The 57,671-nt window shown below is 32.9% G+C and carries 43 protein-coding genes (2 of these 43 only partly in view); 29 read left to right on the forward strand and 14 right to left on the reverse strand.

Features of this window, described 5'->3' with window-relative positions; translation table 11 throughout:
* The 5 genes from IQ05_RS08490 to mptB all read left to right on the forward strand — a co-directional run.
* Positions 1-516 carry the 3' portion of a DUF547 domain-containing protein gene (locus IQ05_RS08490; protein ID WP_144891983.1) on the forward strand. Its footprint begins 204 nt before the window's first position, so the window shows 516 of its 720 coding nt (coding positions 205-720); the start codon falls outside the window, past its left edge; it ends in the stop codon at positions 514-516.
* 41 nt (positions 517-557) lie between these two features.
* On the forward strand, positions 558-956 hold the full coding sequence (locus tag IQ05_RS08495) for a toxin-antitoxin system YwqK family antitoxin (protein WP_144891985.1): 399 nt from the start codon (positions 558-560) through the stop codon (positions 954-956).
* A 4-nt stretch (positions 957-960) separates the two neighbouring features.
* Positions 961-1,650 carry a glycosyltransferase family 2 protein gene (locus IQ05_RS08500; protein WP_144891987.1) on the forward strand — a complete coding sequence of 230 codons (690 nt, stop codon included), beginning with the start codon at positions 961-963 and terminating at the stop codon, positions 1,648-1,650.
* Between the two features lies 1 nt (position 1,651).
* Positions 1,652-3,133 carry a cellulose synthase family protein gene (locus IQ05_RS08505; RefSeq protein ID WP_144891988.1) on the forward strand — a complete coding sequence of 494 codons (1,482 nt, stop codon included), beginning with the start codon at positions 1,652-1,654 and terminating at the stop codon, positions 3,131-3,133.
* 116 nt (positions 3,134-3,249) lie between these two features.
* Complete coding sequence (mptB, locus tag IQ05_RS08510) at positions 3,250-4,539, forward strand: polyprenol phosphomannose-dependent alpha 1,6 mannosyltransferase MptB (RefSeq protein ID WP_244289549.1); 1,290 nt, start codon at positions 3,250-3,252, stop codon at positions 4,537-4,539.
* Here the strand turns inward: mptB and IQ05_RS08515 are convergent.
* The 4 genes from IQ05_RS08515 to IQ05_RS08530 form a co-directional block, all read right to left on the reverse strand.
* Positions 4,536-5,387: an EamA family transporter gene (locus IQ05_RS08515; protein ID WP_144891990.1), complete on the reverse strand. Its 852-nt coding sequence runs from the start codon at positions 5,385-5,387 to the stop codon at positions 4,536-4,538. The genes mptB and IQ05_RS08515 overlap by 4 nt on opposite strands.
* Positions 5,388-5,436: 49 nt before the next feature.
* Positions 5,437-6,030 carry a 2OG-Fe(II) oxygenase gene (locus tag IQ05_RS08520; protein WP_144891992.1) on the reverse strand — a complete coding sequence of 198 codons (594 nt, stop codon included), beginning with the start codon at positions 6,028-6,030 and terminating at the stop codon, positions 5,437-5,439.
* Positions 6,031-6,144: 114 nt separating this feature from the next.
* Complete coding sequence (locus IQ05_RS08525; RefSeq protein WP_144891994.1) at positions 6,145-7,602, reverse strand: magnesium chelatase; 1,458 nt, start codon at positions 7,600-7,602, stop codon at positions 6,145-6,147.
* 144 nt (positions 7,603-7,746) lie between these two features.
* Positions 7,747-8,865 carry a vWA domain-containing protein gene (locus IQ05_RS08530; RefSeq protein WP_144891996.1) on the reverse strand — a complete coding sequence of 373 codons (1,119 nt, stop codon included), beginning with the start codon at positions 8,863-8,865 and terminating at the stop codon, positions 7,747-7,749.
* A 330-nt stretch (positions 8,866-9,195) separates the two neighbouring features.
* On the opposite strand from IQ05_RS08530, the gene IQ05_RS08535 reads away from it, so the two are divergent.
* From IQ05_RS08535 to tamL, 3 genes are all read left to right on the forward strand, one after another.
* The gene (locus IQ05_RS08535; RefSeq protein WP_086453496.1) at positions 9,196-9,615 is read left to right on the forward strand and encodes an acyl-CoA thioesterase; all 420 of its coding nucleotides are present in this window, start codon (positions 9,196-9,198) and stop codon (positions 9,613-9,615) included.
* Positions 9,616-9,850: 235 nt separating this feature from the next.
* Complete coding sequence (locus IQ05_RS08540) at positions 9,851-14,836, forward strand: translocation/assembly module TamB domain-containing protein (RefSeq protein ID WP_449404240.1); 4,986 nt, start codon at positions 9,851-9,853, stop codon at positions 14,834-14,836.
* A gap of 66 nt (positions 14,837-14,902) precedes the next feature.
* Positions 14,903-17,197, forward strand: coding sequence for a translocation and assembly module lipoprotein TamL (gene tamL / locus IQ05_RS08545; protein ID WP_144892000.1), 2,295 nt, complete (start codon positions 14,903-14,905; stop codon positions 17,195-17,197).
* Positions 17,198-17,252: 55 nt separating this feature from the next.
* Here the strand turns inward: tamL and IQ05_RS08550 are convergent, their stop codons facing one another.
* Positions 17,253-19,760, reverse strand: a complete 2,508-nt coding sequence (locus tag IQ05_RS08550; protein ID WP_144892002.1) for a M14 family metallopeptidase — start codon at positions 19,758-19,760, stop codon at positions 17,253-17,255.
* A gap of 247 nt (positions 19,761-20,007) precedes the next feature.
* Here IQ05_RS08550 and IQ05_RS08555 point away from each other — a divergent pair, with 247 nt between their 5' ends.
* The 3 genes from IQ05_RS08555 (at position 20,008) to IQ05_RS15410 (ending at position 22,823) form a co-directional block, all read left to right on the forward strand.
* Positions 20,008-21,435, forward strand: a complete 1,428-nt coding sequence (locus IQ05_RS08555; RefSeq protein ID WP_144892004.1) for an L-serine ammonia-lyase — start codon at positions 20,008-20,010, stop codon at positions 21,433-21,435.
* Between the two features lie 51 nt (positions 21,436-21,486).
* On the forward strand, positions 21,487-22,473 hold the full coding sequence (locus tag IQ05_RS08560) for a fumarylacetoacetate hydrolase family protein (protein ID WP_144892006.1): 987 nt from the start codon (positions 21,487-21,489) through the stop codon (positions 22,471-22,473).
* Between the two features lie 179 nt (positions 22,474-22,652).
* Positions 22,653-22,823 carry a hypothetical protein gene (locus IQ05_RS15410; RefSeq protein WP_167496934.1) on the forward strand — a complete coding sequence of 57 codons (171 nt, stop codon included), beginning with the start codon at positions 22,653-22,655 and terminating at the stop codon, positions 22,821-22,823.
* An 80-nt stretch (positions 22,824-22,903) separates the two neighbouring features.
* Here IQ05_RS15410 and IQ05_RS08565 read toward each other — a convergent pair whose 3' ends face one another.
* Positions 22,904-23,347, reverse strand: a complete 444-nt coding sequence (locus tag IQ05_RS08565; RefSeq protein ID WP_144892008.1) for a nuclear transport factor 2 family protein — start codon at positions 23,345-23,347, stop codon at positions 22,904-22,906.
* 99 nt (positions 23,348-23,446) lie between these two features.
* Here IQ05_RS08565 and panB point away from each other — a divergent pair, with 99 nt between their 5' ends.
* The 8 genes from panB to IQ05_RS08605 all read left to right on the forward strand — a co-directional run bounded on the left by panB (position 23,447) and on the right by IQ05_RS08605 (position 34,545).
* Complete coding sequence (gene panB, locus IQ05_RS08570; RefSeq protein WP_144892010.1) at positions 23,447-24,265, forward strand: 3-methyl-2-oxobutanoate hydroxymethyltransferase; 819 nt, start codon at positions 23,447-23,449, stop codon at positions 24,263-24,265.
* 54 nt (positions 24,266-24,319) lie between these two features.
* The gene (locus tag IQ05_RS08575; protein ID WP_144892012.1) at positions 24,320-24,670 is read left to right on the forward strand and encodes a four helix bundle protein; all 351 of its coding nucleotides are present in this window, start codon (positions 24,320-24,322) and stop codon (positions 24,668-24,670) included.
* Between the two features lie 111 nt (positions 24,671-24,781).
* A complete protein-coding gene (locus IQ05_RS08580) occupies positions 24,782-25,471 on the forward strand; it encodes an RluA family pseudouridine synthase (RefSeq protein WP_167496935.1) in 690 nt (229 codons plus the stop codon).
* Between the two features lie 141 nt (positions 25,472-25,612).
* Positions 25,613-26,941: an aldehyde dehydrogenase gene (locus IQ05_RS08585; protein ID WP_144892016.1), complete on the forward strand. Its 1,329-nt coding sequence runs from the start codon at positions 25,613-25,615 to the stop codon at positions 26,939-26,941.
* 46 nt (positions 26,942-26,987) lie between these two features.
* Positions 26,988-27,785 (forward strand): DUF2189 domain-containing protein, encoded by a 798-nt coding sequence (locus IQ05_RS08590; protein ID WP_144892018.1) that lies wholly within the window; start codon positions 26,988-26,990, stop codon positions 27,783-27,785.
* An 895-nt stretch (positions 27,786-28,680) separates the two neighbouring features.
* Positions 28,681-31,977 (forward strand): PAS domain S-box protein, encoded by a 3,297-nt coding sequence (locus IQ05_RS08595; protein ID WP_158634581.1) that lies wholly within the window; start codon positions 28,681-28,683, stop codon positions 31,975-31,977.
* 64 nt (positions 31,978-32,041) lie between these two features.
* Positions 32,042-32,902, forward strand: coding sequence for a KPN_02809 family neutral zinc metallopeptidase (ypfJ, locus tag IQ05_RS08600; RefSeq protein WP_144892022.1), 861 nt, complete (start codon positions 32,042-32,044; stop codon positions 32,900-32,902).
* Between the two features lie 356 nt (positions 32,903-33,258).
* The gene (locus IQ05_RS08605; RefSeq protein WP_144892024.1) at positions 33,259-34,545 is read left to right on the forward strand and encodes a DEAD/DEAH box helicase; all 1,287 of its coding nucleotides are present in this window, start codon (positions 33,259-33,261) and stop codon (positions 34,543-34,545) included.
* Between the two features lie 180 nt (positions 34,546-34,725).
* Here IQ05_RS08605 and IQ05_RS08610 read toward each other — a convergent pair whose 3' ends face one another.
* The 5 genes from IQ05_RS08610 to IQ05_RS08630 form a co-directional block, all read right to left on the reverse strand.
* Complete coding sequence (locus tag IQ05_RS08610) at positions 34,726-35,679, reverse strand: phosphoribosylaminoimidazolesuccinocarboxamide synthase (RefSeq protein WP_144892026.1); 954 nt, start codon at positions 35,677-35,679, stop codon at positions 34,726-34,728.
* Between the two features lie 105 nt (positions 35,680-35,784).
* Positions 35,785-38,130: a S9 family peptidase gene (locus tag IQ05_RS08615; protein ID WP_144892028.1), complete on the reverse strand. Its 2,346-nt coding sequence runs from the start codon at positions 38,128-38,130 to the stop codon at positions 35,785-35,787.
* A gap of 26 nt (positions 38,131-38,156) precedes the next feature.
* Positions 38,157-39,011, reverse strand: a complete 855-nt coding sequence (locus tag IQ05_RS08620; RefSeq protein ID WP_244289551.1) for a Cof-type HAD-IIB family hydrolase — start codon at positions 39,009-39,011, stop codon at positions 38,157-38,159.
* A gap of 153 nt (positions 39,012-39,164) precedes the next feature.
* Complete coding sequence (locus IQ05_RS08625; RefSeq protein WP_086455520.1) at positions 39,165-40,115, reverse strand: PhoH family protein; 951 nt, start codon at positions 40,113-40,115, stop codon at positions 39,165-39,167.
* A gap of 21 nt (positions 40,116-40,136) precedes the next feature.
* A complete protein-coding gene (locus IQ05_RS08630; protein ID WP_144892030.1) occupies positions 40,137-40,586 on the reverse strand; it encodes a hypothetical protein in 450 nt (149 codons plus the stop codon).
* Positions 40,587-40,775: 189 nt separating this feature from the next.
* Here IQ05_RS08630 and IQ05_RS08635 point away from each other — a divergent pair, with 189 nt between their 5' ends.
* The 5 genes from IQ05_RS08635 (at position 40,776) to dnaN (ending at position 45,635) form a co-directional block, all read left to right on the forward strand.
* Positions 40,776-41,603, forward strand: a complete 828-nt coding sequence (locus tag IQ05_RS08635; protein WP_144892032.1) for an SAM hydrolase/SAM-dependent halogenase family protein — start codon at positions 40,776-40,778, stop codon at positions 41,601-41,603.
* An 18-nt stretch (positions 41,604-41,621) separates the two neighbouring features.
* Positions 41,622-41,918: a putative quinol monooxygenase gene (locus tag IQ05_RS08640; RefSeq protein ID WP_144892034.1), complete on the forward strand. Its 297-nt coding sequence runs from the start codon at positions 41,622-41,624 to the stop codon at positions 41,916-41,918.
* Between the two features lie 84 nt (positions 41,919-42,002).
* Complete coding sequence (gene gldF, locus IQ05_RS08645; protein ID WP_144892036.1) at positions 42,003-42,728, forward strand: gliding motility-associated ABC transporter permease subunit GldF; 726 nt, start codon at positions 42,003-42,005, stop codon at positions 42,726-42,728.
* Positions 42,728-44,413: a gliding motility-associated ABC transporter substrate-binding protein GldG gene (gldG, locus tag IQ05_RS08650; protein ID WP_144892038.1), complete on the forward strand. Its 1,686-nt coding sequence runs from the start codon at positions 42,728-42,730 to the stop codon at positions 44,411-44,413. Before gldF ends, gldG begins: the two co-directional genes overlap by 1 nt.
* A 103-nt stretch (positions 44,414-44,516) precedes the next feature.
* On the forward strand, positions 44,517-45,635 hold the full coding sequence (gene dnaN, locus IQ05_RS08655; RefSeq protein WP_144892040.1) for a DNA polymerase III subunit beta: 1,119 nt from the start codon (positions 44,517-44,519) through the stop codon (positions 45,633-45,635).
* A gap of 248 nt (positions 45,636-45,883) precedes the next feature.
* Here the strand turns inward: dnaN and IQ05_RS08660 are convergent, their stop codons facing one another.
* The 3 genes from IQ05_RS08660 to IQ05_RS08670 form a co-directional block, all read right to left on the reverse strand.
* Complete coding sequence (locus IQ05_RS08660) at positions 45,884-46,327, reverse strand: DinB family protein (RefSeq protein WP_144892042.1); 444 nt, start codon at positions 46,325-46,327, stop codon at positions 45,884-45,886.
* 123 nt (positions 46,328-46,450) lie between these two features.
* The gene (locus IQ05_RS08665; protein WP_144892044.1) at positions 46,451-48,223 is read right to left on the reverse strand and encodes a MutS-related protein; all 1,773 of its coding nucleotides are present in this window, start codon (positions 48,221-48,223) and stop codon (positions 46,451-46,453) included.
* 113 nt (positions 48,224-48,336) lie between these two features.
* The gene (locus tag IQ05_RS08670) at positions 48,337-49,170 is read right to left on the reverse strand and encodes a universal stress protein (protein ID WP_144892046.1); all 834 of its coding nucleotides are present in this window, start codon (positions 49,168-49,170) and stop codon (positions 48,337-48,339) included.
* A 168-nt stretch (positions 49,171-49,338) separates the two neighbouring features.
* On the opposite strand from IQ05_RS08670, the gene mnmE reads away from it, so the two are divergent.
* The 5 genes from mnmE to IQ05_RS08695 form a co-directional block, all read left to right on the forward strand.
* Positions 49,339-50,742, forward strand: a complete 1,404-nt coding sequence (gene mnmE, locus IQ05_RS08675; protein ID WP_144892048.1) for a tRNA uridine-5-carboxymethylaminomethyl(34) synthesis GTPase MnmE — start codon at positions 49,339-49,341, stop codon at positions 50,740-50,742.
* Positions 50,743-51,257: 515 nt separating this feature from the next.
* Entirely contained in the window at positions 51,258-54,335 is a 3,078-nt protein-coding gene (locus IQ05_RS08680; protein WP_144892050.1) for a type I restriction endonuclease subunit R, read from the forward strand.
* Positions 54,307-55,179 carry a BRO-N domain-containing protein gene (locus IQ05_RS08685; RefSeq protein ID WP_244289552.1) on the forward strand — a complete coding sequence of 291 codons (873 nt, stop codon included), beginning with the start codon at positions 54,307-54,309 and terminating at the stop codon, positions 55,177-55,179. The genes IQ05_RS08680 and IQ05_RS08685 overlap by 29 nt, the downstream gene beginning before the upstream one ends.
* Positions 55,180-56,805, forward strand: a complete 1,626-nt coding sequence (locus tag IQ05_RS08690; RefSeq protein WP_144892052.1) for an HsdM family class I SAM-dependent methyltransferase — start codon at positions 55,180-55,182, stop codon at positions 56,803-56,805. It begins immediately after the preceding gene.
* A protein-coding gene (locus tag IQ05_RS08695; protein WP_144892054.1) for a restriction endonuclease subunit S crosses the window boundary here: on the forward strand, positions 56,798-57,671 show its 5' portion. 374 nt of this gene lie beyond the right edge of the window; 874 of the gene's 1,248 nt are visible here — the first part of the coding sequence; it begins with the start codon at positions 56,798-56,800; its stop codon lies off the right edge, out of view. The genes IQ05_RS08690 and IQ05_RS08695 overlap by 8 nt, the downstream gene beginning before the upstream one ends.

The raw sequence follows: 57,671 nt of genomic DNA on the forward strand, positions 1-57,671 counted from the left end.
TTTAGCGATAAAAAAGTAGCAAAAGCATTCTGGATTAATGTATACAATTTACGTGTCATTAAAAGTGTCGTTGATAAATTCCCAATTGAGTCAGTTGAAAAAGTTCCAGGATTTTTTAGTACTGAAACTTTTTTAGTAGGTAATCAAGAACTAACTCTAGATGATATTGAAAATGTAATCTTGAGAGATTTGTTTTTTGACCCTGCTATTCATTTTGCATTAACAAGTGCAGCAAATGGTGGAGCGCCACTATTAAACACTGCTTATTTACCTACAACAGTAGACGAGCAAATTAAATCAAGAGCCACATTAGTAATTAATTCAAAATATTACTTTTATGTTGACAAAGAAAATAAAACTATTGAGTTACCAAAAATATTCGAATGGTACAAAAAAGATTTTGCAGTAAACTATTTTAATGAAATTGATTTTATCAATCTATTTTTAGAGAAAAAAATTGATAATAAATTAACTGTAAAAACTTACGATTTTGATTGGAATTTAAATAAAATATAATCCTATATGGCCCTACCGCTGTGTAGGGCAAATAGAATTATATGAAAAAAATATATTATATTATTTCAGTACTTTTTTTACTATGTTTTACACCTGTACAAGCACAAAAAACATATTTAAAAAATTATTACGATAATGGAAAAATAAGTTCTGAAGGTTGGATCAACCTAAATAAAAAAACAGATTACTGGTTCTTTTACCATAAAAACGGTAACAAAAAAGAAGAAGGACATTACTTTAATGATAAAAAAACAAAGTGGTGGATTGTATATGATGTCAACGGTAAAATTCAAAGAAAAATTGAATTTAATAACAATCTTGAAAATGGTTTAAGTATTTTTTACAACGATGGTAAAATTTACAAAGCTGCAAGATACAATGCCGGATTAAAAATAAAAGAATGGACATCAATAGCGAGTTATAAAAAAGACAATCCATAAAACAATGAAAATAATTAAAGTAATCATACCCGCATATAATGAGGAACATGCTATTGAACATGTTATTCATGAAATTCCAAGTTATGTGTCAGAAATTATTGTAGTCAATAACAACTCCACTGATCAGACAGTAGCGGTAGCCCAAAAAGCTGGCGCTACTGTATTATCAGAAAACAGAAAAGGATATGGTCATGCCTGTTTAAAAGGTCTTGATTACATAAATACTACTCCCAACACACCCGATATAGTTGTTTTTCTTGACGGTGACTACTCAGATTATCCTGAAGATCTTTCTAAATTAATTGCTCCCATCTTAAATAACACGGCTGATTTTGTCATTGGCGCAAGAGTCCCTGAGTTAAGAGAAGATGGTTCAATGACACCACAACAAATTTTTGGAAATAAATTAGCCACTGTGTTAATGCGTCTTTTTTTTAGATCTAAATTTACTGATCTAGGTCCGTTTAGAGCCATAAGATATGATACTTTACAGTCACTCAACATGGTAGACAAAACCTATGGTTGGACTGTTGAAATGCAATTGAAAGTACTTAAAAAAAATATCAGCTATACTGAAATCCCTGTTCGCTACAAAAATAGAATTGGAGTTTCAAAAGTATCCGGTACTGTAAAAGGGACTATTATGGCAGGAGTTAAAATTATTAGTTGGATCATTAAATACGCTTTCAAATAATATGTTAGTACTATCTTACATCATCCTATTTTTTTATAGTGTATCTATTATATTAATCTTCTTTTACGGCCTTTCTCAATTGAACTTATTGGTTAATTACCTTAAAAGTTCTAAGAAAATTTTAAAATCGAATCAATTTGATTTTAATGACCCAAATGAAATTCCAAAAGTTACCATTCAACTACCTATTTATAATGAAAAATATGTGGTAGAACGCTTGTTGCATACTATTTCTAATTTAGAATATCCAAAAGACAAATTAGACATTCAAGTATTAGACGATAGCACTGACGAAAGTTTAACCGAAAATATTCATATTGTAAATGAATTAGCTGCAACTGGTTTAAACATAAAACACATTACCCGAAGCAATAGAATCGGTTTTAAGGCAGGTGCACTGAAAGAAGGTTTAAGAACTGCTGAAGGCGAATTTATTGTAATTTTTGATGCTGATTTTGTGCCACAAAAAGAGTGGTTGTTGCAAACTATTCCGCATTTTAAAGATCCAAAAATTGGTGTGGTACAAACTAGATGGGGACACCTAAATAGAGATTATTCCATATTAACAAAAATTCAAGCATTTGCACTTGATGCTCATTTCACATTAGAACAAGTAGGCCGAAATTCACAGTCTCATTTTATAAATTTTAACGGCACTGCAGGTGTATGGCGAAAATCTTGTATTATTGATGCTGGAAACTGGGAAAGCGATACTTTAACCGAAGACTTAGATTTAAGTTACAGAGCACAATTAAAAAACTGGAAATTCAAATATTTACTTGATGTAGTTACACCCGCAGAACTACCCGTAATTATAAGTGCTGCCCGTTCTCAACAATTTCGTTGGAATAAAGGTGGCGCTGAAAATTTTGTAAAAATGAATCAGCGTATCATTAGCGCAACAAATATCAATTTTAAAACAAAAATTCATGGCTTACTTCATTTACTAAATAGTTCTATGTTTTTATTTGTTTTTACAATGGCACTGTTTAGTGTACCTGTTTTGTTTATAAAAAGTTGGTTCCCGCAACTGGAAGTTTTTTTTAAAATTTTAGCATTTTTTGTATTTACCTCAGTTGTTTTTTTCACTTGTTATTGGTTTACCTACAAAAAAATATATGGTGGAGGATTTGTAAATTTCATCAAATACATTGGTTTATTTTTTACATTTTATAGCATTGCCATGGGTTTTACGTTTCATAATACCATTGCAGTTGTTCAAGGGCTTATTGGAAAAAAAAGTGATTTTATCCGTACTCCTAAGTTTAACATTGAAAGCTTAAAAGAGAAATGGAAACAAAACACTTATATAAATAAAAAGATATCAAAAAATATCATCATTGAAAGCCTGCTACTACTCTATTTCCTTTTTGGGATTTATAGTGGAATTCAATTAAATGACTATGGATTACTTCCGTTTCATATTATGCTGTCCTTTGGATATGGGTTTGTGATTGTTAATTCTTTCCGAATTGGAAACTAAAATGTAATTCCATTATTTAAAATTTTATTCGCTTACGCAAAATGAAAGCACTTAGTAACTCATGTAAACTTTATACACTATTGAGCGCTCTATGCTATACCTACATAGGCTATTTCATGGAGCGAAAAGATTTTGTTGTTTTACTTTTATTATTTGGTGTTTTATTTTTCTCGTTTGTAAAAATCATTCAGGAGCAAAAAGAAAACGCCAGCTATTTACTTGGTTTAGGCCTTTGTTTAAGAATCCTATTTGCATTTGCCTTACCTAATCTTTCTCAGGATTTCTTCAGATTTATTTGGGACGGGCGCATACTCTTAGAAGGATTTAATCCTTACACCAATTTACCCAATGATTTAATTGTTAACCCCAATTTTAATATTGCTCAGGCACAGGAATTAATTAAATCTATGGGGAGTCTCAGTGCGTCTCATTTTTCAAATTACCCACCGATTAACCAACTTTTTTTTGTGATCGCGGGCATATTTGGTACCCAATCCATAGTTGTGGCAACCGTTGTTTTGCGATGCATTATCATTGCAGCCGATTTTGGTACAGCTATTTTTGGAGCAAGATTATTACAATCAATGGGTTTCGAAAAGTATAAAATATACTGGTACATATTAAATCCATTGGTACTTATAGAACTCACAGGAAATTTACATTTTGAAGGTGTTATGCTGTTCTTTTTCATATGGGGTATCTATTTATTACACCAAAACAAGTGGAAAACGGCTGCAGTAGCAATAGCCTTATCAATTGCAACTAAACTCTTGCCACTTATACTACTTCCATTATTTTTTCAAAAATTAGGATGGAAAAAAAGTTTTGTATTTTATGCCTTAGTTATTGGCATTAACATACTACTTTTCTTGCCGTTTTTATCAACCGCAATGGTTGCGAATTATTCAAATACAATTGCTTTATGGTTTGTAAATTTTGAATTTAATGCCAGTTTCTATTACATCATCAGAGAAATAGGTTTTTACTATAAAGGGTATAATATCATTCATAGCACCGGAAAAGTTATCCCAATTCTAATCGTATTCTTTATCATCTTACAGTCCTTTTTTGGCAAAAATAAAACCACACCCGAATTATTAAAAAGTATATTACTTGTGCTAAGTATTTACTTTTTTGTATCTACAACAATACATCCGTGGTATGTGATAAATCTTGTTCTAGTCTCGGTTTTCACAAAATATAAATTCCCAATTGTATGGAGTTTTACAGTTGTATTGAGCTATTTTGCTTACTCTGGTCAAATATTCAAAGAGAATTTAATGCTTATTGCTATTGAATATTTAATTGTTTTTTGGTTTATGTTTCGTGAATTAAACATTAGACCCTTAGAAGTTTATAAAAGATTACAATCTAAATTTTCAAATTCATTTTCTATAAAAACTTAAGATTGCTGGGATAACACAATTAAGAGTATCGCAATTAAAGCAATAAGTAAACCTAGATAATTTTTTACAGACAACTTTTCTTTGAAAACAACAACACCTATAACACTTCCTAAAATTATAACTCCTAAATTCATTCCTGCAAAAACAGTAGATGGATTTGCAGTAAATACTTGGTGCGCCTTGAGATAAAAAAGGATGTTCCCAAAATTAAACACACCCACAAGACCACCTAACAAAATGTTTTTTAAAGTTATTTTAGATGAGTTTACAACTGTATCATAACATACCACCAGCAGCATAATAACTAATGCTATAGAAAAAACGACAACCAATGAACTTGTAAAAGGCATCGTTGTATAAAGTGCCATTTTCTTGAAAAGAATATCGATGATTCCAAAACCTAGTAAAACTAATAATGGGTAAGTCAAATTTGTTTTTTCTTTTGATACAGGTTTCATCAATATCATAAGTATAGCTGGAAAACCAATAATTAGCGCTACAAGTTTGTACGAATTAAAAGTTTCATCGAAAATCAACCAAGCTGCCAAAATAGGAATAAATAAAGAAAGTCTTTGAGCTGCATCGGTTTTTACAATTCCCACTTGTTTTATTGAGGTTGCCAAAAACAAAAAAACTGTTGGTAATAAAAAGCCAATACCAACATACAATGCCCATGGAGCAGTGGATAAAGAAGTAAATTTAAAATCGAAAAAAAAGAAACATAAAAGTATGGCAACCGCATAGTTAGTTGCTACCATTTGAATAGCACTAGAGTTGTATTGTCTAGATAATTTAAAAATTACACCTACGGTAACACTACAAACTACACTAAGTAAAAGATAAATCATGTTTTTTCCTCAAAATTACTATTTAAGTATCAATTTTAAAAATAGCAACCTAATCTCTTTTGAGCCATCCTGTAATACTCATGCGGGGACAGTTTGTTTCCAATACTTCATGAACCAGCTCATCACTCTTAAAAAAAACTGTTTTTCCCAGAGTAGGAGCAATTTTTTGAGCAATATCGTTTTGATGTATCATTAGCTCACCGCCATCTGTAACTTTCCAGTCCGCATTTAAATAACTGATCATGCTAAATTTTCGGCTAGGATTGCTTTTAAATTGATCCAAGTGCTTTAAGTAAAAATCTCCTTTTTCATACAGGGAATAATGAAATTCATAACCTGTAATTCCAGCATAGCAACTTTGATTTAAGTATAAAATGAAGGCTTCAATTAATTTAAAAAATTCATTCTCAAAAACATTATTGTGCTTTTTATCCAACCAATAAATAGAATCACTCCGTATAGCACCATCATAAAGCAATTTATCTGAGTTGCCAATGCCAGCAGCCGTAAGCAAACTTCGTTCATTTAAGTTAAGAATGTTTTGTATTAAATGATCTGAAAGTTCTGGAGTCAAAAAATGCTCTGCTATACCTACTTTATTTTTAACATAACTCGATATCAAATTCTCAAAGGAATTTTCCATTTTAATTTTGGGAAAGACTGAAAATACAGTCAACGTAGCAAGGTAGATGAAATAAAATTACAAAGGCTGTTTTTATAAAAAAAAGGGTTTAGTTAAAACTAAACCCTTTTGCATTTATAATTTACTGATAAAACTACCGTAAATATCTTTGAACTGATATCCTTCGGAAAAACGATCTTTACTTAGTTTCTTGTATTCTACCAATCCCCAAAGTATAAATTCCATCATGAAAAATTTATCTTCTGGACTTACTTGCGGTTGGTATTTTTTAATTAAAACTTCCAATGGTGCTATTCCGCCTAGAATTTTTTCATACTCTTCATCTGAGCAATCATCAAGTAATTCAAAACCACTTTCGGCAAAGAACCATTCTATGATATCGGTGTACGCATTTTTGACACCTTCTTTTTCTAGTTTTTCAATTTTAGGGAAATACGCTGGAAAGAAAGTATGAATGGCATCACCCAATAAGTGTTGTGCTACGGCAGCAGCTCCCTCCTGCTCTCCTTCATAAACAAGCTCAACTTTTCCAGTAATGGCTGGAATAATTCCCATAAAATCAGACAAACGCAAAGTAGTTTTATCTGCACCAGCTTTTAATGCTCTTCTTTCTGCAGTGCTTAGTAAATTTTCAAAAGCTGTGATACTCAATCTGGCACTCACCCCACTTTTATTATCAATGTATTCACTTTCTCTAGCTTCAAAACTTATTTGTTCTAATAAATCTCTTGCCAATGAGGGTACATACACCATGTCATTTTGTGTAACATCCAGTTTTGCTTCTTGCTCTGTGATAGTTCTAGCAATTTTGATGGTTTCAGGATAATGCGTCAGGATTTGTGACCCAATTCTATCTTTTAATGGAGTTACAATACTACCACGATTGGTATAGTCTTCAGGGTTTGCGGTAAAGACAAATTGCATGTCCAGCGGCATTCTTAATTTAAAACCGCGAATTTGAATATCTCCTTCTTGTAGAATGTTAAACAAGGCTACTTGAATTCTTGCTTGTAAATCAGGTAACTCATTGATAACAAATATGCAACGATTCGCTCTTGGAATCATCCCAAAATGAATCACGCGATCATCAGCATACGATAATTTTAAATTCGCTGCTTTTATAGGATCTACATCACCTATTAAATCGGCAACTGTTACATCTGGAGTGGCTAGCTTTTCAAAAAAACGTTCGCTTCTGTGCAACCATGATATTGGAGTTTCATCTCCTTTTTCGTCGATAAGATCTTTGGCAAAACGAGATATTGGCTGCAACGGATCATCATTGATCTCGGAACCTGTTACAAACGGAATGTACTCATCAAGCAATTCAATCATCTTGCGAGCCATTCTCGTTTTGGCTTGACCGCGAAGACCTAATAAATTGATGTTATGACGGGATAAAATAGCACGTTCAAGTTCTGGAATTACGGTATTCTCAAAACCATGAACTCCTTCAAAAGTGGGTTTTCCTGATTTTATTTTCTCTCTTAAGTTCGATCGCAATTCATCTTTAATGCTTTTGCTTTCGTATCCTGATTTTTTTAATTCTCCTAATGTTTTTATAGTATTCATCTATTTTTCTATTGAAATTTATATTGATTATTTGTTGGGGTTTGCGTTAGGGATAGCAGTGTAAATCCTTTTTTGAGTCCCGAAATTATCGGGACTCAAAAAAGATTGAAACGAATAGCCCGGCCCGCAGGGAAACGCCCAAAATTACTTTATTCTCTTTTTTCTATTGGTCTCGTAGTCTTCAAAAATCATTTCGCCCAATCCTTTTAATCCTGTATAAAAGGCTTTTCCTTGATTTGACTCTGTAAACTTATTCACAAATTTTTGCAAATAAGGATCATTAGCAATCATGAAAGTAGTGATGGGGATGTGTAATTTTCTGGCTTGTTGCGCCTGATTGTAGCATTTATCCACAATATATTCATCAAGACCGTTGCTGTTCATATAATACGAACCATCTTTTTCACGAACACAACTTGGTTTTCCATCTGTAATCATGAAAATTTGTTTGTTTGTATTACGCTTTCTGCGCAAAATATCCATGGCTAGTTGCAAGCCCGCAACCGTATTGGTGTGATACGGACCTACTTTTAAATAGGGTAAATCTCGTATGGCGATAGTCCAAGCATCGTTACCAAAAACAAGAATATCCAAGGTGTCTTTGGGATAACGCGTGGTGATTAATTCGGCTAGTGCCATGGCAACTTTTTTGGCAGGCGTGATTCTATCCTCGCCATACAAAATCATACTGTGACTGATGTCAATCATTAAAACTGTACTCATTTGCGACTTAAATTGAGTTTCCTCAACTACCAAATCATTTTCGGTGAGCATAAAATCGCCAACACCATTATTGATTTGAGCATTACGTAAACTCTCCGTCAAAGAAATGCGTTCGAGTCCGTCACCAAAATGAAATTCTCTAAACTCTCCTGTATGCTCATCGCCATTACCTACATGCTTAGTTTTGTGATTGCCACTGCCAGAGCGTTTAAGATTTCCAAAAATGTTATCCAGAGCTTGCTGCCTTATAGCGCGCTCGGTCTTGGCTGTAATCCCCAGTCCGGAACTTCCATCCTCTTTCAACTCTTCCCGGATATAGCCTTTCTTCTTTAAATCTTCAACAAAATCATCAATGGTATAGGACGCATCAGTAAGTTTATACTCTACATCTAATTCTCGCAACCAGTCAATTGCCTCATCAAAATCTCCCGAAGTATGCGTGATTAATTCCTTGAAAATACCAAAGAGTTTATCAAACGGAGACTGGAAAGGTGCTTCGTATTGCTTGAAATAAAATCCTTTTTTATTATCGTTTTTCATAGAACATAAAATTACATCATTTTCAAAGGACAGCTTACAAACGTTTATTAATTTTTAGTTAAAAGCAATTTCAAGAATATAAACGTTACAAAAATGATTTGGGCGTGCCCTCACCTCCACTATCGTTGCGGTGAGGTCGTACTGTACGTTCTCAATCTCCCAAAAAAAGGGAGGATTTCCACTACCATCACTCACGCAAAACCACTTAAAAAGAACATATTTCCTAAAAAAGTAAATTCAGAATGTAATTGTAAAATAAGAATATGAATACTCTAAAAACTTTTTCGCACCTTAGCAATCCATTTTAAAAACAAAAACCCCCGATTAAAAATGAGCGTATTTATAAAAGAATTGTCCTTTCGTTGGTCTGATCTTGATCCTAACTTTCATGTAAGACACAGTGCATATTATGATTTTGGAGCACAACACCGTATTGAAATACTAGAAAGCCTAGGCTTAACCATGAAAGTAATGCAAGCACAAGGCTTTGGTCCAATTTTGTTTAGAGAAGAATGTGTTTTTAGAAAAGAAATCAAACTTTCAGACAAAATTGTCATGCATACCAGAAGTTCTCAAGTTAATGAAGACGGCTCAAGATGGTCTATTATTCACGAGTTTAGAAATGATGCCGATCAAGTTTGTGCAACCATAACCGTTGACGGTGCTTGGATGGATATTAAACTGAGAAAATTAGCTTTGCCTACACCTGAATTGGCCAAAAAAGCTTTGAGTGTTTTTCCAAAAGAATAATACGTTCTTATCAAACACAATTATTTCCTTTGGGTGAATTACATTCCTTGAATATTTCACCCAAAGTATTTAAGCATAACAGTTACGTCTTCAACTTGAAAATGGAAATTAGAAACAATTGCTCTACTTTTTTTGAAAGAATTATATAACTATTTTATACAATTATATAATGGTAATTGTTGTTTTGTAGCGATATTTGTAGACATTTATGTTTCTGCATTAGCACATACATCACATGATTTTGATAGATAAAAAACTTCGTTTGAAAAAATATTTACAGATTCTTTTAAAAGTGTTCCTCTGGACAGTTGGCTCCTTGATATCCCTATTTTTAATACTGTTTTTGGTGATACAAATTCCTTCCGTTCAAAATTATGCCAAGAACAAAGCGGTACACTATCTTGAAGAAAAAATCAAAACAAAGGTTGTGATTGACAGTCTAGAAATAGGGTTTCCAAAGAAAGTTATATTAAAGGGCGTATACTTTGAAGACCAAAAAAAAGACACTCTTTTCGCTGGAGATACTCTTGCTGTAAACATCAGTTTATTTCAACTTATAAACAATAAAGTAGACATAAATAGTGTTGATTTATCAGGTATTACGGCGTACATAAAAAAAGACAGCAAAGGAAATTTTAATTTTGACTACATTATTAAAGCCCTTGCATCTCAAGAAAAACAAAAGACTGATTCAGCCCCAATGGAATTTTCAGTAGAAGAAATTCAGTTGGATAGAATTAATTTTCACTATTCTGATGCTATTTCAAATAATGAAATTGCAACCTATCTCAATCATTTCAAAACTAGCATTAAAACATTTGATTTAAACCAAATGAACTTTGACATTCCTAAAATCAAGGTTAATGGTTTGCAATTCAAATTAATTCAAGGCATTGCTTCTACAAAAAAATCAGGCAAAGTAACAGAGAATAATGCAACAGAAAATCCTTTGAAATTAAAATTTGGTGATGTAGACCTTGGTAAAATAAAAATTGAATACAAAAGCCATGAATCTAAATTGGCTACCAATATCTACGTGAAAAAATTGATCACCAAAGTAGATAAAATAGACTTGAACAATCAATATGCTATTTTAGAAAACTTAGAGTTAACTGGTGTTGAAGGTGCTTTAGAATTAGGTAAAATAAAAAAAATAGTTACCCAAAATACAATGCCTTCAAAAACCGCAAACAATTGGGATGTAAAAGTAAAAAAGAGTGTTTTTAAGAGAATCAATTTTAAATATGATAACAATAACGTTGCTTTTACTCCAAAAGGATTAGACTACAATCATTTAGATATCAAAAACTTGAATCTAGACCTAGAAGTTCTCAATTACAACGCTGAAAACATAGCAGGTGAACTCAAATCTTTATCTGCAAGAGATAAAAGCGGATTGAACATTACGGCGCTAAACGGTGACTTTTTCTATGGGAATAAAAATGCTTTTATCAAAAATCTGTATTTAAAAACTCCTCAAACCGAAATAAAAAATGAAATACAAATAGGATATTCATCACTTGCTACTATTTCAAAAAACATTGGAGATTTGAGTTTGATAGCAAACCTTACCAAAAGTAGTATTGGTTTTCAAGACATTCTTTTATTTGTTCCTAATTTAGCTTCTACAAATCCATTTAAAAGTAATCCAAAAGCAGTCATTTCTATAAACGGAAAGGTAAAAGGAAAAGTAAAAAATATAACAATTCCGTCAATGGAAATCAGTGGAATAGGCTCAACTTCACTGGCAGCAAGCGGTACAATAATTGGTTTACCAAATGTTGATAAAACCTATTTTGACATTAATATTAAAAAATTTCAGTCTGGTCAAAAAGACATCAATAATTTTGTACCCAAAGGAACTATTCCTAACACCATTCAATTACCTGCAAGAATGACTGTTACAGGTACTTTTAAGGGAACTATTGCTACTTTTTTGACTGATTTGAAGCTCATAAGTAGTTATGGAAATGCAAATATCAAAGCCAAATTTGATCAAAGTCGCAAAAACTTTGAAAAATATGATGCCAAAGCTGATTTTGTAAACTTTGATTTGGGAAAATTTATCAAGAACGACTCCATTGGTAAAATCACCCTAAAAACCACCATCAAAGGCACTGGTTTCAACCCAAAAACAGCAACAGTAGCTCTTAATGCAAGTATTCAAAAAGCGTATTTTAACAAGTATACGTATAAAAATATAGCTATAAAAGGGTCTGTCAAAAAAGGTAATTTTAACGCTACAGCAGTGGCTAGAGACCCTAATTTGACATTTAATTTAGTAGGTAATGGTAGATTTCAAGATAAATATCCATCCGGAAAAATAAAATTAAATGTAGATATTGCTGATTTAGAAAAACTGAATTTACATGCGGGACCTTTAAAAATTCGAGGTATTGTAGATGCAGACATCCAATCGGGGGATTTAGATTATCTAAATGGTTCATTAACTGCTCATCACATTAATGTTACCAATGCCAAAGAAAACTATACTATTGATTCTATTCAAGTTCATGCAATAGCAACCGCTCAAAAAAATTCTATTGAAGTTAAAGCACCTTTCATGGATGCGTTTTTAGAAGGGAAATACAAATTATCAAAAATAGGAACTGCTATTACCAATTCGATTACTGCTTATTACGATAGTACTCCTAAAAAAGCGAAAAAGAAAACTAAAGAAAATCAGCAATTTGATTTTAAGGTTCAAATCAAGGATAGCCCAATTGTGATGCAATTGATTCCTCAAATTAAAAGTCTTGAACCGATAACTATTACAGGTAATTACAACAGTGTAAATGATTCGATTGTGCTAAATGGTGCCATTCCAAAACTAGTTTATGAGAGCATTACTGTTACAAACGCTACCTTAAAACTGGATACACAAGATAAAAAGTTGCTTTATAATTTTATTGTTGATGATATCCAAAACGAACAGTTTGAGCTTCCGCATACAGAGCTAACTGGGGATATTCAAAATAACATCATAACGTATGCACTTCAGTTAAAAAACACTAAAGAAGAAGAACGCTACCTCATTGCAGGTACTGTTCAATCTCAAAATGGTGGTACAGAAATACGATTGAATCCTGATAAATTAATTTTGAATTATGAACCGTGGACCATTGATAAAGAAAACGTAGTTAGCAGTTTAACTAAAGGCTTGTTTATTAATAATTTTAATCTTAAAAACAACGGAAGTACCATTCAAGTTCAATCAGAATCTAATTTGGCAAACGCGCCAGTACAAGTCAATTTTAAGGAGTTTGATATCAACACCATTACAAGTTTTGTGGAGAAAAAGGACTTACAACTTAGTGGAAAAATCAATGGAACGGCAGAAATAAGAAATATAAACACATCACCCCTTTTCACTTCTGATTTAAGTGTTGAGAATTTTACCTTCAAAAAAGATACTATTGGCAATGTAAAACTTCAAGTAAAAAACACCATTACAAATCAGTATGATGCCATCGTAGAAATCACAGGTCAAGGGAATCAAGTAAATCTAGAGGGGAATTATAAAACTACCAACAGTAGTTTTGATATGAATTTAATTATTGATAAATTAAATCTTAAAAGTATTCAAGGATTTACTTTAAATAATCTAACGGAAAGTACTGGTTTTTTAAACGGAAAATTATCGATTACGGGAAGTGCAAGCCAACCTAATGTACAAGGTGAAATCGGTTTTAACGATGTTGGTTTTAAGGTTACCCCACTTAATGCCAAATTCAAATCTATTAATGATAAAATAGTTTTTCAACCCAACACAATTGTTTTTGAAACCTTTACCATAAAGGATGAAAATGACAATGATTTGAACGTTAACGGTACAATTGACACCTCCACTTTTAGTAATTTCGGATTTAATCTAACCGTTGATGCTAAAAATTTTAAAGCAGTAAATTCAAAAGCAAAAGACAATGATTTATACTACGGTGAATTATTTCTGGATAACAACATCAGGATAGCTGGTAGTATTGATAATCCAATAATTGATGGTACAATAAAAATCAATAAGGACACCAAGTTTACCATTGTATTACCACAATCTGATCCATCCATTGCTGATCGAGAGGGAATTGTTGAATTTATTGATCATGATAATCCTCAAATAATTACGAATACAAATCTTGAAACTATAAGTAGTGAATCAACCGTAAAAGGTATTAATGCATCAGTAAATATTGAGATAGATAAAGATGCAGAGCTTTCACTGGTTATTGACAAAGCAAATGGAGATTATTTAAAATTAAAAGGCGAGGCTCAATTAACTGGCGGCATAGATGCATCAGGGAAAACGAACTTAACAGGTCGATATGAGTTGAATGAAGGAAGCTACGAAATGAATTTTAACGGTATTAAACGAAAATTCAATATCAAAGAAGGTAGTTACATTTTATGGACTGGCGAACCAACTAGTGCAGATATTAATATTACAGCTATTTATAAAACTAATGCTGCGCCTATTGATTTAGTAAACGATCAATTGGGTGACATAACAGCTACGGTAAGAAATACATACAAAGAAAAAATTCCTTTTGAAACAGCCCTAAAAATGAATGGCGAACTAATGAAACCCAACATTTCATTTGATATCATTTTACCTGATGGCAACAACAATGTTTCTACTGAAATTATTAATACCACTCAAGCTAAACTTAGTCAATTAAGAGAACAACAAGATGAGTTGAACAAGCAAGTTTTTGCGTTGTTGTTATTAAATCGTTTTATTGGGGAGAATCCTTTTACTAGTGAAAACGGTGGTACAACCGTTTCTTCATTAGCTAGAGAAAGCGCTAGCAAAATTTTATCGCAACAACTCAACAACTTGGCAGGAGATTTAATTCAAGGTATCGAATTGAATTTTGATTTAAATACAACTGAAGATTTCACATCAGGACAACGTCAAAACAAAACTGATTTGAGTGTAGGTGTTTCCAAAAAACTACTCAATGACCGACTTAAAATTACCGTAGGAAGCAGTTTTGGTATTGAAGGTTCTCAACAAGCCAATCAAAATGCAAATAATATTGCTGGTGATGTTTCTATAGATTATCAACTTACAAAAGATGGAAGATACAAAGTAAGAGCTTATCGTGTCAATAAATACCAAGTAGCACTTCAAGGTGAAGTTGTAGAAACTGGAGTTGCATTTGTAATCACAATGGATTACAACAAGTTCAGTGAATTATTCCGAAAAAATGGATCAAAAAAATAATTTCAAATCATAAATAAAGCCGTACTTACAAATCAAAATAGTCTTTATTTTACAAAACGAATCGTAATGAAAGGGAAAGGTATTATAAACTTATTTTTTTTATGTCTGCTATTTCAATCCTGTAGCAACACCCGTTTTTTACCTGAAGGTGAATTGTTGTATACAGGTGCCGATGTTACTATTGAAAAAAATGACAGTACTAAGAAATCAAGAAAAGAACTCAAAAACAATTTAGAAGCATTAGTCAGACCCAAGCCCAATAAATCTATCTTAGGGTTAAAACCAAAATTATACATTTATAACCTTGCTGGAACTCCAAAAAAAGAAAAAGGATTGCGATACTGGCTTAAAAATAAAGTGGGAGAACCGCCTGTATTATATAGCCAAGTTGATTTAGAGTATAACAAAAGTGTCTTGCAAAACTACATTGAAAATAATGGATACTTTAACGGAAAAAGCAAAGCCGATTCAACACGTAGTGATAAAAAAGCTAGCGCTACATACACGGTAACTACAGGAAAACAGTATACAATTAATGAAGTAAAGTTCCCAATAGACTCCTCAAAAATAGGAATTGAAATACACAATACGCAACGAAGATCCAGATTAAAAAAAGGAGATCCATACAGTTTAGAGGTCATAAAAGAGGAAAGAATTAGGATAGATGCAAGATTAAAAGAAAAAGGTTTTTTTTACTTTAATCCTGACAATATTATTGTTCAAGTAGACTCAACTGTTGCAAAAAATAAAGTAGACCTCATAGTCAAAATCAAATCTGATGCATCAAAACTTGCAACAACACCTTACAAAATAAATAAAATAGTAGTGTTTTCTAATTATACTCTTGATGCTGAAAACAAAGCCCTAAAAATTGATACCATTAAAAAACAAAATGGACGCGCTATTATTGATCCCGAAAATTTATTTAAACCCCGCATTTTTGATAGAGCTTTGTATTTTAAAAAAGAGGATTTATACAACCGTACCAATCATAATTTATCTCTAAACAGACTAGTTAATCTTGGCGTTTTTAAATTTGTAAAAAATCAATTCAAAGTTTCGGATACTACAGGAAATTATCTCGATGCTTATTATTATCTAACACCATTACCTAGAAAATCTATTCAATTAGAGCTTTTGGGTAAAACCAATTCAGCCAATTATACCGGGACAGAATTAAACCTAAACTGGAGCAATCGCAACACTTTTAGAGGTGCTGAGTTGCTAACTATTTCAGCATTTGGTGGTGTTGAAGTACAAGTTTCTGGACAAAACAATGGCTTTAATGTATACCGTTTTGGTACTGAAGCTAATTTAATTTGGCCCAGAATTATCGCTCCTTTTAAATTTAAATCGCCTTCAGGTTTTGTACCAAAAACGAAAGCAACAATAGGCTATGAGTTTCAAAATAGAACAAAACTATATTCTTTGCAAACCTTCAAAGCCTCTTTTGGATACCTTTGGAAAGAAAACGAAAGAAAAGAACACCAACTTAATGTTAGTGAAATAACATACGCAAGTCCTCAGAATGTTACCGAATTGTATTTAGAAAAAATTGCAGAAAATCCATCTTTAAATAAAGTAATCGAAAAACAATTGATTTTTGGTCCTACCTATTCTTATACGTATACCAATACTACTCAAAAACGTAGAAAAAATACCTTTTACTACAAAGGAACTGTTGATTTAGCTGGAAATATTGCAGGATTAGCCACAGGTGCAAATGCAAAAAAAGAAGACCCAATTACCGTATTTGATGTTCCTTTTAGTCAATTTATCAAAATAGAAAATGACTTTAGGCATTATTATAAATTTTCAGAAAATTCCCAATTGGCAACCAGAATCATTGCGGGCGCAGGTATTGCATACGGAAATTCAAGAGAAATGCCTTTTATTAAACAATTCTTCATTGGCGGAACCAATAGTTTACGTGCTTTTAGAGCTCGATCTGTAGGACCAGGAAGTTTCAAAAATGAAAACCAAAATACAAATTCTTTTTTACCCGATCAATCAGGTGACATTAAACTTGAGTTCAATACAGAATATCGTGCACAAATTTACGGACTCGTAAAAGGAGCTTTATTTATTGATGCAGGAAACATTTGGTTATTACATGAAAATACAGAAAAACCAGGCGCTAAATTTTCGAATAAATTTATGAGTGAAATGGCCGTTGGAGCGGGTGCGGGATTACGCTTTGATTTGTCTTTTTTAGTATTGCGTACTGATCTTGCTTTTCCTTTACGAAAACCAAATTTACCCTCAGAGAACCGTTGGGTTTTAGACCAAATCAATTTTGGTAGTGGTCCATGGAGAAAAGAAAATTTAATTTTCAACCTAGCTATTGGTTATCCTTTTTAATAAACAAAAAAAGCACGAATCAACGTGCTTTTTTTGTAAAAAGATATTCTTGTGATTAATCCACAAGAAATAGTGCATTGCTAAATAAGAGAATTCCACTTTCCCAAAAACCTCTAAACAAGGGATTATCAATCATGTATACAACGGATCCAGCCCCTTTTGATTCTACTGCAAAACTTACTGTATTATTTAGTTTTTTCTTGATTTTACTACCTACAAATCCGTAACTTTTGTAATCAGTAGGAACATATATTACATTAGATGCATTTTTTAATAATGAATAGCGTTTATCATCTGTTTTTAAACTAAAATAGCGATCTCCTAGTCCAAAACTTAAAGGATGTGATTGATCTAATTTATTTTCAATGATTGCTCCTGGAATTGCTTTAGAAATAAACCTACGCTCTGCATTTTGATAATCAAGTGTTCTTTCTAATAAAACATCCTCATCAGCCTCTTTTTCTGCTAAAAGTTTTTCTTCTTCTGTTGCAAATGGTGTCAAAGCGTAACCTTCTTTTCCATCAAAAAGGGAAATAGCATTATTCATGGCGATCACTTTTCCGCCATTGTTAATCCATTCTGATATTTTTTTTTGCTGTGCCTCAGAAAAATCATAATAGCCATCTGCTAAAATCATTGTATTATACGAAGCCAAATTCAATCTGTTAAAATTATTGGTTTCAACAACACTCACAGGATATCCTAATGTTTCTTGCATATAATACCAAGTGGCTCCAAACTCTGTTGGACTCACTCCTTTTCCAGAAAGTAATACCACTTTCGGAGCTTTTAAAAGACTAAAATTTTCACCACCAATATCCCTAGCATTCGATGAAAAACCTGTTGAAATAGTATTAAAATCAGATTTGTCTTTGATTAAATTAGAAATGGTTTGTTCAAAATTTGATATTTGTGGATTATCCGTTTTGGTCACTATTAATCCTCCCGGAGCTACAGTAACAGTGCCAAAAATGGCTTCTTTTGCAGCTGTTCTAACTTTAATATTATTTTGATGTAAAACCGATAAAACTTGCGCTGAAACTCTGTTATTCCAAGGAATATGAAAAGCATATACATTTTTTGAAACTTCACGAACTGGAGTTTTTACGGATGTCTTAGTTGAAATGGCTACATCATTTTTTACAGCATAACCTTGAACTCCATAAGCAAGTGGCAAAGCCCAAGCCGTTATGTCATAGGACAAACTATCATTTAGTTTTTGATTGGGTTCAAAAAGAATTTGTGTCAATACTGCCTTTGGTTGATCCACTTTTACAATTAAATCATTAGGTTCTATTGTAAAACTGGTTTCCTTCTTTGTGGTATAATTGTAACCTATTGTTTTTGCACTTGCTACAGCAAAACTAAATTCAATTTTGTTTTTTGAAAGTAAATCAGTCATTTGAACTAATTTTGGATTGCTTTTCATGACATACGTTTTGTAAGCTCCCTTAACTGTTTTTCTGGAATTGTTCATAAATCCACGAAAACCCTTTAGTAATTCCTCTGCTTTATTAGAAGCCGACTCGACTACTGTTAGAACCGCAGTTGCATGATGTGCTACTCTATCTTTAATGGTCAATATAGATCCATTACTCATTTGTATTGCGCGCCCAGCTCCTATTCCGCCCTGTTCTAGGGTCATACCCACAGCTCCGTTGTACGTAGGATAAGTATCGCCGTAACTTGGGTAAAACAAGTCAAAACGTTCTCCTGTGTTGTACATCCAGTTTTGCGCATCAAATTTTTTAGAAATGTTTTGACCTAAAGTTTGGTGAAAATCCCGCTGATATTTTTCAATAAATTCATGTAAAGGTTCAGCTGACGGAGGAAAAAAATAAGGAGAGTCATACCCCATTTCATGTACATCAGTATGAACTTGAGGCATCCACTGGTGGTACAAAGCAATGCGTTGTTGAGACTCTAGCTGTGTTTGCCAAGCCCAATCTCTATTTAAATCAAAAAGATAATGATTGAATCTTCCGCCTGGCCAATCCTCCATGTGTTCTCTATCGGATAGTTCAGGATGTGTTTTCTTTCCGGAAATTTCTCTTAGCCAATTACCGTATCGAGAATATCCATCGGGATTAATACACGGATCTAGAATTACAATGGTATTCTCTAACCATTTTTTGGTTGTTGTATTGGAAGGATTTAGCAATTCATAAGCAACAGTCATCGCACTTTCTGTTCCAGCAAACTCATTGCCATGAACATTAAAACTCAACCAGACAATGACTTTATCACCTACAGTTTGATTTTTCTTTGGCGAAAGCCCAATTGATGCCAGATTATTTGTCCTGATTTCTTCAAGATTCGCTAAGTTTTCTGGGGTTGAAATATAGTAAACATTTAAATCTCTTTGCTCAGCCGTTACTCCGTATTTATGTTTTACAATGGCAGAAGAATTATCAATAAGCTGTTTGAAATAGTTTTCAACTTGATGGTAATGCGAAATTTGCTTGCCATAGTTAGGCAAATATTGCTCAGGAGATTGAATTTGAGCATACGCTTGCAGCACCATTACTGCACTGAACAAAACTGAAAAAACGATTTTTTTCATAGAATTAAAATTAGTTATGCTCCAAATTTAACTATAAAATTGGTTTTCTACAATGCACCTTTAATTAAGGAAATGAAAAAATTGAAAGTACTATTGCTCCAAAAGATATCGAAATGTACGATGTTTCAATTTTAATAAAAATGAATAAAAACGACATTCTCATTGTTAAAAAAGCACTTTTTGGAGTTCAGAAATTCGTTTCGTTGCAACATTCTATTATATTTGCAGTAAACAAAATTAAATCTAGATGGAAGAATGTATCTCTGTTTTTGACATGCTAAAGATTGGTGTTGGTCCTTCAAGTTCTCATACATTAGGCCCTTGGAGAGCAGCTGAACGCTTTTTAGAAGAACTAAGAACTGAAAATTTACTCTCAGCTGTGAGTCGTGTACAAATAGATTTATACGGTTCACTTTCCTTAACTGGAAGAGGCCATGCAACAGATTTAGCAGTCATGCTAGGATTAAGTGGCCAAGATCCAGAATACATTCCCGTTGAAAATATCGATAGCATCATTAAATCTATCGAAAATAAAAACGAAATCAATTTAGGGAACGAAAAAAACATTCCTTTCTATTTTTTACAAGACATTGTTTTCAATAAAAACTTCCTTCCCTTTCATGCAAATGGGTTGACCTTTACAGCATTTCTAACTGACGATTCAAACTACACAGCTACATTTTATTCCATAGGTGGTGGTTTTGTTGTAAAAGAAGAACGCACCAATGCTAAAAAGAAAACACAAGTAAAATGTGCATTTCCCTATCCGATTGATAAGGCATCTGAATTACTAGAAATTTGTACCAAAGAAAAAAAATCAATCTCAGAAATTGTTTTTGAGAATGAGAAATCAATGCGCACTGAGGAGGTAATTGATCATGAACTCATGCGCATTTGGAAAACCATGCTAGAATGTATGTACATCGGTTGCCACTCTGAAGGGATTCTCCCAGGCGGACTCAATGTACGCAGACGCGCCTTTGATATGCATCAAAATTTAATTGGCTTGGCAAATTATGATTCGCCACAATCTTGGTTAGAAGAAATCAGAAAAACGGAGGTGAAATTTCGTCAAATTCTAAAATGGGTTTCTTGTTTTGCACTGGCCGTTAACGAAGTTAATGCTGCTTTAGGTCGCGTAGTTACTGCCCCTACAAATGGTAGTTCTGGAGTAATTCCAGCAGTTTTAATGTACTATTTAGTAATAGAAAATCATAACGCAGGCAACACAGAAATCAAACAATTCTTGATGGTGGCTGGCGAAATAGGCAGTATTTTCAAGAAAGGTTCTACAATATCAGCTGCTATGGGTGGCTGTCAAGCAGAAATAGGAGTATCATCAGCTATGGCAGCGGCGGCACTTTGTGAAGTAATGGGTGGCACACCTGAGCAAGTACTTATGGCTGCCGAAATTGCAATGGAACATCACTTAGGTTTAACTTGTGACCCAATAGGAGGCTTAGTTCAAATTCCGTGTATTGAACGCAATACTATGGGAGCCATCAAAGCCATTAATGCTGCTGAACTTGCTCTTGAAACTGATCCAAAGAATGCAAAAGTTCCATTGGATAAAGTAGTTGACACGATGTGGCAAACTGCTAAAGACATGAATAATAAATACAAAGAAACATCTGAAGGTGGACTTGCCATTGCAGTAAACATGGCTGATTGTTAACCTTGAAATAAATATTTAAGCTACAATAATAAACTCATAAACAAATTCTAAATGAAATTAGCTTCAATTGACAATAAAACCAGAGATGGACAATTAGTTGTTGTAAATAAAGATTTAACAAAAGCAGTTACAGTACCCGAAATTGCAGCAACAATGCAATACGCAATTGATAACTGGAAAGAAACAGAAACTAAATTAGAAAGTGTTTATAATGACTTAAACTCTGATAAGTTGCCTAATGCGTTTCACTTTTCTTCTGTTAGAGTTTTAGCGCCAATTCCTCGAGCGTATCATTGGGCTGACGGGAGTGCTTATGTAACTCACGTAGAACTAGTCCGCAAGGCTAGAAATTCTGAATTACCCGAATCTTTTTGGACAGATCCTTTAATGTATATGGGAGCTTCTGACGCATTTATTGGAGCGAATGATGACATTGAAATCGAAAATGAAGATTGGGGTATTGACTTTGAATCTGAAGTAGCTGTTATTACAGATGATGTTCCGGCAGGAACTAATTCAGAAGATGCTTTGAAACATATTAAGTTAATTACCATTATTAACGATGTATCTTTACGTAATTTAATACCAAATGAGCTTTCCAAACAATTTGGATTCTATCAATCTAAACCTTGGACATCATTTGCTCCTGTGGTTGTAACTCCAAATGAACTTGCTGACAGCTGGAAAAATGGAAAACTTCATTTGCCACTACATTCAACCTTAAACGGAAATCTTATTGGTTCTCCAAATGCTGGGATTGATATGACTTTTGACTTTGGTCAATTAGTTGCACATGCTTCTAAAACTCGTTCATTAATGGCTGGAACAATTATTGGTTCAGGAACAGTTGCAAATCAAGGAAGTCTCAATGGTTCAAGCTGTCTAGCAGAGGTAAGATGTTTAGAAATAATAAAAGATGGAAAAGCATCTACTCCATTTATGAGTTTTGGGGACAGAATAGAAATTGAAATGAAAGATAATGATGGTAAGTCAATTTTTGGTAAAATAAATCAAATTATAAAAGAGTATAAAAAATAACTGTTGTAAAAAGGCATTTGGCAAGTTTGGGTTTTAAAGATGATTTTTTCTTTCAAGTTTAGTTTTTCATTTTAAAAAAAAGTTTTCATAATACCAAACTTGCCAAGAGCCGAAACAGTGCGTTACTTTTTGTGATGATTTTAATTATACTTTCTCATAAATTAATACCTATCAAGATCATGAAAATCAACTGGACAATACTTATTGGATTAGCTATAGTGATTCTAGTTTTAATTTGTTTTTTGATAAGAAAAAACAATAAAGACAAAAAAGACTATACTGATTTCTTAAACCAAGATTTTAAAAAACAAGAAGAACAAGAGTCCGACTTAAACGATGAAAGTTACTAAGTTTTTTTAAACAACAACTTTAATTGATACTACTTTCTATTTGAGTACCATTCGACCAAAAAAACTCTCAAAATCATCTATTATTTTAGGCGAGTATCAATTAAATGGATGATTTTCCAATTTGAAGTTTCGGCAACCTGATCTCTAAACAAGGTGAATGAATTAACTCCTTTGTGACTCAGTTTGCCGTTAATATAAAATTCATAAGGCGTCCAGACGTGCGCTAAACTTCCTTCTATTTGAACTGCAAAAGTCAATATTTTTTCATGAAATACTGTTCCTTTTGGGATACTAGCTATTGATTTAAAAAACGTATCTGGATCGCTATTCTCTAATTTACCACTTCCTTCTTTTTCTGAAATGGTTTGTAAAATCATTTTTTTATCACAAAGAGATTTTAACGTCATCGTATCTTTGGCATGAAAAGCCATGAAAAATTTTTCAATTGCATTTTGCGCTTCCTTATTTTGTGCTTGAATACAGTTACTTACAACTAGAAAAAATAATACAATAATAGTTCTCATAGCAGATGATTTACGAGTTTTTGAATAGAAAAACTTTAGTTAGACATTAAAGAATAAAAATATTCATTTTAGTACCTTTACAAACTTAAATATAAAATTATGTCTGTAGCTAAAAAAGATTATAAAAGAATTACAACTAAATCGTTGATTGAAATGAAAGCCAATGGCGAAAAAATTTCAATGCTAACAGCTTATGATTTTACAATGGCAAAAATTGTAGATACAGCAGGAATTGATGTGATTCTTGTAGGTGATTCGGCATCAAATGTAATGGCGGGTCATGAAACGACATTGCCAATTACACTTGACCAAATGATTTACCATGCTTCATCTGTTGTGCGCGCTATAGAAAGAGCACTTGTTGTGGTTGATTTACCTTTTGGAAGTTATCAATCAGACCCAAAAGAAGCCTTACGATCTGCTATTAGAATCATGAAAGAAAGTGGTGGTCATGCCGTAAAACTTGAAGGTGGTAAAGAAATAAAAGACTCTATAAAAAAAATATTGAATGCGGGAATTCCGGTTATGGGACATTTAGGTCTTACGCCGCAATCAATTTATAAATTTGGTACATATACCGTTCGAGCCAAAGAAGAAGAAGAAGCAGACAAACTAATAGAAGATGCTCAATTACTTGAAAAATTAGGCTGTTTTGCATTAGTTCTTGAAAAAATACCAGCTCATTTAGCCGAAAAAGTAGCGCAAAGCATTTCTATTCCGGTTATCGGTATTGGTGCTGGTGGAGGTGTAGACGGCCAAGTACTTGTAATTCATGACATGCTAGGGATGAATAATGAATTTAGTCCACGTTTTTTAAGACGCTATATGGATTTATACAAAGAAATGACAGCTGCTATCGGGCAATATGTTGCTGATGTAAAGTCAAGTGATTTCCCTAATGCAAACGAACAATATTAAATATAGACTACTTAGATTATCAGACTATTTAGATTGTTAGAATAAAAAAATGAAATGCATCGATTTAAAGATTTAGAAATTTGGAAAAAAAGTAGATTTTTTTGTTCAAAAATTTACACAGTGACTTCGTCTTTTCCTAACGAAGAAAAATTTGGACTAACAAATCAATTAAGAAGAGCTTCTGTTTCTATTCCTTCAAATATAGCCGAAGGATCGTCTAGGCAATCAAATAAGGACTTTACACGATTTTTAGAAATTGCCATCGGTTCAGCATATGAAATTGAAACACAAATTCTTATTTCATCCGATTTAGGTTTCATCACTCCGCAAGATTTAATAGAATTAACAAATATGTTAGAGGAAATTATTAAGATGACTTCAATGTTTAGAGCAACTTTATTATAGTCTTTCTTAATTTTTATTGTTTTTAGACGGCAAAAATTGTTTAGAATCTAAACATCTAACAAAGTCTAACTTGTCTAAAAATCTAATAATCTAACAATCTAAAAAATCCAAATGAAAATAGTTTCTGATAAAAATAATTTGCAAATTCTACACGAAGACAACCACTTAATTGTGGTTAACAAACGTGTGGGCGATATTGTGCAAGGCGATAAAACGGGTGACAAACCTTTATCTGATGTGGTTAAAGAATACATCAAAGACAAGTACAACAAACCAGGAGAAGTATTTCTAGGAGTGGTACATAGGCTTGACCGACCTACAACAGGAATTGTAGTTTTTGCAAGAACCAGCAAAGCGTTGACTAGAATGAATGAGTTGTTTAGCAATCGCGAGACTCAAAAAACCTATTGGTGTGTGGTAAAAAATAAACCCTTACATGATGCAGATAAACTGGTACATTATTTAAAAAGAAATGAAAAGAACAACAGCTCAAAAGCACATTTAAAAGAAGTTCCTGACAGCAAATTAGCTAATTTAGATTATAAAATCATCAAGGAACTCAATAATTATTATGCGTTAGAAATAAATCTTCATACCGGCAGACACCACCAAATTAGAGCCCAACTCGCTGCCATAAATACGCCCATAAAAGGGGATTTAAAATATGGTTTTGACAGAAGTAATCCAGACGGTGGAATTCATTTGCACGCCCGAAAATTAGTATTCACTCACCCAGTCTCTAAAGAAGTAACTACTATTATTGCTCCCACACCAAATGATGTAATTTGGAATGCCATTTAATGAGCACTTCATGAAATTTAAAGCGTAACAAATTTGATACTTATGCTACTAACACCAAGAGAAGAATCTTGTAGATTTCTATGGTAAAGACCTTTTGCGATATTTTGTTTCTAAAATAATACTGTAATATTTAAAATCTAAATTGTGAATCAATCTGACATAAGTACTCGTAAAGAATCTTTGAAAAAATTACTGCAAGTCATCATAAACCATGAAGAAGCAATAATAAAAGCTTTGTATGATGATTTTAAAAAACCTGCTTTTGAGGCTGTTTTAACTGAAACTAATTATGTTATCAGCGACTTAAAAGAAACTATTAAAAATATAAATTCTTGGGCAAAGCCAAAAAAAGTTAGGTCTTCCATACTTAATTTTCCTTCCTCAGATTATATTTACAGTGAACCTTACGGACATGTTTTAATTTTAGCTCCTTGGAATTATCCTTTTCAACTCGCCTTATGTCCTCTTGTAGCAGCTGTAGCCGCAGGAAATAAAGTAACACTAAAACCCTCTGAGCTTACTCCTAATACTTCGCACATCATTTCAAAAATTATTAGTGAAGCCTTTGCCGTAAAAGATGTCGTTGTCATAACTGGCGATGCCACCGTGGCAACACAATTATTGAGCAAACGTTGGGATTATATCTTCTTTACAGGAAGTGTTCCTGTAGGGAAAATTGTCGCTCAAGCAGCTGCTGTTCATCTTACACCGGTTACCTTAGAACTAGGAGGAAAAAGCCCTTGTATTGTAGATGAAACGGCTGATTTACAACTTAGCGCGCGCCGAATTGTATGGGGAAAAATCATCAATGCTGGACAAACCTGTGTAGCACCTGATTATATTTTGGTTCACCAAAAAGTAAAAAAAGAATTCACAACTTATTTGATTCAAGAAATTGAAAAAGCACTAGGTACAAATCCTGAGCAATCACCAGACTTTGCTCGAATTGTAAATTTGAAAAACTGGCAACGTTTAAAAGATTTATTAGATAACGAAACCGTTTTATTCGGAGGACAAACAAATAAAGATTCCCTATACATTGCCCCTACTTTACTTGATGAACCTAAAAGTACAAGTCCAGTAATGAATGAGGAAATTTTTGGTCCAATATTACCTATCCTATCTTACCAAACTACTTCAGATTTGGAAAGAGTAATAAAAAGTTATGAAAAGCCTCTAGCTCTTTACATTTTTAGTACTAATAAATCATTCACTGATGAAATACTTCAAAAGTATTCATTTGGTGGAGGTTGTGTCAATGACACCGTTGTACATCTGGTAAACAATAGATTGCCATTTGGTGGTGTAGGTCATTCAGGAATGGGTGCCTATCACGGTAAATTAAGTTTTGATATTTTTTCGCATAAAAAAGCAATTGTAAAACGAGGAACATGGCTTGACTTACCTTTGCGCTATGCTCCTTACAATGAAAAACTAAAAACGATTCGGAAATTTTTAAAACTGATGTAAAATTTTTAAACTTTAAACTAATTAATAACCAATAACCTATTTTAAAATGAATGCACCTGTTAAAAAACGTATGGACGAAATTAAATCACAAGGCTACAACATTGATTTTGGCGATGTATTTAATCAAACTATAGAAAACTATAAAAAAATTGCTATGTATGGCGGTCTAGTACTCTTTATGTTTTTTGTTGTTTTTATATTGGGACTTGCTGGAATTTTCGCAGTAATTTTTGGAACCGATGAAGCATTAACTGTTTTAAAAGCCGAAGATTTTAAACCTGAAAACTTGGACCTTTACGGCTTATTGATTTTATCCTTAATAAGCATTGCAATAGGTACACTAATAAGTCCTTTTATAGCTGGATTATTTAAAATGGCTCACAACGCAGATAAAGATGAAGAATTTCATGTATCAACTATGTTTCATTATTACAAAGCACCTTATTTTCAAGAAATTATCATTGCTACATTTTTAATTGCTGTAGTAGATAGTTTCATTCGTGGAGTAATAAACTATGCAGAAATACCCGTTTTAGGCGCCGTATTATCAGCTATATTATCATTATTCACTTTTTTAACTATTCCTTTAATAATTTTTGGAAATTCAAAGGCGTTGCACGCCATAGAAACTAGTATAGTTATTGTTGCTAAACAACCATTTATGTTGTTCGCACTCTTAATTGTGGGTGTTATAGCAGTTTTCTTAGGATTTTTTGCGTGTTGTATTGGGATTCTTTTTACTATTCCGTTTATTTATTCCATGAGCTATATCATTTACAAATACATCATTGGTTTTCCAGAAAATAAAGAAGAGGAAGTATCTACAAATTTTGAAACTCTGTAATAAAAAATAAAGCCAAAATTGATTTTGAAATCGATTTTGAAATCAATTTTGGCTTATTCAAATAAAAGTAGTAATTTGTTGTTTTTTATTTAATAAAATAACTAACTCAATTTAAGAAAATTTGAATCATTACTGCGGATACTTACCCTCAATCCCATTAAGCTACCTTTCAACAAGTTGGTTCACAACAACTATTTCAAGTAAATTAATGATGCTTTTTGATAAATTAGCAGTAGATAATAATTTATTTCGGGTAATTAATCCATTTATCTTTTTATTGTTTTTTTTGCTAATTTTTAAATTCTCAAAAATTAGAACTTTATTGTATCCGGGATATATTAAAAATTACCCTCTTAAGGATTCAAAGAGTGAAGAATATCAACTGTATTTTTTATTTTTGGGTTTAGTTATACCCGTTTTAGAAATTGTATTCGAAATATTTAAAGTAAGAACAAAAAGTCTTTTAATACCTAACTTAATATTAGGAAGCCTTTTATTTTTGATTTATTTCCTAAGTCTTAAATCAAAATATATTTATCATTACATCCAAAAGATTTTTAGAGTTGCATTCCTAATATCGTTTGTTGTTATTTCACGAAATTTAATACTATTTCCAAATGATAAAATTCCCTTTGTCGCATACATAATTACATTCTTTTTCTCCTATTCTATTATAAAATCTCAAAAATGGTATTGGTTTTTTATTAGTTTAAATTTTATCTATATATCTACTCTTTTATTATTTGAAATCATCCCTTTTGACTCAGCTGTTCTACTCTTTAATTATTGCATTATAGTTGTTATCATTAATTATATTAGACATCTTTCAATAATCAACTTAAAAAGTAAACTGTCATTTCACAATCAAATTATAAACAAGGGAAACTCTCTGGTTTTGGCAACAAATGTAAAAGGAGAGGTTGTTTTTTGTAGCGATAATATAGTTTCTATTTTAGGATATACTGTAGAGGAAGTATTGGGTTATGGATATTGGGAACGCACTGGTGACTATGATTTATATAATGAAAAAGAAATTCAAGACTTTATAGATGATAAAATATTTGTAAGAAAATTAAAATGTAAAAATGGAGAATACAAATACATTCAATGGAATGATAAAAAATTCTCAAATAATTTAATCATAGGAATTGGCCAGGATGTTACAAAAGAAGTTCTGATTCAAGAGCAATATAAAAATGCAATTGAAGGGGCTATTGATTTAATTTATGAAGTGGATTATAAAGGTTATTTAACTTTTGTTAATGATTTTACAATCAAAGCTCTGGGTTTTGATTCAAATGAACTCATTGGACAGCATTTTTCCAAATTCATACATACTGACTATTTAAATGAAATAGTTCTATTTTACTCTAGATTAGATAAATTTGAAAATCATTTCCCTACTATTGAGTTTCCTTTATTCAAAAAGAATCAGAAAAAAATATGGATCTCTCAAAAAGTAACAGTCCGAAAAAATAAAGATGGAAAAATAGTAGCTTTCTCTGCAATTGCGCGAGACATTACAATACTAAAAAACATTAAAAAAAATACAAAAATAAGACATAAAAAAGTAAACGAATATAACAGAACAATTACACAATTGTCTACTACCAATTTTAGCAGCTATGTCAATTTAGAAACTCGATTAATGAAAGTACTAGAAACTGCATCTATCGTGTCTAAATGCGATCGCGTGAGTTACTGGAAATATGAAAAGGACCAAATTAAGTGTCAAAATTTATACAATTTAGAAAGCCAAACTTTTGATAAAGGTACTATATTAGAAAAAAAAGATTATCCTATTTACATTGATTCCATTCAAAGTAAGAAACAAATTTGTGCATCTAATGTTTTTAAAAAGCATGAATTATCAGAGTTTATAGAAGAGTATTTTTTAGTATTAAATATAAAATCTGTACTCGATATTCCATTTTTTATTGATGGTGATTTAATAGGAATAGTATCTTTTGAAACCATAAAAAATAAAAGAAAATGGGATAATGAAGATATCAATTTTGCAAGAGCAATTGCAGATATCATATCATTAACATTAATATCACAAAGTAGATTTGAAACAGAAAAAAAATTAGAGTACAAAAGTGAATTACTATCTGCAATGACACTTTGTACTGAAAAGTTTTTAAAAAGTAATAATATTGATGCTATTTTCTCTGATGTTTTAGTGATTATGGGGAAAGCGACAAAATCACACAGGACTTATTTTTATGAAAATAATGATATAACAAAAACGATCAGTCAAAAATACAGATGGATTATACAAAATGACACATTAAATGAAGTCAATCAAAAACTACAGGAGCTGCCTCATAAATATTTTGAAGAATTACTAACTCCCTTGTTATCCAATAGTATTTACACTGCTGTAGTACCCCAAATTGAAAACACATCTCTCCGACAGAAATTAGAAAGTATTAACGTTTTTTCCATCATTCTTTTTCCAATTTTTGTGCGGGATAAATTTCACGGTTTCATTGGTTTTGATGATACAGAGACTGAAAGATTTTGGTCTGATGATGAAATAAATATTTTGCAAACATTAGCTCAAAACATTAGTTTTTCATTAGAGAGAATTACAAATGAAAATGCAATTTATGAAAGCGAAGAAAAATTTAGGTTGCTTGCCAATAATATTCCAGGAACTGTTTACCTCTCTAATTATGATGCTAAGAGTACAAAAATTTATATTAATGATGAAATAGAGAATCTTACAGGTTATGACAAGTCAGATTTCTTAAGCAATAAAGTTTTATTTATAGATTTGATTCATCCAGATGATAAAATTAAAACTATCGAAGCCCAAAAAAAAGCGATCGACTCAAAAAAACCAATTCACCTTACCTATAGAATTATTCATAAAAAAAACCATATTGTATGGGTTGAAGAGTTTGGCGATACTATTTACAAAAACGGAAAAATTGTATTTATAGAAGGTATATTTATTGATATCACCGAAAGAAAACAAGCCGAAACAATTGTTAAAGAAAAAGAACTTGCCGAAGCAGCAAATAAAGCTAAATCAGATTTTTTGGCAAATATGAGCCACGAAATAAGAACTCCCTTAAACGGTATTATAGGTTTTACTGATTTGTTAATGAGTACAAATCTAGGTGAAACTCAGGGAAAATACATGACCACAATAAGTCAATCAGCACATTCATTACTAAATATTATCAATGATATTCTTGATTTTTCTAAAATTGAAGCTGGAAAACTCGAGTTGTATTTTGAAATTTGCAATTTAAAAGATATGCTTTTGCAAGTTTTTGATTTGATACACTATGAAGCAAACCAAAAAAAACTACACCTAGATTTAATTGTAGACAAAGACATTCCTTTACATTATTTGATAGACAGTGTTCGATTAAAGCAGGTACTTATCAACTTACTTGCCAATGCAGTAAAATTTACTGATACTGGATCAATAAAATTAATTGTTTCTGCAGTAAAACCTATAAGTAACGGATACGCAACAATTCGTTTTGCAGTAGTTGATACTGGTATTGGGATATTAGAAGAAAATAAAAAGAAGATCTTTAAGGCTTTTTCACAAGAAGATGGATCCACTACTAGAAAATTTGGAGGTACAGGACTTGGATTAACAATATCCAATCAATTATTAGGTCTTATGAACAGTCAATTAAAGCTAGAAAGTGCTGTCAATGCAGGAAGTACTTTTTATTTTGACCTGAAGTTAAAAGTTACTGATAACGTCATTAAACATAAACATTTAGTAAAAAATAGCCCTAATATTAATAACAATCCCAAATTAGTAAACGATTTAAATATTAAGGTAATACATATTTTGATAGCAGAAGATAACAAAGTAAATATGTTACTCTTAAAAACCATTTTAAAAAATGAACCCTATCAAACTCAAATCCATGAAGCAATCAACGGTTTAGAGGCTGTTAAAAAATTTGAAAACACTCCAATTGATATTATTTTTATGGATATACAAATGCCTATCATGAATGGATACGAAGCCTCTCAATGCATTAGAAACTTACAAAATGGAAAAACAGTTCCTATAATAGCCATAACTGCAGGTACAGAAAAAGAAGAAAAAGAAAAATGTATTGCTTCTGGGATGAATGATTACATATCAAAACCAATTATAAAAGGAATAATAGGCGACACTATTACAAAGTGGATAATCCAAAATAAAAAGTAATGTTGCTAATGTTAAAATAATATGTAATTTTAAATTTTAAATCAATTAATTAAAAAAATAATTTATGAAATGGAGTGGCAGACGTTCAAGCGAAAATTTTGAAGACAGAAGAGGAATGTCTTCTGGTGGAAAAACTATAGTAGGCGGGGGAATAATAGGTATTGTTATCCTTTTACTAAATACTTTTGGTGGAGAAAATGCTCAAATGATAACACCTATTCTTGAGCAAATGAATCAAGGACAAAGTGCACCCACAGAAAAAAGAGCCTTAACCGCTGAAGAAATAGAAGAAGGAAAATTTGTTGAAGCTGTATTAGTTGATTCAGAGGATGTATGGGATAAAATTTTTAAGGATAATAATATGCAGTACAAAAGACCTAAATTAATTTTATTCACACAAGGAGTAAATACAGAATGTGGAAGCGCAACCTCGGCCTCTGGACCATTTTATTGTCCTGCAGATCAAAAAGTGTACATGGATTTAACATTCTTTAATGAGTTGAAAACTAAATTTGGTGCTCAAGGTGGTGATTTTGCAACAGCCTATGTAATTGCGCATGAGATTGGACATCATGTACAAACCTTACTTGGAACTTCGTCTAAAATGAGACAAATGCAAGAAGGCAAAAGTCAAGCTGAAGCAAATGCATTATCTGTGGCTCTAGAATTACAAGCAGATTTTTATGCTGGCGTTTGGACCCATTACAATCAAAAAATGAAAAATATTCTTGAAGAAGGCGATCTAGAAGAAGCATTAAGCGCCGCTCACGCTGTAGGTGATGATGCTATTCAAGCCAAAATGCAGGGGCATATTGTTCCGGAATCCTTTACTCATGGAACTTCGGCTCAAAGAAAAGCTTGGTTTATGAAAGGTTACAAAACTGGCGATATCAAACAAGGTAATACTTTTGAAGAAATTAATTAATACATTATGGCATGTAGTATTGCAACTGCATGCCATATTTTTTCTATTGGACTTGATCCAAAAATAAATTGGCAGGTTTGACTCAAAAATGTTCTTATTAGTGAAAAGAACATCATTTTTAAGGAATTGTTATCTAATTATTGTTTTCATTTTCATCATTATATAGTGTTTTCACAAGCAACAAAGTGATTAAAAAGCCTATACAAAACCCTCTTTGTACTGTAAAACAGTACTTTACACAAGTATCTTGAACAAAGAAAATCTATCAATCAAGAGATATCAAAAAAAATGACATACCTTTGCACCAAATTAAAGGAGCAAAATATATAAATGTGTTTGCTTCGTAAATACAATTTATGTCATTCAATTCATTAGGTTTATCTGATTCTTTACTCAAAGCAATCAGCAAAAAAGGGTACACTACCCCATCTCCAATTCAACAAAAAGCAATACCTCCAATACTTAAAGGCCAAGATGTTTTAGCATCTGCTCAAACTGGAACAGGAAAAACAGCAGGTTTTACGCTCCCAATATTGCAATTGTTATCTCAAACACAACCCGTTCGCAATCGTCCAATTCGATCGTTGATATTAACACCTACAAGAGAATTGGCAGCTCAAATATTAGCAAATATCAAAGAATACAGCGAATTTTTAGATTTAAAAAGTACGGTTATTTTTGGTGGAGTAAATCAAAATCCACAAGTAACACAATTACGTCAAGGCATTGATATTCTGGTAGCAACACCAGGAAGACTTATAGACTTACACAATCAAGGTTTAATTTCACTTGCAAAAGTTGAAATTTTAGTACTTGATGAAGCCGATAGAATGCTGGATATGGGATTTTTACGTGATATTGAAAGAGTATTGAAAGTTTTACCTCAAAAAAGACAAAACTTACTTTTCTCTGCAACTTTTTCAAAAGATATCAAGAAACTAGCAATGGGAATTCTTCAAAATCCTATTCAGGTTGAAGCAACTCCTGAGAACACTACTGTTGATGCCATAACCCAACTTATTTATCCTGTTGCCAAAGAGAAAAAAACGGAATTAATCATAAAACTGATTACCGAAGGTAACTGGAAACAAATTTTAGTATTTACAAGAACCAAACAAGGTGCTAATAAACTAACTGAATTTATGAATGATGCTGGCATTAAAGCAGCTGCAATTCACGGAAACAAAGGTCAAGGCGCTAGAACAAAAGCTTTAGAAGGTTTTAAAAATGGAAGTTTAACGGCTCTTGTTGCAACAGATATTGCTGCACGTGGATTAGATATTCCATTATTACCTCATGTTGTAAATTTTGAATTACCTAATATTCCGGAAGATTACGTTCATAGAATAGGTAGAACAGGTCGTGCTGGTGCAAATGGTAAAGCAATTTCATTGTTTAGTCCTGATGAGACTGTTTTTTTAAGAGATATCGAGAAATTAGTTGGGTTAACAATCCCAAAAGAAAATATAAAAGGTTTTGAGCCGGATCCTAACGCATCAAAAGAGCCTATTAAACAAGGCCAAGGTAGAACACAACGTTTTTCTGCACCCAAACAACCAAAAGTAGATGCTGCCAAAAAAACAAATAATTTTGGAAATAGACGTACTACTAGCTCAACCAACGAAAGACGAGTAAATAGGTAATTACTATATGAAAACCTATAATTACTAGAAACAATAAAGACCGTAAATCAAAACATGATTTACGGTCTTTTTATTTGATTACGCTGATAATCTTTAAGAATGAAAAAATAATGATTTTTGATAAAGATTTTTGACACAAAAAATCCGCTATTCAAATTAGCGGATTTTATATTTTGATCGTTATTTACGAGACAAATAGTCTACTACATTAGCTTCAATTCTTGCATCAATGTTAGTGATATCTGCTTTTATAAACTTTTCACCTAGAATGTTTTCATACAATTCTATATATCTTTCAGATACAGATTCTATATAATCATCAGACATTTCAGGAATTTGTTGTCCCTCAAGTCCTTGAAAACCATTTTCTATCAACCACCTTCTTACAAACTCTTTTGACAATTGTTTTTGTTCGGTACCATTATTTTGACGGTCTTGATATCCATCTGCATAAAAATAACGAGATGAATCTGGTGTATGTATTTCATCAATCAACACAATTTTGCCTTCTTTAGTTTTACCAAACTCATATTTGGTATCCACCAAAATAAGACCTCTACCCGCTGCAATCTCTGTGCCTCTTTGATACAAATCTCTGGTATACTTTTCTAAAACAAGGTAATCCTCAAGAGATACAATACCTTTACTTAAAATTTCTTCTCTTGAAATATCGGCATCGTGCTCTCCATTATCTGCTTTAGTTGTAGGTGTAATTATTGGTTCAGGAAATTTATCGTTTTCTTTTAAATCATTAGGCATTGAAACGCCACAAATTTCTCTTTTACCAAGAGCATATTCACGAGCCGCATGTCCTGAAAGATAACCTCTAATAACCATTTCTACCTTAAATGGCTCACATAATTTCCCAACAGCTACATTTGGATCTGGTGTATCAAGCAACCAATTTGGCACAATATCCGATGTTAGTTCCATAAATCGGGTAGCAATTTGATTTAAAATTTGACCTTTGTACGGAATTCCTTTTGGTAAAACCACATCAAATGCAGAAAGTCTATCAGTAGCAACCATAACCAATAGTTCATCATTTATGGTATATACTTCTCTTACTTTACCGCGGTAAACTGCTTTTTGATTGGGGAAATTGAAATTTGTAGTTGTAATTGTGTGGCTCATTTTTTTAGTTGTGTGTGTGTGTTTATATTGTAGCTGCAAATTTAAAACTATTTCATAAAGTATAGCAATGAATACCTCATTCAATTGTTTGATATTACAGGAAAACTATTTTTTGAGTAAGGTTTGATTGAATAAATCTAAAATCCTGCTGTACTCATCAACCCATGAATACGTTTCTTTGAATCCGTGTGCTTCAACAGGAAAACTAGCTAAACTCCATTTTTTCTTACCCAATTCAATAAAACGCTGAGACAAACGAACAATATCCTTATACTCTACGTTATCATCAACCATTCCGTGCAACATCAATAAATTTCCTTGAAGATTATTTGCAAAATATATTGGAGAACTTTTTTTATACGCATCTGGATCCGTTTCAGGAAAATTTAAAATATTACCCGTATAACCGTGGTTGTAGTGTGCCCAATCTGTAACTGAGCGTAATGCTGCACCCGATGCAAATTCGCCCGGCGTAGTAAGCATTCCCATCAGGGTAATAAACCCTCCGTATGAACCTCCGTATATTCCAACTCGAGCTGGATCAATACCTAAATTGTTTACTAAGTATTTTTTGCCATCAATTTGATCTGTTAAATCTTTCCCTCCCATAAAACGGTAAATTCCGGTTCTTAAATCGCGCCCGTAGCCGTCGCTACCTCTGTAATCAACATCCAAAACGGTGTATCCTAAATCGACCAAAAGGTTGTGAAACATATATTCTCTGTGGTAAGAACTCCAGAAATTGTGTGCGTTTTGCAAATATCCTGCACCATGAACGAAGATAACCGCTGCTTTGTTTGCATTTGCAGCTTCGGGTTTATACAAACGTGCATTTACAGGAGTTCCATCTTGTGCTGTAATAGTGATCACTTCAGGTTCGCGCCAAGCGTATCCGTTGAAAGCTGATGTAGTTGAATTCGTAATTTGTTGCAACTTTGGATTGGTAGTATTTGGACCAATAAATAATTCCCAAGGTTTATTTTTGAAAGAATAACGAACTAACAAAGTACTTTCGTCTGGAGAAAGTGATACTTCATAAGCTCCATCTTTTACCAAAATAGGCTGTAAAACTGGTTTATTCGAATCTAATTTGTAAAAACTTCTGTTTCCAGGATGCGTTGTTGTGGTAGTCAAGTAAAATGTCTTTTCGTCTTTGGCCAATACCGCAGAGCGAACTTCCCAGTTGCCTTTTGTGAGTTGCGATTTATTTTTACTTTTTAAATTATAAGAGTACAAATGCGAATAACCCGAGGCTTCTGATTGAAAATAAATAGTTTCATTATCTGCTAAAAAACCAAGTGTCCCTCTCCCAAATGCGTTCGAAGGAATTCCAGGCCCTCCTATCCAAGCTTCATCGTGTTGGTGTTCTATTTCTTCAAAAGTTCCGTTTTCTAAATTCAAACTCACAATCCAACGGTCTTTGTTGTCTTGGCTGCGAATGTCGCATACCGCAAAAGTTCCTTCGTCATTGTAAACGGGTTCTTGTACCACGATTAACTTATCCTTTTTATCCGCAGGTTTTGTAGCAGGATAATCAGCTAAATATTTAGGGACATCTTGAATGTGGCTTAATTTTGAAAAATTAACAAAATAAACCGAATCCTTTACCACGTTGTAAATTCCGAATTTGGTATTCACAAAATTGGCCGTTGACACTTTTTCTTTGGTGTTTTCAATATCATTATAGCCATCATCGGTGATAAAAACTTCCATCTTCTCCGACTTTCGTTCTGCATCCTCCACTAATCGAAAAGTAGCGTAGGTTCCTTTTGGATGCGCTTTTAAACTTCCTAAAGTGTTTTTTCCGTAAAAATAAGGTTTTGCAAAATCCGATTTTGTTGTTTTGGCTGCATTCCATTTTTTCAACGCCTCTTGATCTCTAACAAATTGGAACAACTCCGTTTGCTGTTTTTTCAAGAACGATTCTTTTTCTGTTGCTTGCTCCTCTCCTCTTCCTTTTCGGAAATTGGTCAATTGCACCACAGATCCTTCTTTTTGATTGTATTGAAAAATATTATCTCCTTGTCTAAAAAACAAAACAGCCGACTCAGAACCCAATTGTAAGTTTGCAATTGGCGTGCTCATTTGAACTAGCTTCTTAGTTGTTTTCGATTTTGCATCGTAGGAAAACAAACGCCCTTTGTCTAAATAAAAAGACAAATCAGAGTTATTTGCTTTTTTTAAATCCATTCTCGAAAAGCTGGCTTGGGCTGCTGTTGCTAATTCGGGCTTACTCATTCCTTTTTTCCAGAAATAAGTTGAAGTTCCTAATTCGTTATTGGGATTCCATTCAAAGAATACTTGTTGCCCATCTACAGACCAACGTTCGCCTTCGGGTGAAACACCAATAAAGCCATTACCTTTCATAATTTCTTCCATCTTAAGCTTTTGCCCTTGCATAGACGAAAAGCAAAGCACTCCAAAAAGCAAAAGTATTTTTTTGTTTATCATAGTTCGTTTTTTTTTAGTTTAGTTTTTTAATTAGTAACCGGCAGTAATACGTGCTCTTTTAAATGTTTTGCAACACTTTCTTGAACATTATCCCCTATCACTTCTAAATGAGCCAATTTGGTTTGAAGGCTTTCAGGTGCATTGCCCATAATTTTTCCTTGAGCGGCAGCGCATAACATTTGCTCATCATTATATCCGTCGCCAAACGCAATTACATTTTCGAATTTCAAGTTCTCTAATTCTAGGATCTTGTCAATTGCTGTCTTTTTATCTACCGATTTCTCCATAAACTCTAAGCAATACGGCAAACTAAAGGCATGACTGAAACGCCCTTCGTGCTGTTCTAAAATTTGTTCCCGCAATTCTAAAAGCTTGCTGTGTTTGTGATGGGTAAAAAATACTTTAATAGCCGTAAAATCCTCAAGAGTTGCAAAATCAACTAGTTCAGGATGGTAATGAACCTCTGGCTGAAAAGCATTTAGTTGATCGTTGTGCTTATTTGTCAACCATACTTTTTCTCGAAAGAGTACCGTAGTAATTTCAGGATCAACTGCTGCTGAAAGAAGCGATTGAACGGACTCACTGGGCATATTTACCGAAAAAAGTAATTCTTGATTGAGATCATGAATTCGTGCTCCATTTGATGTAACCAAATAAAAAGGCAATTCAAGTTTGGACACGATGGGCAGTGCATCTAAATGATGGCGTCCTGTTGCTATGACAATTAAAAAATTTTGGCGGTGTAACTCTTGAAAAACACTCTTGGTGTAGGGTGCAATTTGGTGGTGTTCATTTAATAGCGTACCGTCGAGATCTGTGACCACGACTTTTATATTGTGTTGTAAACCCATTAGTAAAAAAGACGTTTTTATTCTTTTCAAATTTATTGCATTTTTCATAGAAATAAAAAGATTGCAACAGCTTTTATTGATGATTTTAAAATGGAATATCGAACACTGTTAAAATTCAAAAAGCGTTTTTGATTTCACTTGAATCAAAAACGCTTTTTTATCACAATGGCGTCAACCACTAAGTTAATCGTTGTTCTCGATCATTTTATAGGCATCTATTACTTTTTTAACCAAACGATGACGCACAATATCTTTATCATCTAGGTAAATAATTCCTATTCCATCAATATCTTTTAAAACTAACAAAGCTTCTTTAAGTCCAGATATGGTTCGCCTTGGTAAATCTACCTGACCCGGATCACCAGTAATCATAAACTTAGCACTTTTACCCATACGCGTTAAGAACATTTTCATTTGAGAATGCGTTGTATTTTGAGCTTCATCTAAGATTACAAAAGCATTATCAAGTGTTCTACCCCTCATGAAAGCAAGTGGAGCAATTTGAATAATGCCTTTTAAAATATAATCTTCTAATTTTTCATTAGGCAACATGTCTCGTAGCGCATCATACAATGGCTGCATGTATGGATCCAGTTTTTCTTTCATATCGCCGGGTAAGAAACCGAGATTTTCTCCAGCTTCAACCGCAGGTCTAGTCAAAATAATTCTTTTAACCTGTTTTTCTTTCAATGCTTTCACAGCCATGGCAACACCAGTATATGTTTTCCCTGTTCCTGCTGGACCTACTGCAAAAACCATATCGTTTTTTTCAAGCGTATCAACAAGCAACTGCTGGTTAGGAGTCATGGCTTTAATTATTTTGCCACCCACACCATGTACTAAAATTTTGTCACTCCCTTGAAATTTGCGATCTTCTTGTGCATCTCCCATAATAACTCTTTCAATAACATTATTATCTATGTTGTTGTAACGCGTAAAATGAAGCATCAATCGCTGAAATCGTTTTTCAAATTCGTCTAAAACTTCCTTTTCACCAAAAGCCTTGAGTGTAGTTCCTCTTGCAACGATTTTTAATTTTGGATAATATTTTTTTATGGATTCAAGATGAGTGTCTTGAGCGCCCCAAAAGTCTTTTGGAGCGATGTCTATGAGCTCAATTATTCTTTCGTTCAAGTGGTTGTATGTTTAGTTGTTTTATTTTAAAGTTAATGGAAGTCCTACAACGTTTGAATTGGTTATCAAATCTACTTTGGTGCTTTCAAACTGCTTGTTACCTATAGCGTTCTGGTTGTTATAGTCAGTCACTACATTTTTAATTTTCTTTGAGAAACCAATTTTGACAGGAATGGTTATTAAAAGAGCTGCAAGACCTGTTCCCATAATTATTATAGGAATACTTTTATTGGGTTTACCCTCAAATTCTGGATTCATACCCTGATCAAATCCTGAAATTACGTAAGCCATTGTACCTGTAAATAAAAGCACCGGCCCCGAAATAAGCAATATGTTACCTACTGTTTTCTTTGTTCTCCCAATATTGTAATCAGCTAATAATTGTTGATTATCTTTTAACAATTCCCTTACTTGATTAGGTGTGATTTTTTCCCTTTCAGAATCTAAAATATTTCCATTAGACTTGTACACTAATTTTTGAGAATGCAATTGTATACTACAAAAAAAAAGTAAAAGAAAAAAAAAACGGTTTGATCATTGGTTTGTTTTAAATTGAAATTAAAATTCTGTTTAATTTAAAGCTTAAAATACTTTAGCTTTGCGTTTCTCAAATTTAGTGAAAATTAGGTTTACAAAACAGCAATAGTTATAAACAAATTTATGTCAATAATTACCCTTACTACCGATTACGGCTTGAAAGACCACTTTGTAGGTGCGTTGAAGGGAAAAATTTTATCTCAATATGCTGAGGCAACAATTATTGATATCTCACATGAAATTGACCCCTTTAATACCGTAGAGGCCAGTTATTGTGTGAGTGCAGCATACAGCAGTTTCCCTAAAGGTAGCATACACCTCATAGGAGTAGATATGGAGCGGAATAAAGAAAACCAACATGTAGCAATGCAGTGGAATGATCATTACTTTATTGCTGCTGATAATGGTATTTTGAGTATGCTTTCGCAAAAATTATATCCGCAAGAAATTGTAGCCATAGACATTCATGATCAATTAGACCAAGATGCTGTTGACCTTGATGCATTTGTAACCGTAGCATGTCATTTATCTAAAGGTGGCACTCTAAAAACCATAGGCACTCCCATTGATACACTAAAAGAAGTAACAGATTTAAATGCGGTTTTAGCTGTTGATGGAAATTCGTTAAAAGGACATGTAGTTTATATAGATCACTTTGGGAACGTTGTTACTAATATTTCCAAAGAATATTTTAATCAAGTAGCACAAGGAAGACCTTATGAAATTGTTTTAAAAACTAAAAATATTAAAAACATATTGCCAAATTATTCTGCTATTGCAAAAAATGACAAATATCCCATTAAATCCTATGAAGGTGAAAAACTAGCTATCTTTAATGAAGCAGGCTTCTTAGAAATTGCTATTTTTAGAAGTAATCCTTCAAAGGTAGGATCGGCAAGTAGCTTATTAGGATTGAATTATAGAGATGTTATTATTATAAAATTTATATAAAGTTTAAACTAAAATCTAATGTTTGTACGCATAGTAAAATTAAGTTTTCATGAGGAGCATATTCCGGCATTTTTAGAAAACTTTGAGTTAATGAAAGATAAAATACGAAATGCGCCTGGAAATCGTTTCTTAGAATTGTATCAAGATAAAAACAACAAAAGTATTTTCTTTACTTACAGTTATTGGGAAACCGAAGCTGATTTAGAAAATTACAGAAATTCTAAACTATTTTATAATGTGTGGACTTTTACCAAAAAATTATTCAACGATAAACCCGAAGCGTGGAGCGTAGATAAATTAGTTACTTTAGAGTAAAAAATAGTTTAAAGTTTAAGGTTTAAAGTTGTTGAATTGGGAACTTTAAACATTAAACATTTAAAACTTTAAACAAAAAAACAAATGAAATCAATAGTTTTACGAGAAATAAAATCCTTTTTCGGTTCGCCAATAGGTTATTTAGTAATTGCCATTTTTTTAATCATTAACGGATTATTTCTTTGGGTTTTTGAAGGAGAATACAACATCCTTAATTCTGGTTTTGCTGATTTGACTCCCTTTTTTACTTTGGCACCTTGGATTTTAATTTTCCTGATTCCAGCTGTAACCATGCGCAGTTTCTCAGATGAGAAAAAACAAGGAACCTTAGAATTATTATTAACAAAACCATTAAGTATTTGGCAAATTGTAAACGGGAAATTTCTTGGAGCTTTGCTTTTAATTCTAATAGCCATAATTCCAACCTTTATTTATGTAGCCGTAATTTATGACCTAGGAATGCCTGAAGGCAATATCGATATGGGAAGCACAATAGGTTCGTATTTTGGATTAGTGTTCCTAATTGCAGCCTATTCTTCTATTGGGATATTCACCTCTACATTATCGGACAATCAAATTGTTTCTTTTATTTTGGCAGTTTTTATTTGCTTCTTTTTTTATTTTGGGTTCGAAGGTATAGCAACAGTGGTTCCAAGTTTATCTCAAATTATTGCTTCATTGGGTATGCAAGATCATTTTAAGAGTATGAGTCGCGGAGTACTAGACACGAGAGACATTCTTTATTTTACAAGTATTACCGTTGTCTTTCTTTCATTTACTGTATATAATCTAAAATCTTTCAAATCGTAATGACTACTTCTAAGAAAAAAAACCTGAAATCAGTATTGATTATTCTTGCCGTTGTATTAGTTGTTAATACAATAGGAAGTTCCGTTTTTCATCGTTTTGATTTAACAAAAGATAAGAGATACACCCTTTCCCATACCTCATTAAAAATTATTGATCAGGTTCAAAATCCGCTTGTTATAAAAGTATACATGCAAGGCGATTTACCTCCAGAATTCAGACGCTTACAACAAGAAACAAAGCAACTTTTAGAAGAATTTCAAGCTTATAATTCTAATTTAGTGTTTGAATTTGTAGATCCTTTGGAAAACAAGGACGCAAGCATGGACAACATCAAAGAATTGTATCGAAAAGGCTTAACTCCTGTAAACATAACTGTTGATGACAAAGGAAAACAGTCACAAGCTATGGTTTTCCCGTGGGCAATTGCTGTTTATGATAACAAAGAAGTCAACATTCCTTTGCTAAAGAATATTATGGGAGCCTCAACAACCCAAAAAGTGATAGGATCTGTACAACATTTGGAATATTCTATTGCAGAAGGTATAAATAAAATTACAAAAGCCAAACAGAAAAAAATAGCGGTCATCAAAGGGAATGGCGAACTACAAGATATTTTAATGGCCAAATTTTTATTGCAAGTACGAGAAAGTTACTTTATTGCGCCGTTCACGCTTGATTCAGTAGCAAAAAATCCGTTGAAAAGTTTAGAATCTCTTAAAGAATATGACCTAGCACTCATTGCAAAACCAACCGAAACTTTTACAGATCAAGAAAAACAAGTACTAGATCAATACATCATGCATGGCGGTAAAACGTTATGGCTTGTAGACCAAGTTGTAGCAGAAATGGATAGTTTATACAATCCTGCAGGAGCGACCCTAGCCTACCCTAGAAATTTGAACTTGAATGACATGTTTTTTAAATATGGCTTTCGTATTAATCCAGATTTGATAAAAGATGAACAAGGAAGCCCTATAAAACTCGCTACTGGCGAACAAGGAAGTGCAACTCAATTTCAAGAATTCAACTGGAAGTTTGCACCGCAAGTATATCCTACAAGCACGCATCCGATTGTAAAAAATTTAGGCGGAATCAAATTTGACTTTGCTAATCCTATTGATACCTTGAAAAACGGCATCAAAAAAACGGTACTGCTACAGTCCTCTCAATATTCAAAAAAGATAGGAACGCCATCAGAAGTAAATTTAGAAAGTGTTACCGAAGAAACTTCACCAGCTGATTATGCAGTAAAAGGAAAACTTCCATTATCCGTATTACTCGAAGGTAGTTTTGAATCGATGTATAAAAACAGAGTATTGCCTTTTGAACAAAAAACATTTTTAGACCAAGGAAATGCAAATAAAATGATTGTCATAGCTGATGGAGATCTAATTAAAAACCAATTGGATAAAAACTTTCAACCTGTTGAATTAGGTTATGATCAGCGTTCAGGAAATTTATATGACAACAAAGATTTTTTAATAAACTGTGTCAATTACCTCTTAGATGATAATGGACTTATTAACATTCGAAGCAAGGATCTAGATTTACCTTTATTAGACAAAGAAAAGGTTTATGAAAACTATAGCAGTACCCCAATACTAACTATCGGGTTACCAATTCTTATTTTAGGGATCTTCGGTTTTGTGTTTACTTTCATTCGTAAAAGAAAATACAGCAAATAGATGTTAATAAAAAAGTTTCCAAACTAGAATAGTTTACGATATATTTGTAACATGTAACGTATTTCACAAATAAAGAAATACCTTAAAAAATAAAATAAAACAGATGAAATTTATAGTATCGAGTTCATACTTATTGAAACAATTACAAGTTTTAGGGAATGTAATCAACAGCAGCAATACATTACCTATTTTAGACAATTTCTTATTTGATCTAGATCATAATGTATTAACCGTATCTGCCTCTGATTTAGAGACTACTATGTCTGCAACCTTATCAATCGATTCAGAAAGTAAAGGTAGCGTTGCCGTTCCTGCAAAATTACTTTTGGAAATTCTTAAAACATTTCCAGAGCAGCCCTTAACATTTACTATAGAAGATAATAGCACCATAGAAATAAGTTCAAACTCAGGTAAATATGCTCTAGCGTATGCTCCTGGTGAGGAATTTCCAAAATCAGTAAACCTTGAAGATCCATCTGTAACACTTGTTCCTGCTGATGTTTTGGCTACAGCTATAAGTAAAACTATTTTTGCTGCAGGTAATGATGATTTACGTCCTGTAATGTCTGGAGTGTTTTTTCAATTCTCGCCAGAAGGTTTAATTTTTGTGGCAACTGATGCGCACAAATTGGTAAAATATGCTCGAACTGATGTGACAGCCTCTCAAGTTGCTGATTTTATTATGCCAAAAAAACCATTGAACATCTTAAAAAATATTTTAGGATCTTCGGATGCAGAGGTAAAAATAGAATACAACGATTCGAATGCTACTTTCTCTTTTGACAATTACATCTTAATGTGTCGTTTAATTGATGGAAAATATCCAAATTACGAGGCCGTAATACCAAAGGAGAATCCAAATAAGTTAATGATTGATCGTACTCAATTTTTAAGTTCTGTGCGTCGTGTAGCTATCTTTTCAAACAAAACTACTCACCAAATTAGATTGAAAATCGCTGGTGCTGAGTTAAACGTATCTGCAGAGGATATCGATTATTCAAACAAAGCCGAAGAAAGATTGACTTGTGATTACCAAGGTGATGATATGCAAATAGGATACAACTCTCGTTTTTTAACTGAGATGTTGACCAACTTACAATCGGATATGATTATGCTTGAAATGTCTTTACCTAACAGAGCTGGAATCTTAACTCCAGTTGATGGATTAGAGGAAGGTGAAACTGTTACCATGCTTGTAATGCCAGTAATGCTTAACAGCTAAGATTACCATTTAACATACGCTATTAACCAAACCATTTTTATATTGAAAGAAACCGTCTCTATTTGGAGACGGTTTTTTTTCTTACGGCTGTTTCTGATTTTTATGAGTTTACTTTTTCACTACTTATAGATGTGGAGGATTAAAGAAGTCTAAACTTTCTGTTAAGTATTGACTTTAATGTACAAAATCAATATTTAATTAAACCAATATCCCAATCGCAACAAACTGCTTTTGGTCGACCGGTTTTCTTATTCATATTCAACTATTTGTTTTAAATGATGTTCTAAATGGTCAACATAGTCTGCAATCAAAAATTTTAAGGTAAAAATATTTTCCCCTATTTTTATTTCTCTTTTTAAATATTCAATAGGTATTCTTTTAATAATTTCAAGAAGTTGTTTATTATATATTGTCCAAAATGAAATAATCTGCTCTGAATTTATTTGTTGGTAAAAACTAAATTCATTCCACTTATTTTGGTTGTAACTAATTTCAGGAGTCATTTCAAATTGTCCACGAACAAATCTTTGATGATTATTTGTTGCACTGTCAATTAAATGGCCAATAATTTCTTTTTTACTCCATTTATCTTTTGATATTTTTAAAGAAAAACTTTCTTCACCAATTTCAGTTATCAGACTTGGAATTATATCAGTTAAATATTCTAACCTTTTTATTGATTGCTCCACCATTTTATTCTGTTTTAGTTTCCATTAGTACAAACTGTCACCAAACATAAAAATTATCACATTTAAAATCAAATTTAATTGATGCTCTTGTAAGACTAGTTTTAATCTCGAGTAGATACTTTAAATTTAAATCACTCCCATTTTTTTCATTAAAAAAGTAGCGCTTTTGTTTTTACAAATTCCGTCACGAAGTTTGTAATCAAAATGGAGCTCATCATTGACAATCTCTACTTCAAAACATTTATTTACTAAGGTTTCAGGATATTCATTTGTAGTAAGGCAAACTTCAATATCATGCGTAGCAATGGCACCAATAGCATTTTTAGCAATCACTTTCTTAACTACTTCTATGGTACCGTTTCGCTTGTCATCAGAATTTGTACCGCGTAAAATTTCATCTAGTAAAATAAAAGCTGGTGTATGATGCAATTCGTCCATGATTTGTTTTAAGCGTTTTATTTCAGCAAAAAAATACGATTCACTATCTGCTAAGGAATCAGACAATCTCATGGATACTAGCACTGGTAAGGGATGAATATTAGCTTGTAATGCACATACAGGAGAACCTATTCCTGCAAGAACCATATTGATACCTAGACTTCTTAAAAAAGTACTTTTGCCAGACATATTAGATCCCGTTAATATCATAAAAGACTGTGGATAAAAACAAACGTCATTGCCAATTCTAGTTTTTTTGTTCAACAAAGGATGACTTAGTCCTTTAAAATCAACTTCATACTTGGTATTTAAACTTGGATAAACAAAATCTGGATTGTTGTACCCAAAATTTGCTAAACTGTTGAGCATTTCCATTTCGCCAATAACGTTCAACCATTGCTCTAGCGCGGCACCATTGTTGTTTTTCCATTTTAATAAAGCCTTAAAAACATGCAAATTAAAAAGGAAAGTTCCGTTAAAAACGGTTGCAGTTACAAAATTTCCAATACTATCCATATTAGAAAACAATTCAGATAATTTTTTTAAATGCGTGCTGGCATTTCCATTTTCAATTTTTAATTGCTGTTGCAACTGAATTAGTTTTTGAGATGTAAAAGGCTCCTTTTCAATTTTTTCTAATAGTAAACTGTATTGGTGAATTGTAATATCAATATTTGTTGAGGTGGCTACTTCGGCTAGAATTCGTTTGACAAACCTTCCTAAAACCATCAAATTAAATATAAAAACATAACCCAGAATTGAGGCGAAAATAAGTTTTGAAGTTACAGCATACAATATCAAAAAAGTAATAAAAAGTAGCGGTGATAGGTATGAAATTAAAACAGTCATTCGCGAAAGGGGTGTACTATTAAATGTAGTCCAACGCATTAAATTTTCGTAACTAGTTGCCGTGTCCTCACCTACTTTGGCCACAGCCAAAAACTCTTGACGCCACTCTATTTTAGCAGACAACTCCCTCACTGCCTCTTGATTTTGCTCAATCTCAGTATTGGGTGCTATGGATAACAATCGTTTTGCAAACGTTTTTTTTCCTATGTAAGTTGCTGTTCTATTTAAATTTTGAAACAAAGAATGCGCACCAAAAATATCTAAATCATACGCATACGGATGATGAAAATCATTAAATTCAATTCCATTTTCAAACGGAATAGCTTTACCCTCTAAATAAGAAATCTCATTAGTATTAATGTCAATTAAAGCCTTATTTATCTTTCTTTTAGTATTTATAGACGTATGCAAACGCATTAAAATAATAAACAAAGCCAGAAAAAAAACAGCTGCCATATTGTACAGTAAAGCATTCGTTTTTAAATAGTAATAAATTGAAACAAAAAAAAGCACCATAGCCAGTAATCTACTTATACTGATACTATTGTACTTTTTTGTTAAGGTTGATGCTACTTGAGAAAATTGAGCAACTCTTGATTTATAAATTTCCATATTTTGAATTGATGATTTACAAATATAGTAAATTAGTTCCCTATCCATCTCAATTAAAAGCAGTGGCGCCGCTGTACTACAAGACGATTGGAAAAATCAAGAGCTGTATGAAGTTATTCAACTGGGATGGCTAGAATAGGAATTTCTAGATTCCTAGCCATCTTCTTGGTTAAACTAGGATTGAAAATTCCCTCAAAAAAACTTCTTTTATACGGTAGCATAGTCAAAACATCAATCTCTTTATACTGAATAAAATCTTCAATTGAAGTTGCTACCTCATCACTGTGAATCACGTGAAATTGAACTGGATCAGCACTAAACTCCTCTTCCCATGCTGCAATCGTTTCTTTAGTAACGTCAGAATTTGACGTTTTAACGTATAGGCATTTCACTATTGCATTGGTTTTTCTAGCAATGTTAAGTACTTTTTTTAAGGCTTTTTTGTCTTTAGTTCTAAAACGTGTGGTAAAACCAATTACCGAAATGGGTTTAAAAATCGCCTGCTCAGGCACACATAGTAAAGGAACATTTGTTGCTGATATACTGTTTGCCGTATGTGTTCCCATAAAAAAAGCATCCCAACCCGAAGCACCAGCCGTTCCCATAATTATAAAATCAATGTGCTCCTCTTGAATAATAGCAACAATATTTGAAAGTAAATCGCCCTCAGTCAGGCGGTGTGATAGCTTGATGTTTTGTAAATTTCGACCTTCGGCAAGTTCACGAAGCATAGGAACCTGCTCTTTGAAGGCATCAAACTGAGACAAAGCCAAAGAATCATAAAGTATTGCATAGTTTGCCGGAAAAAACTGTGTGTCATACATTGGTATCTCAAAAGTATGCAACAAAACAATCTCAGCATGGACTATTTTTGCAAATTCCAAAGCATGGATGAATGCATTAGTGGCAACGGTAGAAAAATCGGTAGGGAAAAGAATCTTTTTCATAGCTTTAATTAATTGTTTATTAGTAGTTTAGTCAAATTTACAATTAAAAATTTACAGAAAAAATGACATTTATCAGTAACCCTAATTTTAAAAATAAATAGGTATCCTAAAACCATCAATTCTTGTAGACCCATCATTTTTAGTTACTTTTGTAAAAAATAAATCAAAATGATTCCTCAAGACTCCATTGTTGCCCTTGCCACTCCATCTGGCGCCGGAGCAATTGCTATAATACGAATTTCTGGTCAAGATGCTATTCCTATTGCTGATAGTGTTTTTAAATCGATAAAAAATAAAAATCTAGTCTCTCAAAAAACCCACACCCTACATTTAGGTCATATTGTGGATGGTTCCAAAACGCTCGATGAAGTATTGGTTTCTGTTTTTAAAGGACCTAATTCCTATACCGGCGAAAATACCATAGAGATTTCTTGTCACGGATCAACGTATATTCAGCAGCAAATTATTCAATTATTGCTTCGAAAAGGATGCCGAATGGCCGATGCAGGTGAGTTTACCCTACGCGCTTTCTTGAACGGAAAACTGGATTTATCACAAGCCGAAGCTGTAGCCGATTTGATTTCGTCAGACAATGAAGCCAGCCATCAAATTGCGATGCAGCAAATGCGTGGTGGTTTTTCTAATGAAATTGCCAAATTGAGAGAAGAACTTTTAAACTTTGCTTCACTTATCGAACTCGAATTAGACTTTGCCGAAGAAGATGTAGAGTTTGCAGACAGAACCCAGTTTCACGAATTGTTGAATCGAATTGAATTTGTCCTAAAACGCTTGATTGATTCCTTTGCGGTGGGTAACGTAATTAAAAATGGAATTCCAGTTGCTATTGTGGGTGAACCAAACGTAGGAAAATCGACGCTTTTGAATGCTTTACTCAATGAAGAACGCGCCATTGTATCTCACATTGCAGGAACAACGCGTGACACCATCGAAGACGAATTAGTCATTGGCGGCATTGGTTTTAGATTTATTGACACAGCTGGTATTCGGGAAACCAAAGACTACGTCGAAAGCATTGGCATTCAAAAAACTTTTGAGAAAATAGAACAAGCGCAAGTGGTTTTGTATTTGAGCCCCCTAACCCCCAAAGGAGGAACTCTTGATGCTGAAAATATCAAAGAGGTTCAGATTGAATTTGAGAAAATTAAGAACCAATTTCCCTTGAAGCCCTTGATTATTATCGGAAATAAAAAAGATTTATATTCCGATAATGAGATTGAGCATATCAAGAAAGAAATTCCAGAAATACTACTTTTGAGCGCCAAAAATAAAGAAGGGGTTGACGAACTCAAAAACCAATTGCTTTCCTTTGTCAACACCGGTGCGTTGCGCAACAATGAAACGATTGTAACCAACACCCGTCATTATGATTCCTTATTAAAAGCTCTTGATGAGATTAGCAAAGTAAAATACGCTCTTGAAACCAACCTTTCTAGCGACTTGATGGCGCTTGACATCCGCGAAGCCTTATACCATTTTGGGATGATTACCGGTCAGGTAACTAATGATGAATTGTTAGGGAATATATTTGCGAATTTCTGTATCGGAAAGTAATTTTATCAGCACTTTACTCCAAACATTCTGGCTGCCCATTCCTGCTATTCACTACAAGTCCGCGGGAATCGCCTTAAAAACATAAACCCAAAACGAGCTTCCGTTGGTCGCTGTTTTGGGTTTTGTTTTTATAGGGCTCCTACCCTTGCAGGCTTTTCGTTGCTATCAGGGGCAGGGAGAGTTACGTTTCATTCATAAATTAAACTAGAGATGACGAGTAGCCTTAGCTGATGATATTGGGACTGTAGTCGCGTTCCTTTGTTCTGCTGACTCCAAGTGGATCAATGCACAACGAATAGAAGTTTCGGGTAGATTTGAATTAGCTGTTTTACATCTAAATCATAATTAAATCCCAATGAAATAATTGCAATTAAAAAGAAGCTTGAAAATGAATACTGTTTATTGTATTCGCTCCACTTTACACATTTTCTTCTACTTTCTTCTACTTTCTTTAATTTTTCTCTTAGTGATATCTCTACTTTTCTTACATTTACAGTGAAAGATAAAATCATTAAATGAAATTCAACGAAGATTCAAGAGTAAAAATCCCTACCATATTGCATTTGATGCGGTTAGGTTATGAATATTTGTCTTTAAATAGTCAAAAATGGGATCAGTCTACTAATATTTTTACCGATATTTTCAATCAAAGTATTAAAAGACTTAATCCAGAAATGAATGATGGTGATGTCTCTAGGTTTTATGATGAAGTTGCGCTTAGTTTAGAGAATGAAGATTTAGGAAAAGTTTTCTTTGAAAAACTAACTAATAAGTCAGGTGTTCGATTAATCGATTTTGAGAATTTTTATAATAATACTTTCAATGTTGTTACTGAGTTAACTTGTAAAAAAGATGATGAAGAATTTCGACCAGATATAACACTTTTAATCAACGGGATGCCATTGGTTTTTATTGAAGTTAAAAAACCAAATAATCAAGATGGTATTTTAGCAGAACATAAACGCATCCAATCACGTTTTCAAAATAAGAAATTCAGAAAGTTTGTCAATATTACGCAACTAATGGTTTTCTCCAATAATATGGAGTATGACAATAGTTCACCTACACCAATTGAAGGCGCTTTTTATGCAACAGCTTCTTATGATAAACCATCCTTTAATTATTTTAGAGAAGAAGAAAAATTCGATTTAAATACCATCCTTTCTGAAGTAAACGAATCAGAAGAAAATTTTGTTTTAAAACACACTAATTTAGTTGGCATTAAAAATTCACCTGAATTTATTACTAATAAAAATCCTGATACACCTACAAATAGAATTTGTACTTCTTTATTTCAAATGGAACGTTTGCAATTTATGTTGCAGTACTCTATAGCTTATGTTAAAGGTTCTAAAGGTTTGCAAAAACACATCATGCGCTATCCGCAGCTTTTTGCTACCAAAGCTATTGAAGCCAAGCTAGAAGAAGGTGTAAAAAAAGGAATTATCTGGCATACACAAGGAAGTGGGAAAACGGCTTTGACATTTTATAACATTAAGTATCTAACGGATTATTTTCAGAAAAAAAATGTAATACCAAAGTTTTATTTTATTGTAGATAGATTAGATTTATTAATACAATCGGCTAAAGAATTTAAAAGTCGTGGATTAGTAGTTCATGAGATTAGTTCCAGAGAAGCTTTTGCAAAGGATATAAAATCTACAAGTGTTATTCATAATAATTCAGGTAAAGCTGAAATTACGGTCGTTAACATACAAAAATTTCAAGATGATCCAGACGTAGTTAGAAATACAGATTATCAATTAAACATTCAACGAGTATATTTCTTAGACGAAGTACACAGAAGTTACAATCCAAAAGGTAGTTTCTTAGCGAACCTTAACGAATCTGATCCCAATGCGATTAAGATTGGTTTAACAGGAACACCACTTTTAGGTAACGATTACAACTCGAAAGCTTTGTTTGGAGGTTATATTCATAAATATTATTACAATTCATCTATTGCAGATGGATATACTTTGCGTTTAATTCGTGAAGAAATTGAAACCAATTATAAGCTTACTTTAAAACAAGCTTTAGAAGAAATTGAAATTCTAAAAGGAAATGCCGACAAGAAAATTGTTTACTCACATCCTAAATTTGTAGAGCCAATGTTGGATTATATTGTTCAAGATTTTGAGAAGGCAAGAATTTCTATGAACGATAATTCTATTGGTGGTTTAGTGGTTTGTGATTCATCGGAACAAGCTAAAATGTTGTTTGAAATATTTGAATCAAAATACGCTCCTAAAGAAATGCTTCCTAGTGATCTTCTTATGGCTGCCGAACCGCAAAAATCTTATGGAGAGAAAAAGAGATTAGAAAGTAAAGCTACCACTGCAGCTATAATCTTACATGATATAGGAACTAAACAAGATAGAAAAGATAAAGTAGAGGAATTTAAAGACGGAAATATTGACTTTTTGTTTGTTTACAACATGTTGCTTACAGGTTTTGATGCACCAAGATTAAAGAAATTATATATTGGCCGTGTAATTAAAGCACACAATTTATTGCAAACCTTAACTCGTGTAAATAGAACTTACAAAGATTTTAGATACGGTTATGTGGTTGATTTTGCTGATATTCAAAAAGAATTTGATAAAACCAATCAGGATTATTTTAATGAGTTGCAATCGGAGTTAGGGGATGAAATGGAACATTATTCCAACATCTTCAAGTCGCAAGAGGAAATCAATGCGGAAATCAAGGAAATAAAAGACGTTTTGTTTCATTTTGATACCATGAACGCTGAGATTTTCTCGCAACAAATTACCCAAATCAATGACCGAAGTGAAATCCTGAGAATCACGCGGGTGTTGAATAATGCCAAGAGTTTGTATAATTTGATTCGACTTTCAGGAAATTACGAATTGTTGGAACAACTCGATTTTCATAAGCTGACAGTATTATCCCGTGATGCTAATAATCGTTTGGCATTGATTAATGCAAAAGAAGCTCTGGAAAGCAATATTGATACCTCAAACCTATTGAACATTGCTTTAGAAGATGTTATTTTTGCATTTGTAAAAGTGAAGGAAGAAGAAATGGTTTTGGCAGATCAACTCAAGAACATTCTTCAAAAAACCAGAGAAATGCTGGGCGGTAATTTCGATCAAAAAGCACCCGAATTTATTTCGTTGAAAGAGGAACTGGAACGCTTATTCAAAAAGAAAAATTTGAATGAAGTGACCAAAGAGGAAATGGAACGCAACATCAAGGAACTTGAAAAGATATACACGCAAGCCAAAGAATTGGAACGCAAAAACCAATTGCTGAGAGCCAAATATGATAACGACGAAAAATACGCCCGCTTGCACAAACGATTAATGGAAAAAGATCCCTTGACGGATAGCGAATCCAAACTTTTTGAAGCCTTAAACGGATTGAAAATAGCCGTTGATGCACAAATTATTCAAAATTCTAAAATGCTTGAGAACGAAAGTTTTGTGGAACGTATGGTAATGCGATTGGTGATTGACCAGTTCAAAAATAAACAGCATTTGGAATTGGATGCAACCACAACCAAGCGCATCAACGGAATGATTGTCAAAGAATACATGAATGAGTTTTATGGACGAACAGCCTACTAATATGAAACAGCAAGAAGCCATTCAATTATTTGAAGAAAAAAAAGTAAGAACCCTTTGGAATCAAGACGAGGAAAAATGGTATTTTTCTATTGTTGATACCGTGAGTGTACTAACTGATAGTCCTAATCCACGAAAGTATTGGAGTGTACTAAAAACAAGATTAAAAAAAGAAGGAAGTCAGTTGACTACAAATTGTAGTCAACTGAAAATGCAGTCAGCTGATGGAAAATATTATAAAACCGATGTTGCTGACACCGAACAACTTTTCAGGTTAATTCAGTCGATACCTTCGCCTAAAGCGGAACCTTTTAAAGTTTGGTTGGCGCAAATAGCTGCAGAACGTTTAGACGAAATGCAAGATCCTGAATTGACTATTGACAGAGCATTGGAACAATATATGAGTTTGGGTTATTCGGAAAATTGGATTAACCAACGCTTAAAAAGTATTGAAATCCGAAAAGAATTAACGGATGAATGGAAAAGTAGAGGATTGAAAGAAGGGCTACAGTTTGCAACACTTACTGATATTATTTCTAAAGCCTGGTCGGGGAAAACAACTAAAGAATATAAAATGCTCAAAGGCTTGAAAAAGGAAAACCTGAGAGATAATATGACCAACACCGAATTGATCTTAAATATGTTGGCAGAAGCTTCGACCAAAGACATTTCGAAAGCGACCAATCCTGAAACCTTTGAAGGTAATAAGGAAGTAGCCCAACAAGGCGGTAATGTTGCCAAAGTAGCCATGAAAGAATTAGAATCCAAAACAGGCAAAAAAGTAGTGACTGCATTGAATGCAAAAGACAGTTTAAAACAAATCGAAGACAAAAAGAAGAAAAGATAAATGACCACTACAATACAATTTGAAAAGCAAACCAAAAACCTCATCGACGATTTAAAAAGCGTTTGTGCCAATTACGGTTTGGGAAATGACGGAAACGAATTCAAGATTATCACCCAAGTATTTTTATATAAATTTCTGAACGACAAATTTGTTCATGAAGTAAAACAACTCGACGAAAAAATAGCCACAGCCGACAATTGGGAAGCGGTTCTTAGAGAATACAATGACAACGACTATGAAATGCTGATGATGCAAATGAGCGAAAGTACCGCCCGCCTGCAACCCAAACATTTTATTTCCAGTTTGTTTGAAAGACAAAACGAAGCCAACTTCTCGGATATATTTGACAATACCTTACTGGATATTGCAAAAGAAAACAGTGATTTATTCTCAGTATTGACAGAAGGCGGCGAGAAAATTGTCCTGTTCGAAAACATCAGTAAATATGTTACAGACAAGCGTGATGATTTTTGTAAAGCCATTATCAACAAACTGATTAATTTTAGTTTTGAGAATATTTTTCACGAAAAGTTTGATTTTTATGCTACCATTTTCGAATATTTAATCAGTGATTATAATACGAATAGTGGTGGGAAATACGCCGAATATTTTACACCGCATGCCGTAGCCAAAATCATGGCACGTTGTTTAGTAGATGGCGAAGTAAGCAATGTAACGTGTTACGATCCAAGTGCGGGATCTGGAACCTTGTTGATGAATTTAGCACACCAGATTGGTGAAACAAAATGCACCGTATATTCTCAGGATATTTCGCAAAAGTCCTCGAACCTACTGCGACTGAATTTAATCCTGAACGATTTGGTACACTCAATACCGAATATTGTAAAAGGAAACACGATTCTAGAACCGTATCACAAAGACAAAAACGGACGCCTGCAACAGTTTGATTACATTGTGAGTAATCCACCGTTTAAATTGGATTTCTCGGATTATGTGGCAGATTTGGACAGCAAGGAAAACCACGAACGCTTTTTTGCAGGAATGCCTAATATTCCCAAAGCTAAGAAAGACAGCATGGCTATTTATCCTTTGTTTGTGCAACACATTATGTATTCGCTTACCGCAAAAGGGAAAGCGGCTATTGTTGTACCCACAGGATTTATAACGGCACAAAGCGGAATTGAACGTAAAATACGTGAGCAAATGGTGGAGCGTAAAATGTTACGTGGTGTTGTAAGTATGCCAAGTAATATTTTTGCTACTACAGGAACCAATGTTTCTATTTTGTTTTTAGATAAAGAAAACACTAAAGGCGATATTGTTTTGATGGATGCTTCTAAACTAGGAACTACGGTAAAAGAAGGTAAAAATCAAAAAACGTTATTATCACCCGAAGAAGAAGATTATATTATTGATACATTTAATAAGCACGAAGCTAAGGAAGATTTTTCAGTAGTAGTTTCTTATGACGATATTAAAGCCAAAAACTACAGTTTGAGTGCTGGGCAATATTTTGAAGTAAAAATTGAATATACTGATATTACGGCAAAGGAATTTGAAGATAAAATGAAAACCTTTGAAACTAATTTAAGTGAACTTTTTAAGGAAAGTAAGACCTTGGAAATGGAAATTCAGAATAATTTGAAAGGGTTAAAACATGCTTAAAGTTATAACTATAAATAATGTTGTTCAATATTCTAAGAAAAGAATAAACTCAGAAAAAGTAACTTTAGAAAATTTTATTTCTACAGATAATATTCTTCAAAATAAACTTGGTATAACTCAAGCTTCAAATTTACCTCCAAATGGTCAAGCTATGCCTTTATATGAGCAAGAAGATATTCTAATTGCAAATATCCGACCTTATTTAAAGAAAATTTGGTTTGCAAATAAAAGTGGAGGTTGTTCATCGGATGTATTAGTATTGGAGGCAAAATCAGGTTATTTTCCAAAGTATGTATATTATAATTTGTTCAAAGATGATTTTTTTGACCATGTCATGAAGGGGTCTAAAGGAACAAAAATGCCACGTGGTGATAAAAATCAAATTCTAGATTTTTTAATACCTGATTTTGAATTTTCAATTCAACAAAAAATAGCCAAAGTCCTTTCTGATCTAGATGCCAAAATCGAGTTGAACAACAAAATCAATGCAGAGTTAGAAGCGATGGCAAAAACGCTTTATGATTATTGGTTTGTACAGTTTGATTTTCCAGATGCTAATGGTAAACCATATAAAACTTCTGGTGGTAAGATGGTTTGGAATGCAGAGTTGAAAAGAGAGATTCCTGAAGGTTGGGAAAGTGGTGTTTTGAGCGACATTGCAAATATTACTATGGGGCAATCTCCTCCTGGTGAAAGTTATAATGAGGAAGGTGATGGAATGATATTTTACCAAGGTTGTACAGATTTTGGTAATAGATATCCAACGATCAGAAAATTTACAACTTCACCAACGAGATTTGCAAAGCAAGCTGATATTTTATTAAGTGTTAGAGCTCCTGTTGGAACTTTAAATATTTCAAAAGAAG

The organism is Flavobacterium tiangeerense, assembly GCF_007830355.1.
GTDB classification, from domain to species: Bacteria; Bacteroidota; Bacteroidia; order Flavobacteriales; family Flavobacteriaceae; genus Flavobacterium; species Flavobacterium tiangeerense.

Excerpts from the sequence above, each read along its gene's own strand:
- IQ05_RS08495 (WP_144891985.1), top strand. The coding sequence starts at position 558 with ATGAAAAAAATATATTATATTATTTCAGTACTTTTTTTACTATGTTTT.
- IQ05_RS08500 (WP_144891987.1), top strand. The coding sequence starts at position 961 with ATGAAAATAATTAAAGTAATCATACCCGCATATAATGAGGAACATGCT.
- IQ05_RS08505 (WP_144891988.1), top strand. The coding sequence starts at position 1,652 with ATGTTAGTACTATCTTACATCATCCTATTTTTTTATAGTGTATCTATT.
- mptB (WP_244289549.1), top strand. The coding sequence starts at position 3,250 with ATGGAGCGAAAAGATTTTGTTGTTTTACTTTTATTATTTGGTGTTTTA.
- IQ05_RS08515 (WP_144891990.1), bottom strand. The coding sequence starts at position 5,387 with ATGATTTATCTTTTACTTAGTGTAGTTTGTAGTGTTACCGTAGGTGTA.
- IQ05_RS08520 (WP_144891992.1), bottom strand. The coding sequence starts at position 6,030 with ATGGAAAATTCCTTTGAGAATTTGATATCGAGTTATGTTAAAAATAAA.
- IQ05_RS08525 (WP_144891994.1), bottom strand. The coding sequence starts at position 7,602 with ATGAATACTATAAAAACATTAGGAGAATTAAAAAAATCAGGATACGAA.
- IQ05_RS08530 (WP_144891996.1), bottom strand. The coding sequence starts at position 8,865 with ATGAAAAACGATAATAAAAAAGGATTTTATTTCAAGCAATACGAAGCA.
- IQ05_RS08535 (WP_086453496.1), top strand. The coding sequence starts at position 9,196 with ATGAGCGTATTTATAAAAGAATTGTCCTTTCGTTGGTCTGATCTTGAT.
- IQ05_RS08540 (WP_449404240.1), top strand. The coding sequence starts at position 9,851 with ATGATTTTGATAGATAAAAAACTTCGTTTGAAAAAATATTTACAGATT.
- tamL (WP_144892000.1), top strand. The coding sequence starts at position 14,903 with ATGAAAGGGAAAGGTATTATAAACTTATTTTTTTTATGTCTGCTATTT.
- IQ05_RS08550 (WP_144892002.1), bottom strand. The coding sequence starts at position 19,760 with ATGAAAAAAATCGTTTTTTCAGTTTTGTTCAGTGCAGTAATGGTGCTG.
- IQ05_RS08555 (WP_144892004.1), top strand. The coding sequence starts at position 20,008 with ATGGAAGAATGTATCTCTGTTTTTGACATGCTAAAGATTGGTGTTGGT.
- IQ05_RS08560 (WP_144892006.1), top strand. The coding sequence starts at position 21,487 with ATGAAATTAGCTTCAATTGACAATAAAACCAGAGATGGACAATTAGTT.
- IQ05_RS15410 (WP_167496934.1), top strand. The coding sequence starts at position 22,653 with ATGAAAATCAACTGGACAATACTTATTGGATTAGCTATAGTGATTCTA.
- IQ05_RS08565 (WP_144892008.1), bottom strand. The coding sequence starts at position 23,347 with ATGAGAACTATTATTGTATTATTTTTTCTAGTTGTAAGTAACTGTATT.
- panB (WP_144892010.1), top strand. The coding sequence starts at position 23,447 with ATGTCTGTAGCTAAAAAAGATTATAAAAGAATTACAACTAAATCGTTG.
- IQ05_RS08575 (WP_144892012.1), top strand. The coding sequence starts at position 24,320 with ATGCATCGATTTAAAGATTTAGAAATTTGGAAAAAAAGTAGATTTTTT.
- IQ05_RS08580 (WP_167496935.1), top strand. The coding sequence starts at position 24,782 with ATGAAAATAGTTTCTGATAAAAATAATTTGCAAATTCTACACGAAGAC.
- IQ05_RS08590 (WP_144892018.1), top strand. The coding sequence starts at position 26,988 with ATGAATGCACCTGTTAAAAAACGTATGGACGAAATTAAATCACAAGGC.
- ypfJ (WP_144892022.1), top strand. The coding sequence starts at position 32,042 with ATGAAATGGAGTGGCAGACGTTCAAGCGAAAATTTTGAAGACAGAAGA.
- IQ05_RS08605 (WP_144892024.1), top strand. The coding sequence starts at position 33,259 with ATGTCATTCAATTCATTAGGTTTATCTGATTCTTTACTCAAAGCAATC.
- IQ05_RS08610 (WP_144892026.1), bottom strand. The coding sequence starts at position 35,679 with ATGAGCCACACAATTACAACTACAAATTTCAATTTCCCCAATCAAAAA.
- IQ05_RS08615 (WP_144892028.1), bottom strand. The coding sequence starts at position 38,130 with ATGATAAACAAAAAAATACTTTTGCTTTTTGGAGTGCTTTGCTTTTCG.
- IQ05_RS08635 (WP_144892032.1), top strand. The coding sequence starts at position 40,776 with ATGTCAATAATTACCCTTACTACCGATTACGGCTTGAAAGACCACTTT.
- IQ05_RS08640 (WP_144892034.1), top strand. The coding sequence starts at position 41,622 with ATGTTTGTACGCATAGTAAAATTAAGTTTTCATGAGGAGCATATTCCG.
- gldF (WP_144892036.1), top strand. The coding sequence starts at position 42,003 with ATGAAATCAATAGTTTTACGAGAAATAAAATCCTTTTTCGGTTCGCCA.
- gldG (WP_144892038.1), top strand. The coding sequence starts at position 42,728 with ATGACTACTTCTAAGAAAAAAAACCTGAAATCAGTATTGATTATTCTT.
- dnaN (WP_144892040.1), top strand. The coding sequence starts at position 44,517 with ATGAAATTTATAGTATCGAGTTCATACTTATTGAAACAATTACAAGTT.
- IQ05_RS08660 (WP_144892042.1), bottom strand. The coding sequence starts at position 46,327 with ATGGTGGAGCAATCAATAAAAAGGTTAGAATATTTAACTGATATAATT.
- IQ05_RS08665 (WP_144892044.1), bottom strand. The coding sequence starts at position 48,223 with ATGGAAATTTATAAATCAAGAGTTGCTCAATTTTCTCAAGTAGCATCA.
- IQ05_RS08670 (WP_144892046.1), bottom strand. The coding sequence starts at position 49,170 with ATGAAAAAGATTCTTTTCCCTACCGATTTTTCTACCGTTGCCACTAAT.
- mnmE (WP_144892048.1), top strand. The coding sequence starts at position 49,339 with ATGATTCCTCAAGACTCCATTGTTGCCCTTGCCACTCCATCTGGCGCC.
- IQ05_RS08680 (WP_144892050.1), top strand. The coding sequence starts at position 51,258 with ATGAAATTCAACGAAGATTCAAGAGTAAAAATCCCTACCATATTGCAT.
- IQ05_RS08685 (WP_244289552.1), top strand. The coding sequence starts at position 54,307 with ATGAGTTTTATGGACGAACAGCCTACTAATATGAAACAGCAAGAAGCC.
- IQ05_RS08690 (WP_144892052.1), top strand. The coding sequence starts at position 55,180 with ATGACCACTACAATACAATTTGAAAAGCAAACCAAAAACCTCATCGAC.